The 57,671-nt window shown below is 42.3% G+C and carries 53 protein-coding genes and 3 pseudogenes (2 of these 56 cut by a window edge); 29 read left to right on the top strand and 27 right to left on the bottom strand.

Annotated elements, in window-relative coordinates; all coding sequences use genetic code 11:
- Both V7L29_RS01930 and V7L29_RS01925 read right to left on the bottom strand, forming a co-directional pair.
- Nucleotides 1–697: the 5' portion of a sensor histidine kinase gene (locus tag V7L29_RS01930; protein ID WP_334734359.1), read on the bottom strand. It extends 395 nt beyond the left edge of the window; 697 of the gene's 1,092 nt are visible here — the first part of the coding sequence; the start codon lies at nucleotides 695–697; its stop codon lies beyond the left edge, outside the window.
- A 7-nt stretch (nucleotides 698–704) separates the two neighbouring features.
- Nucleotides 705–1,862, bottom strand: a complete 1,158-nt coding sequence (locus tag V7L29_RS01925; RefSeq protein ID WP_334734358.1) for an FIST signal transduction protein — start codon at nucleotides 1,860–1,862, stop codon at nucleotides 705–707.
- 338 nt (nucleotides 1,863–2,200) lie between these two features.
- Between V7L29_RS01925 and V7L29_RS01920 the strand changes: the two are divergent.
- Nucleotides 2,201–2,392: pseudogene (locus tag V7L29_RS01920) on the top strand (hypothetical protein); the annotation flags it as partial.
- A gap of 59 nt (nucleotides 2,393–2,451) precedes the next feature.
- On the opposite strand, the gene V7L29_RS01915 reads toward V7L29_RS01920, so the two are convergent.
- Together V7L29_RS01915 and V7L29_RS01910 are read right to left on the bottom strand one after the other, a co-directional pair.
- Complete coding sequence (locus tag V7L29_RS01915; RefSeq protein WP_334734357.1) at nucleotides 2,452–3,267, bottom strand: alpha/beta fold hydrolase; 816 nt, start codon at nucleotides 3,265–3,267, stop codon at nucleotides 2,452–2,454.
- 99 nt (nucleotides 3,268–3,366) lie between these two features.
- Nucleotides 3,367–3,861 (bottom strand): NUDIX hydrolase, encoded by a 495-nt coding sequence (locus V7L29_RS01910; RefSeq protein WP_334692043.1) that lies wholly within the window; start codon nucleotides 3,859–3,861, stop codon nucleotides 3,367–3,369.
- Between the two features lie 946 nt (nucleotides 3,862–4,807).
- Here V7L29_RS01910 and V7L29_RS01905 point away from each other — a divergent pair.
- The gene (locus V7L29_RS01905; protein ID WP_167407613.1) at nucleotides 4,808–4,972 is read left to right on the top strand and encodes a hypothetical protein; all 165 of its coding nucleotides are present in this window, start codon (nucleotides 4,808–4,810) and stop codon (nucleotides 4,970–4,972) included.
- A 70-nt stretch (nucleotides 4,973–5,042) separates the two neighbouring features.
- Here the strand turns inward: V7L29_RS01905 and argH are convergent, their stop codons facing one another.
- The 6 genes from argH to trmD form a co-directional block, all read right to left on the bottom strand.
- Entirely contained in the window at nucleotides 5,043–6,431 is a 1,389-nt protein-coding gene (gene argH / locus V7L29_RS01900) for an argininosuccinate lyase (protein WP_334734356.1), read from the bottom strand.
- A 103-nt stretch (nucleotides 6,432–6,534) separates the two neighbouring features.
- On the bottom strand, nucleotides 6,535–6,741 hold the full coding sequence (locus tag V7L29_RS01895; protein ID WP_334692045.1) for a hypothetical protein: 207 nt from the start codon (nucleotides 6,739–6,741) through the stop codon (nucleotides 6,535–6,537).
- Nucleotides 6,742–6,847: 106 nt separating this feature from the next.
- Nucleotides 6,848–7,636: a nickel pincer cofactor biosynthesis protein LarB gene (gene larB / locus V7L29_RS01890; RefSeq protein ID WP_334734355.1), complete on the bottom strand. Its 789-nt coding sequence runs from the start codon at nucleotides 7,634–7,636 to the stop codon at nucleotides 6,848–6,850.
- Nucleotides 7,637–7,691: 55 nt separating this feature from the next.
- The gene (locus tag V7L29_RS01885; protein WP_334734354.1) at nucleotides 7,692–9,485 is read right to left on the bottom strand and encodes an ABC transporter substrate-binding protein; all 1,794 of its coding nucleotides are present in this window, start codon (nucleotides 9,483–9,485) and stop codon (nucleotides 7,692–7,694) included.
- A gap of 83 nt (nucleotides 9,486–9,568) precedes the next feature.
- Nucleotides 9,569–10,054, bottom strand: coding sequence for a 2-C-methyl-D-erythritol 2,4-cyclodiphosphate synthase (gene ispF, locus V7L29_RS01880; protein WP_334734353.1), 486 nt, complete (start codon nucleotides 10,052–10,054; stop codon nucleotides 9,569–9,571).
- A 38-nt stretch (nucleotides 10,055–10,092) separates the two neighbouring features.
- Nucleotides 10,093–10,824 carry a tRNA (guanosine(37)-N1)-methyltransferase TrmD gene (trmD, locus tag V7L29_RS01875; protein ID WP_334691080.1) on the bottom strand — a complete coding sequence of 244 codons (732 nt, stop codon included), beginning with the start codon at nucleotides 10,822–10,824 and terminating at the stop codon, nucleotides 10,093–10,095.
- Nucleotides 10,825–11,362: 538 nt separating this feature from the next.
- Between trmD and V7L29_RS01870 the strand changes: the two genes are divergently transcribed.
- Nucleotides 11,363–12,226, top strand: a complete 864-nt coding sequence (locus V7L29_RS01870) for a cyanophycinase (protein ID WP_094348499.1) — start codon at nucleotides 11,363–11,365, stop codon at nucleotides 12,224–12,226.
- Between the two features lie 171 nt (nucleotides 12,227–12,397).
- A complete protein-coding gene (gene cphA / locus V7L29_RS01865) occupies nucleotides 12,398–15,103 on the top strand; it encodes a cyanophycin synthetase (protein ID WP_334691081.1) in 2,706 nt (901 codons plus the stop codon).
- 163 nt (nucleotides 15,104–15,266) lie between these two features.
- Here cphA and V7L29_RS01860 read toward each other — a convergent pair whose 3' ends face one another.
- Complete coding sequence (locus V7L29_RS01860) at nucleotides 15,267–15,440, bottom strand: Sec-independent protein translocase subunit TatA/TatB (RefSeq protein ID WP_334734477.1); 174 nt, start codon at nucleotides 15,438–15,440, stop codon at nucleotides 15,267–15,269.
- A 576-nt stretch (nucleotides 15,441–16,016) separates the two neighbouring features.
- Between V7L29_RS01860 and V7L29_RS01855 the strand changes: the two genes are divergently transcribed.
- Nucleotides 16,017–16,592 carry an RICIN domain-containing protein gene (locus tag V7L29_RS01855; protein ID WP_334734352.1) on the top strand — a complete coding sequence of 192 codons (576 nt, stop codon included), beginning with the start codon at nucleotides 16,017–16,019 and terminating at the stop codon, nucleotides 16,590–16,592.
- A 118-nt stretch (nucleotides 16,593–16,710) separates the two neighbouring features.
- On the opposite strand, the gene V7L29_RS01850 is transcribed toward V7L29_RS01855, so the two are convergent.
- From V7L29_RS01850 to V7L29_RS01835, 4 genes are all read right to left on the bottom strand, one after another.
- Complete coding sequence (locus V7L29_RS01850) at nucleotides 16,711–17,016, bottom strand: transposase (protein WP_334734351.1); 306 nt, start codon at nucleotides 17,014–17,016, stop codon at nucleotides 16,711–16,713.
- 35 nt (nucleotides 17,017–17,051) lie between these two features.
- On the bottom strand, nucleotides 17,052–17,279 hold the full coding sequence (locus V7L29_RS01845) for a DUF2188 domain-containing protein (RefSeq protein WP_334734350.1): 228 nt from the start codon (nucleotides 17,277–17,279) through the stop codon (nucleotides 17,052–17,054).
- A gap of 378 nt (nucleotides 17,280–17,657) precedes the next feature.
- Nucleotides 17,658–18,743 carry a DNA-methyltransferase gene (locus V7L29_RS01840; protein WP_334734349.1) on the bottom strand — a complete coding sequence of 362 codons (1,086 nt, stop codon included), beginning with the start codon at nucleotides 18,741–18,743 and terminating at the stop codon, nucleotides 17,658–17,660.
- A 248-nt stretch (nucleotides 18,744–18,991) separates the two neighbouring features.
- Nucleotides 18,992–20,395, bottom strand: coding sequence for a serine/threonine protein kinase (locus V7L29_RS01835; protein ID WP_334692760.1), 1,404 nt, complete (start codon nucleotides 20,393–20,395; stop codon nucleotides 18,992–18,994).
- Between the two features lie 93 nt (nucleotides 20,396–20,488).
- Between V7L29_RS01835 and cbiT the strand changes: the two genes are divergently transcribed.
- Entirely contained in the window at nucleotides 20,489–21,091 is a 603-nt protein-coding gene (cbiT, locus tag V7L29_RS01830; RefSeq protein WP_334692759.1) for a precorrin-6Y C5,15-methyltransferase subunit CbiT, read from the top strand.
- A gap of 142 nt (nucleotides 21,092–21,233) precedes the next feature.
- Nucleotides 21,234–22,124, top strand: a complete 891-nt coding sequence (locus V7L29_RS01825; protein ID WP_334692758.1) for a phosphatidate cytidylyltransferase — start codon at nucleotides 21,234–21,236, stop codon at nucleotides 22,122–22,124.
- A 342-nt stretch (nucleotides 22,125–22,466) separates the two neighbouring features.
- On the opposite strand, the gene V7L29_RS01820 is transcribed toward V7L29_RS01825, so the two are convergent.
- Nucleotides 22,467–23,180 (bottom strand): LmeA family phospholipid-binding protein, encoded by a 714-nt coding sequence (locus V7L29_RS01820; RefSeq protein ID WP_334692757.1) that lies wholly within the window; start codon nucleotides 23,178–23,180, stop codon nucleotides 22,467–22,469.
- 134 nt (nucleotides 23,181–23,314) lie between these two features.
- On the opposite strand from V7L29_RS01820, the gene V7L29_RS01815 reads away from it, so the two are divergent.
- Together V7L29_RS01815 and V7L29_RS01810 are read left to right on the top strand one after the other, a co-directional pair.
- Nucleotides 23,315–24,127 carry a pseudouridine synthase gene (locus V7L29_RS01815; protein ID WP_334734348.1) on the top strand — a complete coding sequence of 271 codons (813 nt, stop codon included), beginning with the start codon at nucleotides 23,315–23,317 and terminating at the stop codon, nucleotides 24,125–24,127.
- Entirely contained in the window at nucleotides 24,102–24,914 is an 813-nt protein-coding gene (locus V7L29_RS01810) for a helix-turn-helix domain-containing protein (RefSeq protein ID WP_334734347.1), read from the top strand. The genes V7L29_RS01815 and V7L29_RS01810 overlap by 26 nt, the downstream gene beginning before the upstream one ends.
- Nucleotides 24,915–24,955: 41 nt before the next feature.
- Here V7L29_RS01810 and V7L29_RS01805 read toward each other — a convergent pair whose 3' ends face one another.
- On the bottom strand, nucleotides 24,956–25,240 hold the full coding sequence (locus V7L29_RS01805; RefSeq protein ID WP_334734346.1) for a hypothetical protein: 285 nt from the start codon (nucleotides 25,238–25,240) through the stop codon (nucleotides 24,956–24,958).
- A 58-nt stretch (nucleotides 25,241–25,298) separates the two neighbouring features.
- Nucleotides 25,299–26,816, bottom strand: coding sequence for a 4-alpha-glucanotransferase (gene malQ / locus V7L29_RS01800; protein WP_334734345.1), 1,518 nt, complete (start codon nucleotides 26,814–26,816; stop codon nucleotides 25,299–25,301).
- A gap of 146 nt (nucleotides 26,817–26,962) precedes the next feature.
- On the opposite strand from malQ, the gene V7L29_RS01795 reads away from it, so the two are divergent.
- The 4 genes from V7L29_RS01795 to V7L29_RS01780 all read left to right on the top strand — a co-directional run bounded on the left by V7L29_RS01795 (nucleotide 26,963) and on the right by V7L29_RS01780 (nucleotide 30,144).
- A complete protein-coding gene (locus tag V7L29_RS01795; RefSeq protein ID WP_334692753.1) occupies nucleotides 26,963–27,394 on the top strand; it encodes an NUDIX hydrolase in 432 nt (143 codons plus the stop codon).
- A 136-nt stretch (nucleotides 27,395–27,530) separates the two neighbouring features.
- Nucleotides 27,531–28,721 (top strand): Rid family detoxifying hydrolase, encoded by a 1,191-nt coding sequence (locus tag V7L29_RS01790; protein ID WP_334734344.1) that lies wholly within the window; start codon nucleotides 27,531–27,533, stop codon nucleotides 28,719–28,721.
- A 162-nt stretch (nucleotides 28,722–28,883) separates the two neighbouring features.
- The gene (locus V7L29_RS01785; RefSeq protein WP_334734343.1) at nucleotides 28,884–29,513 is read left to right on the top strand and encodes a TenA family protein; all 630 of its coding nucleotides are present in this window, start codon (nucleotides 28,884–28,886) and stop codon (nucleotides 29,511–29,513) included.
- 157 nt (nucleotides 29,514–29,670) lie between these two features.
- Complete coding sequence (locus V7L29_RS01780; protein ID WP_334734342.1) at nucleotides 29,671–30,144, top strand: hypothetical protein; 474 nt, start codon at nucleotides 29,671–29,673, stop codon at nucleotides 30,142–30,144.
- A gap of 295 nt (nucleotides 30,145–30,439) precedes the next feature.
- Here V7L29_RS01780 and V7L29_RS01775 read toward each other — a convergent pair whose 3' ends face one another.
- Nucleotides 30,440–30,637, bottom strand: a complete 198-nt coding sequence (locus V7L29_RS01775; RefSeq protein WP_334734341.1) for a hypothetical protein — start codon at nucleotides 30,635–30,637, stop codon at nucleotides 30,440–30,442.
- 173 nt (nucleotides 30,638–30,810) lie between these two features.
- On the opposite strand from V7L29_RS01775, the gene V7L29_RS01770 reads away from it, so the two are divergent.
- Nucleotides 30,811–34,197 (top strand): tetratricopeptide repeat protein, encoded by a 3,387-nt coding sequence (locus tag V7L29_RS01770; RefSeq protein WP_334734340.1) that lies wholly within the window; start codon nucleotides 30,811–30,813, stop codon nucleotides 34,195–34,197.
- A gap of 400 nt (nucleotides 34,198–34,597) precedes the next feature.
- Here the strand turns inward: V7L29_RS01770 and V7L29_RS01765 are convergent, their stop codons facing one another.
- Both V7L29_RS01765 and V7L29_RS01760 read right to left on the bottom strand, forming a co-directional pair.
- Nucleotides 34,598–35,254, bottom strand: a complete 657-nt coding sequence (locus V7L29_RS01765; RefSeq protein ID WP_334734339.1) for a (2Fe-2S) ferredoxin domain-containing protein — start codon at nucleotides 35,252–35,254, stop codon at nucleotides 34,598–34,600.
- Between the two features lie 73 nt (nucleotides 35,255–35,327).
- Nucleotides 35,328–35,576, bottom strand: a complete 249-nt coding sequence (locus tag V7L29_RS01760; protein ID WP_334688981.1) for an Asr1405/Asl0597 family protein — start codon at nucleotides 35,574–35,576, stop codon at nucleotides 35,328–35,330.
- Nucleotides 35,577–36,091: 515 nt separating this feature from the next.
- Between V7L29_RS01760 and V7L29_RS01755 the strand changes: the two genes are divergently transcribed.
- From V7L29_RS01755 to nblB, 7 genes are all read left to right on the top strand, one after another.
- Nucleotides 36,092–36,646: a Dps family protein gene (locus V7L29_RS01755; RefSeq protein WP_334688980.1), complete on the top strand. Its 555-nt coding sequence runs from the start codon at nucleotides 36,092–36,094 to the stop codon at nucleotides 36,644–36,646.
- A gap of 563 nt (nucleotides 36,647–37,209) precedes the next feature.
- The gene (gene carB / locus V7L29_RS01750) at nucleotides 37,210–40,476 is read left to right on the top strand and encodes a carbamoyl-phosphate synthase large subunit (protein WP_334734338.1); all 3,267 of its coding nucleotides are present in this window, start codon (nucleotides 37,210–37,212) and stop codon (nucleotides 40,474–40,476) included.
- A 634-nt stretch (nucleotides 40,477–41,110) separates the two neighbouring features.
- Entirely contained in the window at nucleotides 41,111–42,067 is a 957-nt protein-coding gene (locus V7L29_RS01745) for an RNA polymerase sigma factor, RpoD/SigA family (protein ID WP_334688978.1), read from the top strand.
- A 252-nt stretch (nucleotides 42,068–42,319) separates the two neighbouring features.
- On the top strand, nucleotides 42,320–42,664 hold the full coding sequence (locus tag V7L29_RS01740; RefSeq protein WP_334688977.1) for a DUF760 domain-containing protein: 345 nt from the start codon (nucleotides 42,320–42,322) through the stop codon (nucleotides 42,662–42,664).
- Between the two features lie 450 nt (nucleotides 42,665–43,114).
- The gene (gene mutT, locus V7L29_RS01735; protein WP_334688976.1) at nucleotides 43,115–43,531 is read left to right on the top strand and encodes an 8-oxo-dGTP diphosphatase MutT; all 417 of its coding nucleotides are present in this window, start codon (nucleotides 43,115–43,117) and stop codon (nucleotides 43,529–43,531) included.
- A 166-nt stretch (nucleotides 43,532–43,697) separates the two neighbouring features.
- Nucleotides 43,698–44,162, top strand: a complete 465-nt coding sequence (locus V7L29_RS01730) for a CBS domain-containing protein (protein ID WP_334688975.1) — start codon at nucleotides 43,698–43,700, stop codon at nucleotides 44,160–44,162.
- Between the two features lie 106 nt (nucleotides 44,163–44,268).
- On the top strand, nucleotides 44,269–44,937 hold the full coding sequence (nblB, locus tag V7L29_RS01725; protein ID WP_334688974.1) for a phycobilisome degradation protein NblB: 669 nt from the start codon (nucleotides 44,269–44,271) through the stop codon (nucleotides 44,935–44,937).
- 174 nt (nucleotides 44,938–45,111) lie between these two features.
- On the opposite strand, the gene V7L29_RS01720 is transcribed toward nblB, so the two are convergent.
- Together V7L29_RS01720 and V7L29_RS01715 are read right to left on the bottom strand one after the other, a co-directional pair.
- Nucleotides 45,112–45,771, bottom strand: a complete 660-nt coding sequence (locus V7L29_RS01720; protein WP_334734337.1) for a PEP-CTERM sorting domain-containing protein — start codon at nucleotides 45,769–45,771, stop codon at nucleotides 45,112–45,114.
- A gap of 561 nt (nucleotides 45,772–46,332) precedes the next feature.
- Entirely contained in the window at nucleotides 46,333–46,851 is a 519-nt protein-coding gene (locus tag V7L29_RS01715; RefSeq protein WP_334734336.1) for a DUF456 domain-containing protein, read from the bottom strand.
- A gap of 517 nt (nucleotides 46,852–47,368) precedes the next feature.
- Here V7L29_RS01715 and V7L29_RS01710 point away from each other — a divergent pair.
- Nucleotides 47,369–48,283: a M48 family metallopeptidase gene (locus V7L29_RS01710; protein WP_334693476.1), complete on the top strand. Its 915-nt coding sequence runs from the start codon at nucleotides 47,369–47,371 to the stop codon at nucleotides 48,281–48,283.
- A 283-nt stretch (nucleotides 48,284–48,566) separates the two neighbouring features.
- Here the strand turns inward: V7L29_RS01710 and V7L29_RS01705 are convergent, their stop codons facing one another.
- Together V7L29_RS01705 and rpaB are read right to left on the bottom strand one after the other, a co-directional pair.
- The gene (locus V7L29_RS01705; RefSeq protein ID WP_334734335.1) at nucleotides 48,567–49,226 is read right to left on the bottom strand and encodes a cofactor assembly of complex C subunit B; all 660 of its coding nucleotides are present in this window, start codon (nucleotides 49,224–49,226) and stop codon (nucleotides 48,567–48,569) included.
- A gap of 129 nt (nucleotides 49,227–49,355) precedes the next feature.
- Nucleotides 49,356–50,084 carry a response regulator transcription factor RpaB gene (gene rpaB, locus V7L29_RS01700; RefSeq protein WP_334693474.1) on the bottom strand — a complete coding sequence of 243 codons (729 nt, stop codon included), beginning with the start codon at nucleotides 50,082–50,084 and terminating at the stop codon, nucleotides 49,356–49,358.
- Nucleotides 50,085–50,254: 170 nt separating this feature from the next.
- On the opposite strand from rpaB, the gene radA reads away from it, so the two are divergent.
- Nucleotides 50,255–51,778 carry a DNA repair protein RadA gene (gene radA, locus V7L29_RS01695; RefSeq protein ID WP_334734334.1) on the top strand — a complete coding sequence of 508 codons (1,524 nt, stop codon included), beginning with the start codon at nucleotides 50,255–50,257 and terminating at the stop codon, nucleotides 51,776–51,778.
- Nucleotides 51,779–51,880: 102 nt separating this feature from the next.
- The gene (locus V7L29_RS01690; RefSeq protein ID WP_334734333.1) at nucleotides 51,881–52,588 is read left to right on the top strand and encodes a Uma2 family endonuclease; all 708 of its coding nucleotides are present in this window, start codon (nucleotides 51,881–51,883) and stop codon (nucleotides 52,586–52,588) included.
- 455 nt (nucleotides 52,589–53,043) lie between these two features.
- On the opposite strand, the gene V7L29_RS01685 is transcribed toward V7L29_RS01690, so the two are convergent.
- Nucleotides 53,044–53,370: a hypothetical protein gene (locus tag V7L29_RS01685; RefSeq protein ID WP_334734332.1), complete on the bottom strand. Its 327-nt coding sequence runs from the start codon at nucleotides 53,368–53,370 to the stop codon at nucleotides 53,044–53,046.
- Nucleotides 53,371–53,409: 39 nt separating this feature from the next.
- Here V7L29_RS01685 and V7L29_RS01680 point away from each other — a divergent pair, with 39 nt between their 5' ends.
- From V7L29_RS01680 to V7L29_RS01665, 4 genes and pseudogenes are all read left to right on the top strand, one after another.
- A complete protein-coding gene (locus V7L29_RS01680) occupies nucleotides 53,410–53,634 on the top strand; it encodes a type II toxin-antitoxin system HicB family antitoxin (RefSeq protein ID WP_334693470.1) in 225 nt (74 codons plus the stop codon).
- Nucleotides 53,635–53,686: 52 nt separating this feature from the next.
- Nucleotides 53,687–53,890: pseudogene (locus V7L29_RS01675) on the top strand (protein kinase domain-containing protein); the annotation flags it as partial.
- A 7-nt stretch (nucleotides 53,891–53,897) separates the two neighbouring features.
- Nucleotides 53,898–53,999: pseudogene (locus V7L29_RS01670) on the top strand (Uma2 family endonuclease); the annotation flags it as partial.
- A gap of 671 nt (nucleotides 54,000–54,670) precedes the next feature.
- Nucleotides 54,671–55,921, top strand: coding sequence for a serine/threonine-protein kinase (locus tag V7L29_RS01665; RefSeq protein WP_334693469.1), 1,251 nt, complete (start codon nucleotides 54,671–54,673; stop codon nucleotides 55,919–55,921).
- Between the two features lie 40 nt (nucleotides 55,922–55,961).
- Here the strand turns inward: V7L29_RS01665 and V7L29_RS01660 are convergent, their stop codons facing one another.
- Nucleotides 55,962–56,870, bottom strand: a complete 909-nt coding sequence (locus tag V7L29_RS01660; RefSeq protein ID WP_334734331.1) for a c-type heme family protein — start codon at nucleotides 56,868–56,870, stop codon at nucleotides 55,962–55,964.
- 289 nt (nucleotides 56,871–57,159) lie between these two features.
- On the opposite strand from V7L29_RS01660, the gene V7L29_RS01655 reads away from it, so the two are divergent.
- On the top strand, nucleotides 57,160–57,671 hold the 5' end (the start) of the coding sequence (locus V7L29_RS01655) for a serine/threonine-protein kinase (protein WP_334734330.1). 1,378 nt of this gene lie beyond the right edge of the window; only the first 512 of its 1,890 coding nucleotides appear in the window; its start codon is at nucleotides 57,160–57,162; its stop codon lies off the right edge, out of view.

The following is a 57,671-nucleotide window of genomic DNA, read 5'->3' as shown; positions in this document are numbered from 1 at the left end:
CAGCATAACATTCAATCAAGGGGAGATTGCCGTATTCTTTAATCACCTCAATTTGCGGGCGCTGATTAGTAGGCTTGAGGCGGTTTTGAACGATCATCATCGTACTATCAATTCCCTCATGGATATCAACCGCTTTCATTTCAGCTTCGTCTAAGCGCGAGAAAGTCCGCAGGGAAAGCACAATCTCTCGAATCCGCTCTGCTCCCATCATCATCGATTTGAATAATTTGGGGAAGTCTGACCTTAAGAAATCTAGTTCAATTAGATTTGCAAACTCCTCAATTGCTTTAACTGATTGGGGATAATGTTTTTGGTAGAGATCTAACAGTGAAAATAAATTTTGGGCATATTCATCAGCCGGTTTTAGGTTGCCATAAATAAAGCTAACTGGGTTGTTGATTTCGTGAGCAATGCCTGCTACCATTTGACCCAGAGCAGACATCTTTTCGCTTTGAATCATTTGAGCTTGCATTTGATGCAAACTATCTAATGTATTTTCTAATTCTTGGCTTCTGTGCTGCAAGTCTCTTTGAGAGTTTTCTAACTCATAAATGACTTTCTTCAGTAAAAATTCCTTTGTGCCAATGTCAGTTTCTAGCTGGCGGCGTTCAGCTTGACAGCGTTCTAGCTTTTTTTGCAAGAGACGGTTTTTCTTTTCCAACTCTTGGATCGGGATTAAATCGTCTTGGTTATCCATACACTACTTATTTTGTTCCCATTAGCAGTGTGACAAACGTTTTATTATGAAATTGCGTTTGACCTTTATCCACCAAAGGAGCAATTTCACCGTAAGCGTAGAAACCACAACAAGGCAACGCCTTTGGTAAATGAGTTTTCACAAGCTGATACTCTTGTGTGGCGAGAGTTCCCAGAATTCGCCGTCGGGCTGCACAGGAAATAAGTAACGCTGCTGTTGGCTCCACACCAGGATAATCAGCAAGAGCATTATTTAGGGATGCCTGAGAAGCTGACAGAATATTGTCACGAGTTGCATCGGTGATTTGCACAACTGCCTGTTCAGGAATATCAGAGAAGAAGGTAACGCTACCAGATTGTTGATCGTAACCATTAGGTGCCCGCATATAAAAATAGTCTTGATCCTCAAAAACCGCCAAAGCATGAATTGCAAAGTTGGCCGCAAATCGTTCTTCACCGAGATAGTGCTGGTAGAAATCTAAGGCACGCTGTCCATCAATTTCATAGACTACGTTGCCATTAACTTTAGTTACACGGCTACGTTGACTGATAGGAGTCCAACCACTAGCAACTCCGTGGGAAAATAGTAGTTGTCCAAAGAACAGCAGCACTGGCACTGAATCACTTAACACTTCACCTTGAAAGAATTGGTAGGTTTTGTCAAAGGTATAGTCATCAGCAGCCATTCCTCCAATAATCGGAATATGCTTTCCCAAGCTTTGTTTTAAACCCTCTAAAATCAAGACCCCATTGCTCGTCAGACTATCGGGAAAGGTGAGGCATAATTGTGGCACAGATGCACTCTTTGCCTTTGCTTGTTCAATTGCTTGTTGGGCTGCAAGGGCTGGATTTTTGGATGCTCCTCGTCCAATACCTGCCCGAATTTCGACTTCATCCGTAGCAAACAGCATTAAGGTTAGAGAATCTTGCTGAAACTCCAGAATTGAGGAGATTTCTCCATTTGTAGTTCCACCAATCAACTCAATTCCAGGGAAAGTATCCTGGATGCGTTGCAAAATTAATACATGGTCAAAGTCGATAGCAGTAAATAAAAGTCCAGCCTGAGGAATTAACCCGTTAAGGGAACGGCTACATTCTTGAAGAACTTCAGCGATCGCATTTTGAGAATCAGGATCGTCATTATGACCAACAACAACTTGAAACACAACTACCTCATTGTAAGTTTAAATACCGTATGCTGATTCAATTCGGATGTTAGCTTTCTCTACCTACAATTAGATTTCCCATTTCCTGCAACCAAATCTCAGTTCAGTTGACTTTTTCTGATCAAAATAAGTATGCGCGGGTTATGAATGATAAATAATACAAACAAAAACAGCTAGACAAAGCGCCAAATTGTGCTTTCTATGTGGAATTAAGATTAATTCTGCAATGACGTTAGTTTAACTGTGGTAAGAGCGATCGCCTGATACAGGCTACCGTGAAAAATGCAGGGTTTCAAAGCAAGCTTTATATATGAGGCAGAGGGTTTTTAGCAGGGGAAAATCAGGGAAAGCCTACGGCAAGCAATGATAGCTTGGATGGTGATGTAATTCTTGCAGCACAAGCAATTCTGCAATTGAAAAGTTTTGATGAGGTCATAGTTATAACAACAAACTTGAAACATATATCCCTGTTTGAAAGCAAAGGAATATGTGTAGTGAATTGGCAGCAAACTTTCAATGAGCTAGTTTAATTGATTGAAATTATGGCTTTTTAAGATACGTAACTTGCATTTTTCCAATTACCAATGCCCTATGCCCACCCTTTAATAAACTCCCGAATCTCGATCGCCACAACCCCAGCACAAGATTCTGGTAAGTCATTTCCGGCATGAGCAATCATTTTGAACTCGACTTTCGGCATTAGTTGAGCATAAACCCGGCTCTTAGCTAAAGCATCTGGCGTATCTTGACCACCTTGTAAAATAAAAACTGGGACATCTATCATGTAAAGCCGCTTTTGAACTAATTCCGCTTCAATTTCTGCTTGTCGCCGTTTGAAAAGTAACTGACAACCGATGGGATACGGCAATAGCGACTGACGCAGCTGCAAGTCCTGTGCAATTTTTTCATGCCAACCCAGAATTTTAGTGAAAGGAGTTAGCGATCGCAACAATTTAGCTACTAGTGGCGGATAATTCAATAATCGCCGCATCTTTTGATAATGCTGTTCTTGTCCTGCTATTTCTACACCCTCTGGTGCTAGCAGTACCACACCATCAACTTTCTCTGGATACTTTAAAGCATAGCTAGCAGCAATCCAACCCCCAAGAGAATGCCCTACTAAATATACTTTTTCTAGCTTGACAGCTTGCAAAAACTCAGCTAAACACTCTACTTGTAAATCTATCGAATGGTGGATATTAGGATTTTCTGATTCACCAAACCCTAATAAATCAGGTGCGAAGCAATGGAAATCTTCTGCAAGGGACTCCATCACAGATAACCATTGACTGCTCTCATTCCAAGCACCATGTAAAAAAATTATCGGAGTTTTTTCACCGACTTCACGCCAGAATAGTAGCCCTTGAGAGAGCTTTCTCCGGGAGTTACGGAATAGTATATTCATTTTAATTTAGTAGTTAACTTTTAGCACCATAATAAATAGTCATTAGTCATTAGTCATTAGAATCTGACAAATAACTGATGACTAATGAAAAAAATATTGTTATGCCAGTGTTGTCAAGCCATTCAAATAGTCTTGCAACTGCCGAGTATGGTCGTGAGACATTTGTCCTGGAGGTAGTAAATTGGGATGGAAAGCTTGAATTTCCATGACTTCCAAAGTATCTTGAATCTCCATTGTTCCATGTACCTCGGCTTCAACCAGAATACAAATTGAGTGGATTCTGGGATCGCGGTCTGGTGCGGAGTAAACTCCTACCAAACGGTTAATTTTCACCAATTCTAGCCCGGTTTCCTCCATCAATTCCCGGCGGACTGTGTTGGGAATATCTTCTCCCCAATCCACTATCCCTCCAGGCAATCCCCAAAGACCATTGTCGCGTCGCCGGATCAGTACTATCCGACCATCAGGTAAAATTGGGATAATACTAGTGCCAGTAATCGGATGACGAAATATGATACCCAATACTGTTTGTCCAATACGCCATAAGCTACGTGTGGACTGGACAGCTGCCGGAAAAAAAGCAATAACGTTCAATCTTCAAAATTTATGTATTGTATTCTATAGTTCTCTACCACTTACATAAACTCAACTAATAAAATTTTTGTTGAGTTTTGCTTTATACAAATATATTTGTGGTTTGAGATTTTATTCTCACGATTTACGTAGAATATTATTAATTCTAACATCAAGTTTCAAGAGAAGCACTGTATTCATATATACATGATATTTTTAATCAGAAAACTTTTCAGTTTATAACTAACATTAGTCTTGCTCAAAGCAATTATCACTAATAGTTTTTCAGCACACATTCAAAAAATTCATCTGAATAATAAGTTAGAATGCATAATTCAGAATTTAGAAGAGAAAATTAAGCGGGGTTTGAGACCGCCACCTAATTCTTGATAATCTTGATAATATTGATTGATTTGTTCCAAGAACAACAACTAGTTAACTAATTTACATCTCTTTGACGGATTTGAATCTAAGAAAAGGTATTTTTCGTCTAGCTAGTACCGCAAGGCGGAAGTCAAAAGTTACTCATTCAAAAGTCAAAAGTATTATGGAATGGACTTTTTAGGGATTTTAAATGGTTGCTCGTCTTGCAAAGTTCTCATCGGCAAGAACCGTCGCTCAAAGCCAGTTCCTTTAAGTGGGGGAACCCCACCAACGGACTGGCTCGACTTTGCGCTATTTACGCGCCCGGCGTATTAGTACAACACGGCAAAAATAAGCTAACCATTCCAAATCAACGAAACCCTTATGCTGTATTCATTTTTAATTTTTAATTCCGCCTTGCGGTACTAATGGGGATAATTCTAAATTGTTATTGACAGAACAAGGTGGAATGCGGTAGACTAGTACATTGTTTCATGCGTATTGATTGCTGCACTAGGCTACAAGTATATCAATAACATTGGTAGCTGATATTGCCTACGTGATGCCTAGTTGCGACTTTTTGTTGTTTATTAATGAGGTGAACATGGCCAAGCGCCGTAACCCGAAAAAAGAAAAGGCGCTACGGAACCAGGCGTATGCCAGAAAGTTTCGTAAACGGACTACGACAGGAAGAATGCAGAGAAGGTTCCAACAAAGACCACCAAAGAGTGAAGAAGAAGAAGGCGCAGCAGCAGCTGACACTGAATAAGCTGCCTGCTTAAATCCTTGTTATTTGGTTTATTTAGTTTTAAGGGCGCACATTTGTACGCCCTTATTTATTACTCGACAACGATTTGAGTGCGGGCGGCTATGAGTGCTTTACTTACCTGTACAAAGCCAGTACCACCGTAACTGTTGCGGGCTGCTACAACTTGACGGGGGGATATCGCCTCATAAATATCTGCTGCAAATGCTGGATGTAGTTGTTGCCACTCTTCCAATTTCAAATCTTTCAGGAGTTTACCTGCGGCAATACTAGTTTTTACCACCTTACCCACAAGGTTGTAAGCTTCCCGGAAAGGGACGCCCCGTGCTGCCAAATAATCTGCTACATCGGTAGCATTGGAAAAATCTTCTGCCACAGCTTCTGCTAACCGCTGGGTACGAAATTCCAAGCCTTCCCTGAGCAAAATCGTCATCGCTTCTAGAGAGGCTTTGATTGTATTAACGCTATCAAATAGACCTTCTTTATCTTCTTGCAGGTCTTTGTTATATGCCAGGGGTAACCCCTTCATAATCACTAACATCGCCTGGAGATGACCGAATACACGCCCCGTTTTCCCTCGCACCAATTCTGGTACATCGGGGTTTTTCTTTTGGGGCATGATACTGGAACCCGTGGCACAGCTATCTTTGAGGGTGACAAAGCGAAATTCTTCAGATGACCAAACAATGACTTCTTCTGCAAGGCGGCTGAGGTGAACCATAATCAAGCTAGCAGCACACAAGAATTCGATCGCAAAATCGCGATCGCTCACTCCGTCGAGGCTATTAGCATAAATATCGTCAAAATTCAAGAGTTTGGCTGTGTAGTGGCGGTCAATCGGGAAAGTAGTTCCCGCTAAAGCACCGCATCCCAAAGGTGAGATATTCACGCGGCGAGAAACATCTCCTAAGCGTTCCCAGTCGCGTTGCGCCATTTGAAAATATGCTAAGAGGTGGTGAGCTAAACTCAGGGGTTGGGCACGTTGTAGGTGAGTATAGCCAGGAATCAGAGTTTCAACGTGATTTTCGGCTATATCCAGTAAAACACCTTGAAATTCTCGCAATTTGCTTTTGATTTGTTGGATTTGGTCGCGCAGGTAGAGTCTGGTATCAGTGCCAACTTGGTCATTACGCGATCGCGCCGTATGCAGCTTTTTACCCACATCGCCGACAATTTCTGTCAGTCGTCGTTCAACTGCAAAATGTACATCTTCAGCATCGATATCAGGCTGAAATTTATCCTGGCGGTACTCTTGGCGAATTTGTTCTAAACCTGCAACCAATTGCTCTCCTTCTTCTGGAGAGATAATGCCCGTGTGAGCTAGCATTTTGGCATGAGCTTGAGAACCAGTGAGGTCATATTCTATTAATTCAATATCGAAACCTATACTGGCATTAAAACGCGCGATCGCTGGATGCAAAGCTGATTCAAACCGCTGGCTCCAAGTTTGTTTTTCGGTCATAGAAATCAGGGGAGTGGGGGAGAGTTAAGAGTTTAGAGTGAGGAGTTATAAGTTTTTGATTCCTAACTTCTCACTCCTGACTTTCAACTCCTAACTTTTAAATTTAACCGTAGCTAGTTAGATTCCGAATCATATAGCCAATGACTAAACCAATCAACAATGCCCACACTTGACCTGTTTGTATAAAGTGGCTCCAAGATTTTTGAATCTGACCCATGACGTCTGGGTCGGTAATTGTTTGTGCTAGTGCTATCAGATTTACAGGCAACTGCCAAAATAACTGAGATATCAAATCGCTGTAATGGCTCATTTTTGGTGATTAAGAAGTTGGGTTGGCAAATTTTAGTATCAGTCTGATTGTTACATTAAATACTGAAAATGTACTGAGACTTTTGGGATGACTTTAATGTCTTAACTCAAGATGTAGGCGATGCCAACCGCAATTTCTCGGCTGTTCGCAAAATTTGCCCTGCTAACACTGCTGCGCCAAAACCATTATCGATATTTACTACGCCTACTCCCGCAGCACAAGAGTTGAGCATTGTCAATAAAGGTGCTAAACCGCCAAAACTCGCGCCATAACCGATGCTGGTGGGTACGGCAATCACAGGACAACTCGCTAAACCAGCGACAACGCTGGGTAAAGCGCCTTCCATCCCTGCCACCACAATTAACACTGATGCTGACTCAATCAAGTGGCGGTTACTTAATAAGCGGTGAATCCCAGCAACACCAACATCCCAGAGGCGCTGTACCCGAAAACCAGAAAGTTCAGCGGTGACAGCGGCTTCTTCAGCAACGGGTAAATCAGCAGTACCAGCAGAAAGTATGCCAATTTCACCCCAGAATTGTGGTTCGATAGTAGGGGGAGCGATCGCACAAATTCGCGCCGATTCGTAATATCGCAAACCGTTAACTTTTGATTCCAGTGCTGTATAAACTGCTGGTTCAATGCGAGTTGCCATCACCACCGGGTTGCGGAGGCGCATCACCTCCATAATTTGAGCAATTTGATCAGGAGTCTTACCGGGACCCCAAATCACCTCTGGGAAACCAGTTCTTAGCTGGCGATGATGGTCGATTTTGGCAAACTCACCCACAGATTCATAAGCTAAGTCTTTGAGTGAGTCTAATGCCATATCTGGAGAAAGTTTACCATTGGCAACCGCTTCAAGGAGCGATTTTAAGGCTTCAGGTTGAGTCACAGTAATTTTAGATTTTAGATTTTGGATTGGGCTTACTACACTAAAACCCTTTAATCTATTGAATTAATTTCAGTTCATGAATGTTCCAAAATGCGCTACCTGCCAATGTGGAGAATTTAACTCCTTGGACGCGATCACGTACACCTTCAAAGGACAGGGGATTCACTAGATGAATAAATGGCAACTGTTCTTGGACAATTTGCTGAAACTTAGCATATATTACTTTGCGCTTAGTCTCATCCAATTCACTTGAGCCTTCAATAAAAAGTCGGTCTATTTCCTTTTCCCAGTCGGAAACTTCCCAACCCTTAATCGCTGGTTCACCAGGTTGCGGCCCTTGATTAAATTGGTGTGATCCTCCTGTGCTAAACCAAATATTAGAGCCACTATGAGGTTCAACTCCTCCGCCACCAAATTTGCCAACATAACAATCCCAACTACGATTTTGTAGTTTCTCTAACACAGTATTGAAGGCTAAAATTTGCAAATCAGCTTGAATCCCAATCTTTTTAAGATCTTGTTGCACTTGGACTGCCATGCCTACCCTGGCTTGTTCCTCTGCTTTAACTAACATAGTAAATCGGACTCGGTTTCCTTCAGCATCCAGTAGCTCTCTTTGGGAGTTGTATTTAAAACCTGCTTCCAAAAGCAGTTGTTTAGCTTTATCAGGATTATAGTTGTATACCTTTAGTCCCTTTTCTGGAGAAAGATAGTAAGGGTTGTTGAGATAAATAGGAGAATTCTGTAGTGCTCCTAGTCCTTTAAAAATATTTATTTTCATCGTCTCGCGGTCAATCGCATATGCAACTGCCTGTCTGAAAGCCAAAGTATGAAACCAGCGAGATTTGATTGGGTTTACTAGAAGCTGATCCTGAGAATTACGAGCCTTATTAAGATTGAAACTCACAAAAGTTGTGGTAGATTCAGGGCCGCCATTGTAAATTTTAAATTTCCCTCGCTTTTCCTCTCTTTTTAGTAAAGGAAACATTTCAGATTTCACGTCCAGATCATCCAGCTGCCCAGAGCGAAAACTTATTAGTTGATTGTCAGTGCTTTCAATTATTTGTAAAATAACGCGCTTAATATAAGGCTGCTGATTTCCCTGACTATCCTTGCGCCAATAATAAGGATTGCGTCGGAAGATAACTCGCTCACTAGGAGTATACCTTTCCATCACATAAGGGCCATTACCGATAATTTCTTTGATATCAGTGTCAGTTCCCCATGTAGAGATAAACTTAGGATTACCATCTGATCCAATGCTTTGGATAGACTTTAACAAAGCATGAGATGGTAAAATTGGCAACCCGCCGATGAATCTTAAAAAGGGAGCGAAAGGTTCTGGTATAGTAAATTCTATTTTTTGCTCATCTAGTTTTACGACTGTTGGCAGAGCACGACTAGTACCAATTCGCAGACCATCTCTAATATCTGTAGGTATCTTTTCATTAAAGTAGATGTCTTTATAACTAAAGAGTACATCTTCAATAGTTAGAGGTTGACCATCTGACCACTTTAGCCCCTTTTTGAGGGTAAAAATAATGTGTCGTTTATCCGGCAAAATTTCCCAAACTTCAGCTAAAGCAGGTTCCAGTTCTCCAGTTAAACCATTTTCTGTAATCAAGCCATCGTAGAGATAGCCAAAAACACTATAAGCTGATTGATTTTGCGTCAAATTAAATGTTGCCGGCCCACTGGGAGTGGTAAAAACTAATTCTGGGACTTGAGCGGCTGCACTTTTGAAGTTAGTAGGGTTGCAGGCGGTAACTGTGAATGCTGTTACCAAAACTATAATTATTGTTAACCAAAACTGCTTAATTCTGGAAAGCATACTATTAGATAATTTCATAATTTTGATTTTTGCAAAATGTTGCCATTCAACCTAAAAATCAGAATGTTTTCTAAATCAATAAATGTAGCGAAAAAGAAATGCTACTCCGAAACTACTAGCAAGACAACAGCATAAGCACAGATGCCTTCTTCACGTCCAACGGGGCCTAATTTTTCGTTAGTGGTAGCTTTGATACCAATTTGATTTGGTTGTAATTCTAAAACCGCCGCTAGTTTGTCGCGCATATTGTGAATATGCGGTTTTAATTTTGGACGTTCTGCTACTACCACCGAGTCAATATTTCCTATCTGCCAGCCTTGATTCCGAATTAGTTGATGTACTTGAGTTAATAGTACTAAACTATCTGCTCCTGACCATTTAGGATCGCTAGGCGGAAAATAATGACCAATATCCCCCAAGGATAACGCCCCAAGCATGGCATCCATAATCGCGTGGGTTAGTACATCAGCGTCACTGTGACCCAACAAACCCAGTTCATGAGGAATTTGAATTCCCCCTAAAATTAAAGCGCGATCGCTCACCAGTTGGTGAATATCGTAGCCGTTACCAATACGAATTTTAGTCATTAGTCATTAGTCATTAGTCATTAGTCATTAGTCAGGAGTTAAGAATTATTCTCCCCCTGCTTCCCTACTCCCCTGCTCCCCTGCCCCCCATCCTCCCATTTATCCAGTAGATCAGGGCGGCGATCGCGGGTTTTTTGAATTTGTTGTTCGTAACGCCACCGCGCGATCGCAGCGTGATTTCCACTGAGCAAGACATCAGGCACTTTCAACCCGCGAAAATTGGCAGGACGAGTATATTGGGGATAGTCCAATAACCCCTCTTCAAAGCTTTCTGCTGTCAGAGACTCAGTTTTGGCCACGGTTCCTGGTATTAGCCGCACTACACCATTAATTAAAGCCATTGCTGGAATTTCCCCGCCGGTCAGAATAAAATCGCCTAAAGACACTTCACGAGTTACCAAATGCAGCACCCTCTCATCCACTCCTTCGTAATGTCCGCAAATAACTACTAACTGGTCATAATTTATCGCCAATTCTTTCAAAAGAGGTTGATTGATTGTTTGACCCTGTGGACTCATCAAAATTACTTCTCTTCGGGCTAGAATTGGCAGCGACTCCACAGCGGTAAAAATAGGTTCTGGCTTCATTAACATCCCAACGCCGCCACCATAGGGTTCATCATCTACCTTTCGGTGCTTGTCAGTGGTAAAGTCCCTTGGGTTAACTAGATGCACTTCGGCAATCTGTTTAGCTAAGGCTTTACCCAGCAGCCCAGAATTGAGAACAGAGTTAAAACAGTCAGGAAAAAGCGTAACTATATCAAAGCGCACAGTTATTCGTATTCAAGGACACTAATCTTAAATTTGAATGTCTGGCAAACACCACTAAGCCAACGTCGGGTGAAACTCCAGTTAAACTTTATCAATAGTATCTAAAACTACCAGACCTCTTGGATTTTAGATGGGATCAAAAGTTTTTCTAATTACTTAATTTATGTTTAAATGTTCTCACAACTACATTTAAATTAATAATCATATCAAGTTAACAACTTCCAGGATGCATCGAGCCAGCCTCAGAAAAAAGCGTAGTCTTATCTGCTCATCCCCAACCTTAAAGGGGGAATCTAGCCCCCTAAAGACTATTTTGCCCTGCTGCAAGTGGACAGGTGAAAAACAAGGCGCTGGCTTTGAGGAATGGGAACGAACACGTTTAGACCGAGGCAACGCGAGCGTTAAGCGAGAATTTGGAGAGTGGCTGACCCTGTTCCAAACTTCAAAAAAGTGTCCTCTCAAACAAGCAAAGCGCAAAAATCATCAGGCAACTGAATCCTTGTTAAATTCACCTGAAGTTGTTGACAGGAGAAACACAATGCCGCAATTACAAGCTAAATCGCTAGAAATGAGGACACCCCAAGCAACTAAAACCGCCGTTCTGGTTATCGGAGGCGCAGAAGATAAAGTTCATGGGCGCGAAATCCTACGAACTTTTTTTGGACGTGCTGGTGCTAGTAAGGCTTATATTACAATTATTCCATCTGCCTCTCGCGAACCCGCAATCATCGGTGGTCGGTATATTCGCATTTTTGAAGAAATGGGTGCCCAGAAGGTAGAAATTTTAGACATCCGCGAACGGGAACAGTGTGAAGCCTCTCAGATCAAAGCATCCTTAGAAGCCTGTAGTGGGGTATTTTTGACGGGAGGAGACCAGCTGCGTCTCTGTGGTGTATTGGCAGATACGCCAGCAATGGAAATTATTCGGCAGCGGGTGAGGGCGGGGCAACTTACATTAGCAGGTACCAGTGCAGGAGCGGCAGTGATGGGGCATCATATGATTGCTGGCGGCGGTAGTGGAGAGACGCCAAATCGCTCCCTAGTCGATATGGCAACGGGTTTGGGATTTATTCCAGAAGTAATCGTTGACCAACACTTTCACAACCGGAATCGGATGGGGCGACTGATTAGTGCGATCGCAGCTCATCCTGATCGCTTAGGTATTGGCATTGACGAAGATACTTGTGCAGTGTTTGAACGTGATGGTTGGCTACAAGTTATGGGTAAAGGCAGTGTCACCATTGTTGATCCTACTGAACTCACCCACACCAACGAACCCCATGTCGGTGCTAATGAACCGTTAACCGTGCATAATTTACGTCTGCATATCCTCAGCTACGGTGATCGCTTCCACTTGTACCAGCGCACTGTATTGCCTGCTGTACACCGAATCTCCAGCTGACGGGATAGAGTATCTGAGGTTACACTGAGTTGACCGCATATTTATTTCTTACCGTAGAAAAATGATAAGAATACCATCTAAAAAGAAAAAACTGTTTGCAATGAACAGTTTAGCGGTCAATTCCAGTAACAAACTAGAATTTTGGTTCCGAATCTCCATCTACCTATTCCCATGAGAATCCTCAAGATCCAGACCTTACGCGGCCCAAACTATTGGAGCATTCGACGCCACAAACTGATCGTCATGCGCCTCGATTTAGAAACCCTTGGCGAGACGCCCTCGAATGAAATCCCTGGTTTTTATGAAGGATTAGTTGAGACGCTGCCGAGTCTGGAGGGCCACTATTGTTCGCCTGGCTGTCGTGGTGGTTTTCTGATGCGAGTCAAAGAAGGCACTATGATCGGGCATATCGTGGAACACGTAGCTCTAGAACTCCAGGAATTAGCTGGTATGCATGTCGGCTTTGGTCGCACCCGCGAAACTGCCACACCCGGAATTTACCAAGTAGTGATTGAGTACCTGAATGAGGAAGCGGGACGTTACGCTGGACGAGCAGCAGTCCGGCTGTGTCAGAGTATCGTTGATCGAGGCCGTTATCCCAAGGCAGAACTAGAGCAAGATATCCAAGACCTGAAAGACTTTACCCGTGATGCTTCTTTAGGCCCTTCCACGGAAGCGATCGTCAAGGAAGCAGAAAAAAGAGGTATTCCTTGGATGTCTCTGGAAGCCCGCTTTTTAATTCAGCTAGGCTACGGCGTGAACCAGAAGCGGATGCAGGCAACAATGACGGACAACACCGGCATTTTGGGCGTAGAACTAGCTTGCGACAAAGAAGCCACTAAACGCATCCTCGCTGCTGCTGGTGCGCCAGTACCTAGAGGTACAGTGATCAACTTCTTAGACGATTTGGAACAAGCCATTGAATACGTTGGTGGCTATCCTATTGTCATCAAGCCCCTGGATGGCAATCATGGACGTGGCATCACCATTGATATCAGAACTTGGGAAGAAGCTGAAGCTGGATACGAAGCTGCCAGACAGGTTTCCCGGTCAATTATTGTCGAAAGATATTATGTTGGACGCGACCACAGGGTACTGGTGGTAAATGGCAAAGTAGTAGCAGTTGCCGAGCGCGTCCCGGCTCATGTGATTGGCAATGGCAGATCCACCATTGCTGAACTGATTGAGGAAACAAACCTTGACCCAAATCGCGGTGAAGGACATGATAACGTCCTGACCAAGATTGAACTAGACCGCACCAGCTACCAGCTGCTAGAAAGGCAAGGCTATACCCTAAATAGCGTGCCACCCAAGGGTACTATTTGTTATCTCAGGGCAACGGCAAACTTAAGTACAGGTGGTAGTGCCGTAGACCGTACCGATGAAATTCACCCAGAGAATCTTTGGTTGGCACAACGGGTAGTCAAGATTATCGGTTTGGATATCGCCGGACTCGATATCGTCACCTCGGATATTAGCCGTCCTCTGCGGGAAGTGGATGGCGTGATTGTCGAAGTTAACGCCGCTCCCGGCTTCCGGATGCACGTCGCCCCAAGCGTTGGTATCCCCCGCAACGTCGCCGGCGCAGTCATGGATATGCTGTTCCCCAACGAGCAATCTAGCCAAATTCCGATCCTCAGCGTCACTGGTACTAATGGTAAAACCACTACTACCCGACTACTAGCACATATTTATAAACAGACTGGTAAGGTAGTAGGATATACTACTACTGATGGTACGTATATCGGTGATTACTTAGTAGAAGCTGGCGATAACACAGGTCCCCAAAGTGCCCACCTCATCCTCCAAGATCCTACAGTGGAAGTAGCGGTACTGGAAACAGCTCGCGGTGGCATTCTCCGCTCTGGATTGGGCTTTGAAGCAGCAAATGTGGGTGTGGTATTGAATGTAGCCGCAGACCACTTAGGAATAGGTGATATAGATACCATTGAGCAGTTAGCTAACCTCAAGAGTGTAGTAGCGGAAGCCGTATTCCCGGATGGCTACGCGGTACTTAACGCCGACGATCGCCGTGTCGCCGCCATGTCAGAAAAAACTAAGGCTAATATTGCTTACTTTACAATGAACCCCGACTCGGAATTAGTGCGAAAGCACATCCAAAAGGGCGGAGTAGCGGCAGTATATGAAAATGGCTATTTGTCAATTGTTAAAGGTGATTGGACACATCGTATAGAAAGAGCAGAAAATATACCTTTAACAATGGGCGGACGTGCACCGTTTATGATTGCCAACGCTTTAGCTGCAAGTTTGGCAGCATTCGTGCAAAACGTCACAATTGAGCAGATTCGTGCTGGTTTGAGGACTTTCCGGGCTTCAGTTAGTCAAACGCCAGGACGGATGAATTTATTTAATTTAGGAAACTACCACGCTTTGGTGGACTATGCCCACAACCCAGCCAGTTACGAAGCTGTAGGTGCTTTCGTGCGGAACTGGACTACAGGACAACGGATTGGCGTAATTGGCGGGCCAGGCGATCGCCGCGACGAAGACTTTGTTACTTTGGGCAAACTAGCAGCACAAATTTTTGACTACATCATCGTCAAAGAAGACGATGACACACGGGGACGCCAACGGGGTTCAGCCGCCCAGTTGATTATTCAAGGCATTACCCAAGTTAGACCTGATAGCCGCTATGAATCAATTCTGGATGAAACCCAAGCGATAAATAAAGGCTTAGACATGGCTCCTAATAACAGTCTGGTGGTAATTTTACCAGAAAGCGTCACTCGCGCTATTAAGTTAATTAGGGCGCGTGGTGTAGTCAAGGAAGAGATACATCAACAAAATCTTGGCACAACTGTCATCGATTCCCAAAATGGGATCACACCTTCTTCTGTTGTTAATACCTTGCTATAGTCAGGAATCAGGAGTCAGAAGGACTTCTGTACAACGGGCCTACGACTCGTTGCTTTAAGCATCTCCCTTTATGGGAAAAACTATATTCAGAAATTTCTCAATATTGAAAATGCATCTTCTTGTGAGTGCATTTCTCCTGACTGCTGTATTCTGACTCCTTTTATTATTGTTTTTCTTCTTCCTGATTGGTTTCCTCGCTGGGAGTTTTCATCTCCTCCTTAAAACCTCGTAGGGTTTTGCCCAGTGCGGTTCCCAGTTCGGGAATTTTTTTGGGGCCAAAAATTAGAACAGCGACTATGGTAACTACAGCTATTTCTGGCCATCCCAGTCCAAACATATAAATTTCCTCTAAAGCATCTCTAATTAAATATAGACATTGATCGCTCAAATCCGATGAGTTCGCCACTGATCAGCGCTCGACTCTTTTAGAGAAAAGGGTTTAGCTTGCTTCCACGAAGTGGTACGTAGTGAAACCCAACAAAGTCCCGAAAATGTTGGGTTTCGTCCCTCAACCCAAGATTAAGATTTTTTCACCTAGCTTTTACTTATTTATTTGTTCTAACTTTCTAGCGTCTTTACGTTCTTCGTTCTGTATAAGTAAATAACTGGCATCGCCTGCAATACTAGCATGTACATTCTTGTAGTCAAGTATACTGTTAGGCAGTTTGCATATGTAATGATTCTAAAAAATTAACATTATATAAAATATTTTAGTATCTATACTATGAATTAATATCTCCCGACCCTCCCATTTAGAACTCGATGTATCGGTTTTCGTGTATCCGTTCTTGACAGCTCTTATGGGTGTATTAGTGACAAGGTTGATGCACTACCATCATATTTTTGGGTTGCCAATTATTGTGGTTATCATAAATGTTGTTCTAAAAAGTTAATCAAATCTAGGTTGTTTACCATGAAGAGCAGAAACTTAGTCAAAGCCATATTTTCCGCATCTCTCGTCTCTACAGCAACGCTGGTGGCCCAGCCCCAGACCAACGCCGTCACCCAGGGACCTTTCTACATCGTGGGATACCAATCCAAAAAGTGCGTCGACCTCCCGCGGTCGAACCCCAACAACGTGGTAATCGACATCTACACGTGCTACCGCGGGCTCGCCAACCTGAGGTGGTCCTTCGACGACACGATCGGCAACTACAAGAGAATCCGCAGCCTGTCCAGCGACAAGTGCTTGACGGTGCTGAACGCCTCCAAGGAAAAATACGCCAGGGTCATCCAGTACCGCTGCGGTAGGGGCGGTAGCGCCGATGGCGCCAACGCGGAGTGGCTCCCGGAAAAGGTCTCCCCGCCACGGCTCTCCCTGCAATCGGTCTTAAATGGCCCCCCCAACCCCGACTGGTACCAGTTGCGCAACCGCAATTCCAAGATGTGCCTGACCGTACTGAACGCACGGACATCCAACAACACACAGCTCATGCAGTACCCGTGCGGGGGCTCGCAGAACAACTTCGTCTGGACCTGGTTCTACTAAATCCGGTTTATAAAACCCGTTAAAGTTTTAAAGAGAAGCTAACCAATAATAGCTGGTCAAATTTCTAATTTCTTCCTTGATGTTGCTAAGTACAGCCCACCACAAAAAGGGTATGGAATTAAATCATTCGTAGGTTGGGTAGAACGAAGTGAAACCCAACATCAAGCCTCGATATTTCCGACCCCCTTTTACGGTGGCGTATACTAAGCACATTACAACGTTTTACTAACACTTCTTCCAGTTCATCAATTGTCTCGAAGTAGTCATCGACTAATGGTTCATCAACTAATGTCCAAAGTCTCTCGGCAGGTTGTAATTCCGGAGAATAAGCTGGAAGAAATTCGACTTTAATTCCGTCGGGAATTTTCGTTTTTTGACTCCGATGCCATCCGGCGTTATCTGCGACTAGGCTTAGTTTTAACATTGAAAAAATTTTGGTCGTTAGTGAGAAATTGGGGTTTAACCTTTAGACGAGTGCGGGTCGTTGCCGTAGCTGTTCCGCTCTCGAATTTGCCCTTCTCGGTTATGTATTAATAATTCAGACTGCTGATTAATAGCAATTTCACGCCCTTTCTCAATTGCTTCTTGCTGGATGTGGAATATTTTAGTAGCCTTACTAGCACCCTCAGACTTAACTGCCCAACCTTTAGAGTGAGGGACGATATGTTGGTTTTTACCTTTAGACATTAGTGATATTGTTTATACTTAACTACTTTTACACCTTAACACAATCTTTACTAATGTAAGTATCTTGTAGTAGAAACAATATTAAATAATTATAAAATAGTTTTTGTTATTCTTTGAAAATCAACTTTTAAAATTATTCTTCCTCAAAAGGGGAGCATCCCAATTTTGCCAAAAGACACAGGACTGTTACAAAAACCCTGTACAAACCTCTTTCCTTTGTGTTCTTTGCGTCCTTTGCGGTTCGTTATTTCATTCTCCGTCTAAGTCAAAATACCATATAAAAACAAACTTGCACATTTGGGATGCTCCCCTCAAAAGTCATTTTAATCTCAATTTTAGATTTCAATATTAATACCAACTAATTTGAGAGAGCCTTTTTTAAAACAGTCCTAACTGTACTCTGTGGTTTTTATTATCAACATTTTCTGTTGCTATTGGTGGTAAATCTACTGGAGGTTCAACAACTAAAGGAGCATTTTCTTCAAATCTCAGTTTTGAGCTTATGATGTAGTCTTCATCAATCTCAAAAGCTAACCAGCGTCTTTGTAAAGTTTCTGCAACTCGACCTGTCATATTAGAACCAGCAAAAGGTTCTAAAACAATATCACCTGGTTCTGTACAAAGGTTGATGACAAACTCTGGTAAAGCTTGAGGAAATCTTGCCGGGTGTGGCTTAAAACCTTCTTCTTTGCAACGCCTTTGGTAATAATCGTTAGAAGCAGTATTCGAGGCAGAAATCACATTTACGGGCTGGACTAAATCTTCAAATAAAATTTCTTGTATAAGAGTCTGTTGCCCTATTTCTTCTTTGTCTGTACTACAACGTCCATCAATAATATTCGGGGGAATAGCTCCTCCCCTGTCCTTCCCAAATTTTTCGGAAATCTCATGACCTGATGGTCTAACTTTGGGTTTATAGCCATTTTTCAAAAGGTTTTTCATTGCATCACTATAAGGCTTTAAAACCCTTCTATTATTAGCTTTAGGATGCGGTTCTTTTGACAACCACCAAATTGTATTTACCGAATCTTTAACTCTTTCCCTGCGAACTGTTACCCATTCGGCAGGAGTGGGTAGTTTTGCTGGATTATACCAATATAATTCTTGTGCCAGATAAAATCCCAGTCCACCTTTTTCTTTTGCTTTGCACAAAGCAACAACCAGTTCAAAATGATAAAGAGAACGAACTGGCATCCCCTTAATCCAGCTGCCACCAATATCAATAACCAGTGAGCCTGTTGGTTTAAGAATACGGTAAAACTCTACCGCATAATCTTTAAACCATTCAACATATTCATCGGCATCAACATTTCCGTATTCTTTTTTACGAACCAGTGCAAATGGTGGAGAGGTGCAAATTAGGTCGATACTTTCGTCGGTAATACTTGCCATTAATTCTAGGCTGTTTCCCAAATAAGCAGCACCAAATTTTGTTTCGTAGTAAAGGTTACAATTAAGTCTCATCTAAAATTCTTTAGTACATTTGTACGGATGAAAACAGTATTACCCATAAAAGCATAAGTTTTCCAACTATTAGCTATTTTTTTGAGCAATATACCAAGTATTTCATTCACAATAGTAGATATGTTTTACATATAAGTACTCACAAAAGCAGAATTTTTAACTAGCTGCTGAGAGACTTTTTCTTAGGGCGATCGCTCCAACAGACAACTGATATCGAATTGATATCAATTCCTCAATAATTAGGGCAATTAACTTTTCATTGGATTGGTGATAGGTAAACCTAACCAATCGCTTAATTCATGAGCTAACCATTCAAGCTCTGCTTCCGATTTAATACCGCCATCGTCAGCACCAACCTGATATTTTTGTACTCCTGACCAAATATATAATTGTGCTGGAACGGCAACTCTAGTGCCTTGAGAGTGTTTAGTAAAGTGTTTTGGAATGTAAACCAGCTTATTAATACTTTGTCTTGGTGATGGACGCGGACGATAAAATTTCCAAGCAAACAATTCCCAGGTTAAGGTAATTTTTTCTGGATTCAGGCGTAAGCAGATGCGTCCAAACAACTTAAACAGAAATTTATACACCATGAAACAGCCAGTACCCCAAAACGGAAGTGAGAACAAGGCAAAGGGGATGTTAACAGGAAAAGGTGTGGAGAGTACGCCAATTGTCCAAAACAGGATAAATGAATTCCAGACGATCGCAAATAAACCTGTGAATACTATTGATGGATTAAAACCAGCTGGTGGAACGATAATTTCTAAAGAATCCCAATTTTTGGTTAGCTGAATCTTACTCCCATCTGGTTTGCCAACAACTAAAGCAGGCAAGTTTGTAGGTTGTGGTTTTTCTAAAGCTGCCATCGCTTGGACAGCAGAACTAAAACGCCGTTCTAAACTGGGTTCAATCATCCACTTTAACCAATTGATAAAGCTGGGACTCAGATTAGCCACTTGTTCAAACTGAATGCGAAAATCCTTTTGGGGTAAATCGGCTGGATGAGTACCCGTTACCAAATAAATCAATGTTGCGCCTAAACTATAAATGTCAGATGCTGCAACAGTGCGCCCACCAAATTGCTCCTGTGGCATATATCCATAAGTTCCTACCACAGTCCTAGTCCCAGTTTCTGCGCCAAGGACAGTCTGCACTGAACCAAAATCTACCAGATAAACTTGACCAACACTATTACCAGAACGCTCCCCTAATAAAATATTGCTAGGCTTAATATCACGGTGGATCACAGGCGGATATAGCTCATGTAAGTAAATGAGAATCTCTAAAACTGCCTTGGCTATTAGTTTGATTTCTGCTTCTGTAAAAGTCCGTCCAGTTTGTAAATACTGCTCTAAAGTTTGGGCGTGGATATAAGTTTGTACTAGGGCAAATCCTTTGATGGTTGGTAAATTTACCTCAAAATAGTTTAAATAGTGAGGAATTAAGGGATGTGACAAAGATTTTAAAATTTCAGCTTCCCGCTCAAACAGCTTGAGTGAATCCCATTCAAAATCACCACCAAAAGAGAGTAACTTGATGACAACTAATTCCTGAGTTTTCAAATCACGAGCTAACAACGTCCGCCGCCCTGCTTTTTTTCCTAATAGCTGCTGAACTTCGTAGCGTTCGTCTAATATTTCGCTAATCATTATGGTTTCTGATAACGCTGCGGTTGAAAAGTTTTTAGAGCTTATAGCTTTTCAATTTGGCAAATCGATATCTTTAGTATATTGCGTAGTTCTATGCCCTCCCAACTTTGGCCTTATATTACCCCTGGTATTCCCGATGAATTGTTTGAACATTTGCCAGGAATTCCCCTGAGCCAGCGAGAAGTCCGACTACTGTTAATTGCCCAACTGCGGCTAAAATCAGATTCTGTGTTGTGGGATATTGGCGCAGGGACAGGTACAATTCCGGTAGAGGTAGGGTTATTGTGTCCAAGCGGACAGATCATCGCTGTGGAACGAGATGAGGAAGTAGCCAATCTGATCAAGCGTAACTGCGATCATTTTGAAGTGAAGAATGTCGAAGTAATTGAAGGTAGTGCCCCAGAGTGTTTAGATGACATTAAGGTTACCCCTCATCGCGTTTGTATCGAGGGAGGACGCCCCATTCAGGAAATTCTGCAAGCAGCTTGGCATTATTTGCCGCCATCCGGTCGGGTTGTAGCCACAGCTGCTAATCTAGAAAGCCTGTACGCTATTTCCCAGAGCTTTTCCCTATTAAGAGCTAGAAATATCGAAGTCGTCCAGTCTGCGGTTAACCGCTTAGAGACGCGCGGCTTTTCCCAAACCTTTACCGCCGTTGATCCCATTTTTATCCTCAGTGGTGAGAAACTGGACTAGGGACTGGGGACTAGGGATTGGGGACTAAAGACTAGGGACTAGGGACTGGGAAAAAGTTTTCCAAATACTCAATAGCCAATACCCAATACCCAATACCCAATACCCAATACCCAATACCCAGTACCCAGTACCCAATACTTCTATGCCTTGGTCTCGGATTATTAGTGGAATTGTAGCGATCGCTCTTGCTCTTTGTATGACCCTTTTGGGGGGTTGGTACTTTACCATCATGTTTGGGGTTATCGTTTTTTTGGGTCAACAGGAATATTTTAATTTGGTGCGAGCCAGAGGCATTGCTCCCGCTGCGAAAACCACTATGGTTGTTAGCCAAGTTTTGCTAGTGATTTGTACCCTTGATGGCAGTTTAGCTGATGCTGTGATGCCACTAGCTGGCACACTTATTTGTTTTTACCTGCTGTTTCAACCCAAATTTGCCACGATCGCTGATGTTTCCGCTTCTATTATGGGGCTATTTTACGTAGGTTATTTACCGAGTTACTGGGTGCGGTTACGAGCAATTGATAGTGCTGCATTTAGTAATCTTCCTTTAGGAGGTTACTGGCCCACAACTTGGACAGATTTCTGGGAAAAGGCAAATTCCGCTTCTTTACCACAAGGTTTTACAGCAACACTGCTGACTTTTTTGTGTATTTGGGCAGCTGATATCGGTGCTTACACCATTGGCAAATTCTTTGGCAAAACCCGTCTGTCTGAGATTAGCCCTAAAAAAACTGTAGAAGGTGCTGTCTTTGGCATTACTTCAAGTGTTGCCGTAGCCATAGCAGGAGCCTATTATTTAAACTTGCCCAGATCCTTCTTCACTGGTTTAGCATTGGGTTTATTGATTGGCATTGCTAGTCTTTTAGGGGATCTTACCGAGTCTATGCTCAAGCGGGATGCTGGAGTCAAAGATTCTGGACAGTTAATTCCCGGTCACGGTGGTATTTTAGACCGTACCGATAGTTATATTTTTACCGCTCCTTTGGTTTACTATTTCGTAACACTACTTTTGCCACTGATAACAGATAGATGAGTTGGGCATGGGGCATTGGGCATGGGGAATAGGGGATTAGTTTTTGATACTCGTGAATGAGTCTTTGATACTCGCCGACGAGTCTTTTTTACTCGTGAATGAGTCTTTGATACTTGCTGACGAGTCTTTGAACTCCGTTAATGAGTTTTTGATACTCGTGAATGAGTCTTTGATACTCGCTGACGAGTCTTTGAACTCCGTTAATGAGTCTTTGAACTCCATCCACTCCATCCACTCCATTCACTCTTCTGCCCCTTGCTCCCTGCCCCCTGCCCTTATTTCGAGAAGCGTTATATTATTTAAGATAAGTAATTGGCATTTTTAGTTTTTAATTTCTAATTATCAAGGGTTAACGTTAATCCACCCACGACACACCAGCTTGCCTGGGATCAGCGTTAGTTCTTGGATATCGACATCTGAGCCAAGATCCAGATTGTACTCATAATTGTCCTTTAATATATCTCCCTGGTCGGGCTTAATTGGGATATGTACCACTTGCAACTCATGCCCACTGAGTAACTGTAAGCCAAGACAAATCTCTAGAGGTGTTGTTTCACTATTGGTTACTCTCACGCCTCGCAGTATAATTTGGTTGTTCTCGAGGAGAATTTCTTGCCAATTAATTGATTGTGACTTTGGGTAATGTGTTGGTAAAACCTTAACCAGTAGATCGCTCAAAGCAGTCGATAATAAGTCAGATGAGAGAGAAGCATTAAGATCCTTCTCGTCTACGATTAAATCGCCAACCACTGGTACTGTTTCTAACAGTCGCAGTGACTGTCCCTTGAGTACCGAGCCGATATTTATCCGAATATTTTCTGCTATTAATTGAATTTGTGTAATCAGGAGACCTTGATAAACTGCATGAGTAGCAAAAATAGATACTGAGGGGATACGCCCAGAGAGAATTTGGCGATCGCTAGCTTTAATCTCCACTTCTAATTCAGATATTTGGCTCACTTGCGCTCTCAACCACAGCTTTAGTGCTGTTGTGATTACCTGCGTAATTATGCGTATTTTATTTGTATTTTTTGTTTGGGAATTTTGCTCTGGCATCTAACCAATCTATTTATGAGTATTTGCTGAACAACCGAACGGAAATTAAACAAGCCTTAAATTTAACATTTATGCCTACTCACTACAAAATGCAAATATCATTTAATTGTTAACAGTAAATAAGCAATTTCCACATGGAGGTACGGGTACAAAAAATTCTCGCTCAATGGGGTATCGCCTCACGTCGTGAAGCCGAAGAAATGATTAGGGACTCACGGGTACGGATCAATGGGGTATTGGCACATTTAGGTCAAAAAGTTGATCCCGAAAAAGATGCGATCGCTGTGGATGGTAAACCCGTATCCGAAAAGCAGCGTCCGGCTTTAATATATCTATTGCTGCATAAACCAGCGGGAGTGGTTTCGACTTGCTACGACCCTCACCGCAGACCAACAGTCCTGGATCTACTACCGAAAGAATTAGGAGAGGGTACAGGTATTCACCCAGTTGGGCGTCTAGATGCAGACTCTACAGGAGCATTAATCCTGACAAATGACGGAGAACTGACATTTGGACTAACCCATCCACGTCACAGTATTTCCAAGACATATCGTGTTTTGGTCAAAGGACATCCTCCAGAAGCAGTACTGCAAATGTGGCGTCAGGGTGTGATGTTGGAAGGTAGAAAAACTAGGGCCGCTAAGGTACACCTAATAGAACATCGTGGCGAGCAAAGCTTGTTAGAAATAGTGTTGCAGGAGGGAAGAAATCGCCAAATTCGCCGTATAGCCCAACAGTTAGGATACCCAGTAATCAAGCTACATCGGACTGCTATCGGCCCAATTCAATTAAAAACTCCAAAAGAACCCTTTTTATCAGAGGGTAAATATCGTTACCTCAAAGATAATGAAATTCACTTTTTGCAAGAGCAGATAACGCAACCTATTAAAGATTCAGCGGAGTTAAGGAGTGTCAGCAGGCATGAAATGGCTAAGAAAAAACAATAATCACCAGCCATCACTTTCATTAGAGCAAGAACGAGCCGAAAAATTGGCAGAATTAGGCGCTCAACTTTGGGCATTGCGTCAAGAACAAGGTTTATCTCTAGAGCAAGTGGTTGTATTAACCAGGATTCCCCGGCGATTATTGCAGGCGATCGAAGAAGGAAATTTAAACGATCTGCCAGAACCAATCTATATTCAGGGTTTGATCAGGCAATTTGCCGAAGCACTAGGCTTGAATGGAGTAGAATTTTCTGGCACTTTTCCGATTAGTTCTGCACGAGTGAACTCCCAATCTATGGGAAATACTTCACCCCTGAATCAACTACGTCCAATTCATCTTTACTTTCTTTACATATTCCTAATTGTATGCTCTGTAAATGGCTTATCTCAGTTATTAAATAACGCTGTAATACAAGCAAATAATAGCCAAAACCAGCCATACCCAAAACAAAAGTCCGTTGTCAAACCAGAAGTAGCCCAACAAAAAGAGTCAGTAAAGGTTCAATCGGTCAGCGATACTCTGAGCGGCGTTCAACAGGAACGGGCTGTACAGATTGGTGTCACCTTGAAAGCGTCATCTTGGATTCGCGTAGTAGCCGATGGCAAAACCGAGTTTGAGGGGATTCTGCCAGAGGGAACTCATCGGATTTGGAAAGCCCAAAAGCAACTGACAGTGAAAACTGATAATGCTGGTGGTGTGTTGATGAGCGTCAATCAACAAAAAGCCAAGGAAATGGGAGAGCCGGGGAAAGAAGAAGAAGTTAAGATTGCTGCTAAACCTAAGTTTTGAGAATATGACGCATGGGGCATGGGGGAGCCACTGCGTTGGTGTTAGCGCAGCGTAAAGCCTACGGCATAGCAATTCTTAGAGACGCTGCGCGTAGCTTGCTTAAGAGCAGGGGTACGCTTAGAGCGACGTAGGAGCGTCGGCAGTCCGGTCTTTTCCCAAAGGGAGAGGCTAGCGCCTGCCGTAGGATGCCCGTAGGGCTGTAGGGGGTTTCTCTCATGAGGAACTGCCGTTAGCGTAGCGGTAGCGAGTAATCGAGCGTCAAGGGTTTGGCGGCTTGTCCCTTGCGTGTCTCCCCTTCTCCCAAAGGGAGAGGCAAGTGGCGTCATTGGGCATGGTTATTCTTTTTGTCCCCTTGTCCCCCTCATATCTTTACTCCCCCACTCCTCACTGGGCTTGCGGGGCTTGCGGGGCGCGTCCATTGAGTTCGGTAAGAACTTTCAAGCGATCGCCTAATTCTTGTGTCAACGCTGACGCTTGATAACGCCACTCCCAGTTCCCCTCAGCAATGCTGGGAAAATTCATCCGCGCTTCATTTCCTAAGCCCAAAATATCTTGCAAAGGAATAATTGCTTGGTTGGCTATGGAACTTAAAGCCAGTCGAATTAAATCCCAGTGGACGCCTTCAGGACCAATAGAACCTAAATAAAGCAACAGCTTCTGCTTTTCCTCGTCATTAGCCGTATTAAACCAGCCGATAGTTGTGTCATTATCGTGAGTGCCAGTGTAAACTACAGCATTTCTTGGGTAATTGAATGGTAAAAATGGATTTTCGGAATCAGCACTAAAAGCAAACTGCAAAATTTTCATCCCAGGAAATTCATACTTGTCTCGCAGCGCTTCTACCCCTGGTGTAATTACCCCCAAATCTTCCGCCAAAACAGGTAGCTTGCCCAATTTCTGCCTAATCACTTCAAAAAAAGCATCTCCAGGCGCTTCCACCCATTTACCATTTATGGCAGTTTGTTCACCTTGTGGCACAGACCAATAAGCCTCAAAGCCCCGGAAGTGGTCAATGCGAATTATATCTACATAATCCAGCATTGCCTCAAAGCGTTGTAACCACCATTTAAAGTCTTGTTTTTGCAATTCCTCCCAGTTATAAACCGGGTTGCCCCACAATTGACCGATAGCACTGAAGTAATCGGGTGGAACTCCAGCCATTTGTGCTGCTTGTCCCGTCTCTTGATCTAAGCAAAAGATATCGGGATGCGCCCACACGTCAGCGCTATCATGAGCTACGTAGATGGGGATATCGCCGATAACATCAATGCCGCGCATATTAGCGTAACTTTTTAAAGCCGACCACTGGCGGAAAAACTCAAATTGGACGAATTTGTAATAATAAATCTCTCCGTTGAGCTGATGCTGTGCTTGCTCCAATGCTTGTGGATCACGCTTGACAAGTTCTGACTTCCATGCGTGCCAGTTTGCATTTTCGTTGGCATCTTTCAAAGCCATAAACAAGGCGTAATTATCTAGCCAATAGGCTTTGCTATCGCAAAAACCTGCAAACTCTTGCTGCTGGAAAGGTGTAGCATTGGTTTTAAAATTTTCACAGGCTTTTTTGAGTAACCCAATCTTAATCGGCACAACCTGCTGGAAATCTACCTTTTCTAACGGAAATTCTGGTAAGTTAGCAAAGTCTTCTTCTGTTAGCAAACCCTCATCTAGGAGTTTTTCTGGGCTAATTAGTAGAGGATTTCCCGCCATTGCCGAGTAGCACATATACGGGGAATTCCCGTATGCAGTCGGGCCCAAGGGTAAAACTTGCCAATATTGTTGATGGCTTTCTTTGAGAAAATCAATGAAGCGATAGGCTTCTAAGCCTAAATCCCCAATGCCAAATCGACTGGGAAAGGAGGTAGGATGCAGCAAAATGCCACTAGATCTAGGAAAAGGCATATTTAACCTGAATTATGGAAGGAAGCAATTGTCTAAACGACACGCTAGGCGATCGCATCGAATCTATCACAGAACAGCATTCGATTATCAGTTGTCACAGAACTAACAAATACAGTTAACTATTAACTGTTCACTGTTAACTGATTATGACTTACCGAAATCCTACACCGACAGTTGATATCATCATTGAACTAGTAGATCGACCTCATCGGCCAATAGTGTTAATTGAAAGACATAATCTACCCTTAGGTTGGGCTATTCCTGGTGGTTTTGTGGATTATGGGGAAGCCGTGGAAGTGGCGGCCCGACGGGAAGCTAAGGAAGAAACGGGTTTACAGGTGGAGTTAGTTGAACAATTACTGGTGTATTCTGACCCCGATCGCGATCCCCGTCAGCATACGATTAGCATTGTATTTTTGGCAACAGCGACGGGGGAACCTGTGGCTGGGGATGATGCTAAGGGTATAGGCATTTTTGAGTCTTGGCGTGTGCCTGGTAATTTATGTTTTGACCACGATCGCATTTTGCAGGATTATTGGCGATATCGGCATTATGGGATACGTCCGAGGTTGGGGTAAGAGGGACGTAGACGCGGAGCGGCTTGCCGCAGGCTACCGCAAAGGGCGCGAAGGGCACAAAGCAAGAGAGGAGAGGAATACCTGTGACACAAATTTTTTGTGATTATACTGTGTCAGTGGTATTTAATGGTGCATTATGGACGCTGAAGAACTTTTAAAACAATATGCAAAAGGTCAACGAAAGTTTGATTCAGTAAATCTCAGAGGTGTAGATATCAAAGGTGCAAATCTGAGTGGGATAGACCTAACAAATGCAGATTTGACAGGAGCGGATTTAAATAATGCCAACCTGAGTAAGGCATGTCTTAAAAGCACAAATCTCACCAGGGCATCTCTGACAAGCGCAAACTTAAGTGGTTTGATGGAAAGTTCTAGTTTAAATTTGAGTTGGGCAGACCTAGATAATGCCAATTTGAGTGATGCTACGCTAAATTCTGCCAATCTAACTGAAGCTTCTTTGAAAAAAACAAATCTCGTCAGAGCTAACCTTAGTGGTGCAAATTTAAGTGGGGCTAACTTGTTTGAAGCTGATTTGAGTCAAGTAAACCTAATTCATGTACAACTCAAAGATACCAATTTGCAGGGAGCAAAAATTCGGGGTGTTAATTTATCTCAAAAGAATTTATCTGGGATGAATCTGGCTGAAGCTGATCTAGGTGCAGCAAATCTTAGAGGTGTAAATTTCAGAAAAGCTTGTCTCAAAGGGGCAAATTTAGAGAGAGCGGATTTACAACAAGCGGATTTAATGAAAGCAAATCTGAACGGAGCAAATCTTAGAAAAGCCGACTTAACTGGAGCAAATATTTACGGAGCCAATCTTCAAGATGCAGACCAGACTGGTGCGATAATGCCTGATGGAGAAGTCTACAAGCCGATCGCTTCTGAGGGTGAAATCGGTAAACAGGAAACATCGTTAAAGAAAGTAATATCTATGATCCGTAAAGTAATTCGTACTGATAACGCCCCCGCACCAGTCGGTCCTTATAATCAAGCGATCGCCGCTTCAGGTCAATTTGTATTCATAGCTGGACAAATTGCCATCGATCCCCGCCTTGGTGATGTCGTCTATACTGATGATGTCAAAAAACAAACCGAGCAAATATTAGCTAATCTTGAAGCCATTCTCACAGCAGCTGGTGCGACTTTCCAAGATGTGGTGAAAACTACTGTATTTTTAGCTGACATGAATGATTTTGCAGCAGTGAATGCCATTTATGCTAAGTATTTTCCTGAAGATACTGCCCCAGCGCGGGCTTGTGTCCAAGTATCGCGCTTACCTAAAGATGTGTTAGTAGAGATAGAAGCGATCGCTGTGATTAGTGATTAGTGCCAGCATGGGTTATTTTAATTCAGATTCCTTAGTACTATTTGGGTAAAGCTGATTTCAAAGGATATTCCAAAAGGCGCGTGAGGCTTAGGAATGAGTCGGGAGCATCTTAACTTTTGAAAAATTCACGGATAATAACAGTTGACAAATAACTTTTAACAAATGACTTTATCTAACGAATTATGGGCAGCAAATCAAGACTTAGCCCAAGCTTGCCTAGAGCATCCTTTCGTCCAAGGCATTGGCGATGGTATTCTTGAGCAGGTGAAATTTGCTTACTACGTGGGGCAAGATGTTTTTTTCTTAGAAGCTTTTGCCCGTGCGTACAGTATCGCCGCAGCTAAAGCACCAGACTGGTTAAGTTTCACCATATTTCATAACTTAGCTAGTGGAGTTTTAGAAGAACTGCGGCTGCATAGTGGCTATGCTTCCCAGTGGGGAGTCAATTTGGATTCTGTGAAACCTGGATCTGCTACCCGCCGCTATACTGATTTTTTGTTAGCAATTGCTTGGGGTGGAGATGTGGGTTTAACTGCTACGGCGATGTCTCCTTGTATGCGTTTGTATGGCTTTTTGGGAGAACAGTTGGCTCGTAACGGTATTCCTAATCATCAATATGCAGACTGGATTCGTACTTACAGCAGCGCAGACTTTCAATCACTAACAAAACAATTAGAAAGTTTAGTTGAGAATTATGCTACTAACAATGCTGTTGTGAATTCAACTTACCGTTATGCTATGTTTTGTGAGCGCGACTTTTTTCAGGCTGCGTGGATTTTGGACATGATATAAAGCCATGAATTTTGTTAATTAGGATGAGGGAATGTAGGCACTCTTTTCGGCTTGCCATAAGATGCAGATAAAACTCTGTTAATTACCTATTAACAATAGCGATCGCTTCTAGAACTTTGGGAATACTGAAACTAAGTATACCAAAGGAGTATTAAAAATGGCAGCAAATCGCATCAGTGCCAACTTAGCCCCAGCAGACAAAGAAGCAGTCATGCAGGCGATTGCGACAATTAGAGAAAAGTTACCATTTTTGATTGATTTGACCCCTGAAGATCGGCGAACGATGTTGAAGATGGGAGATAAAAGTCGGGCTTTTGTCAGCAAAGCTTTAGAAGTGGGGACACAGAACCCTGAATTTTTGCCTCGTTCTTTTGATTTGGAAGAGATGCGCCGGGATTTAAAGATATTTGAGGACTTGTATCCGGTGCTTTTGTCTCTAACGCAACTGCAAGAATTGGTGGATGATACCTGTATAGCCGCTGCTAGTGAAGCCTATGCAGCAGCATTAGCAGTTTATAGCTATGCCAAAGCTAGCGGTGATGTCACAGGTTTAGATGGAGTAATAGATGAGATGGGACGCAGGTTTAACCGCCGTTCTAAGAAAAAGCAACCCGAAGTTCCAGTTAGCTAAAGCTTAAAACAGGTAATCATACCAGTTATCAATTTGGTAAAATACACGTCATTTGTAGGGGCATAACATTGTTATGCCCTTTTCGCGTTTTGTATCTAAAGATTTTTGAAACCCGCGCAGGCGGGTAAAGTCTCGTGTAGCCGCGATTTTTATAGTGCATTTCGTTAATCTAAAATACACTTTGACCTTTCTCCAAACCTCTCCCCTACAAGGAGAGAGGCTTTAAATCTTACTCCCCTTCCCTTGTAGGGAAGGGGCTGGGGGTTAGGTCTATATTAAACTCCAGTGATAAGCGCTAAGTCGCCAAGGCATTTTTGAGCCTCAGAAGGTCAACATTGAGCCTCAAAAGGTCAACATCGAGCCTCAAAAGGTCAACATCGAGCCTCAAAAGGTCAACGTCGAGCCTCAAAAGGTCAACATTGAGCCTCAAAAGGTCAACATCGAGCCTCAAAAGGTCAACGTCGAGCCTCAAAAGGTCAACGTCGAGCCTCAAAAGGTCAACATCGAGCCTCAGAAGGTCAACGTCGAGCCTCAGAAGGTCAACATCGAGCTTAAATCAAGGTTATACGTAAAAATTACCTAAAAAACATTAGACATTACCGAAATACAGCGTGGGTATTTAGTAGTTATTCTGTAAGCATTAGCACCTCAAAATGGAATCTTGTAATGAATTCGCAAAACAAGCCCAAGAGTCTACAAGATATTCTTAAGCAGCGCCAGCAATCAGGTTTTGTGGGTCGTGAAGACCAAGTAAACCAATTCCGCCAAAATCTAGGGTTACCGTTAGAAGATGATCGCCGTCGTTTTCTGTTCAATGTTTGGGGTCAAGGTGGGGTTGGTAAAAGTACTCTGCTGCGTCAGTTTCGCAAAATTGCTGATGAAGCAAAAATTATCTCGGCTTACATTGATGAAGCTGAAAAAAGTGTCCCAGAAGTTATGGGTCGTTTAGCTGAAGAGTTGGAACGGCAAGGTCACAAACTAACGCAGTTTACAGAACGCTACAAAGTTTACCGTCAAAAGCGCCAAGAATTAGAAACTGATCCAGAAGCTCCTCAAGGCTTTTCGGCTTTTGTAGGCAAAACTGTAGTTAAAACTGGTGTGCGTCTGGCGCGTCGAGTTCCTGTTGGCGGTGCTGTATTTGATTTTGTAGATGAGGATGCTTTGGCTAGCCAAGCCGGAGAATGGGCATCTTATGTTGCAAAGAAAATAACAAATAAAGATGAGGTGCGCTTAGTTCAAGAACCTGTAGAAATCCTAACCCCGCTATTTTTGCAAGATATTTTTAAAATTGCCGATAAAACTGCTGTTGTTTTGTTTGTTGATACCTATGAACGCACTGGAGAATTCCTAGATAACTGGCTACGAGAAATTTTGGAGGGTCGCCACGGTGAAGTATCTCTCAATATATTGATAACCATCGCCGGTCGGCAGGAATTAGATAAAAATCATTGGGCACCTTACGAGGGGTTAATAGTTCGTTTCCCTCTGGAAGCCTTTACAGAAGAAGAAGCCCAACAATATCTAACTCGCAAAGGCATTACAGACAATCGCATTATTGAAGTGATTTTACGCCTTTCTGGAAACTTACCCCTGCTGGTAGGAATGCTAGCAGATGCTCATCCCAATGACCCTAACCAAGTAGTTGAGCCTAGCAGCAGTGCTGTAGAACGCTTTTTAAAATGGATTGATGACCCCAAGCGGCGACAAGTAGCGCTCGATGCTGCCATTTCTCGGTGCTTGAACCGAGATGTTATCGCCAAATTAAGAGGAGAACAAGAAGCTGATGAGCTATTTACTTGGCTGAAAGAAACATCCTTTGTCAATGAACGCTCTAATGGCTGGGCTTATCACGATGTTGTGAAAACCCAAATGTTACGCCACAAGCGCCTTTCATCGCTGCAAGGTTGGGCTGACATACATGGTAAGTTAGCAGAATATTATGACAGCCTGCGGAATGATCTGCAATTGGACGAAGAGAATAAGCAGCGCGATCCTAGCTGGCAAAGTCACACATTAAACGTGTTGTACCACAACTTATGTCAGTCACCGCAAAGGAATTTATCTGTAGCTCTCAATGAATTTCTTGCTGCACTCAAAAATCAACGCAAATTTGCCCAACAATATGCAGAAACGATGCTTCAGGCTGGTAAAGATGTGGATTCTGCTGAAGTTCAGCGTTGGGGTGAGCAACTAGCGAATGGGTTAAAAGCTTATGAGGAGAAGCTTTATCAAGTTACATTAGAAATGTTTACCGCAGTCCTACAAAATTCTAAGATTGAAGTTAAATGGCAACCAATTGCTCTAGGTTGGCGCGGTGAAACTTACCGCTCAATGGAGCGTTATCCAGAAGCCCTACAAGATTTTGACCGTGCCATTGAACTTGACCCCAAAGATGACTGGGCGATCAGACTTCGCGGTGTAACTTATGACTTAATGGAGCGTTACCCAGAAGCCCTAGAAGATTTTGACCGTGCCATTGAACTTGACCCCAAAGATGACTGGGCGATCGCATTTCGCGGTGTAACTTATCACTTAATGGAGTGTTACCCAGAAGCCTTACAAGATTTTGACCGCGTGATTGAACTCAACCCCAAATTTGACTGGGCGATCGCACGTCGCGGTGAAACTTATCGCTCAATGAAGCGTTACCCACAAGCCCTAGAAGATTTTGACCGCGCAATTGAACTTAACCCCAAAGATGACTGGGCGATCACATATCGCGGTCAAACTTATCGCTTAATGGAGCGTTACACGGAAGCTCTACAAGACTTTGACCGCGCCATTGAACTTAACCCCAAATCTGACTGGACGATCACACTTCGCGGTGTAACTTATTACTTAATGGAGCGTTACCCAGAAGCCCTAGAAGATTTTGACCGTGCCATTGAACTTGACCCCAAATCTGACTGGACGATCGCATTTCGCGGTGTAACTTATTACTTAATGGAGCGTTACCTAGAAGCCTTAGAAGATTTTGACCGCGTGATTCAACTTGACCCCAAATATGACTGGGCGATCGCACTTCGCAGTGAAACTTACCGCTTAATGGAGCGTTACCCACAAGCCCTAGAAGATTTTGACCGTGCCATTGAACTTGACCCCAAATCTGACTGGACGATCGCACTTCGCGGTGTAACTTATCGCTTAATGGAGCGTTACCCAAAATCCGTAGAAGATTTTGACCGCGCAATTGAACTTAATCCCAAAAATTACTGGGCGATCGCACTTCGCGGTGAAACTTACTGCTCAATGAAGCGTTACCCAGAAGCCCTACAAGACTTTGACCGCGCGATTGAACTTAACCCCAAATCCGACCGGGCGATCGCACGTCGCGGTCTAACTTATCGCTTAATGAAGCGTTACCGAGAAGCCCTAGAAGACTTTGACCGCGCCATTGAACTTGACCCTAAATATGACTGGGCGATCGCACTTCGCGGTGAAACTTATCGCTTAATGGAGCGTTACCCACAAGCCCTAGAAGATTTTGACCGCGCCATTGAACTTAACCCCAAATCTGCCTGGGCGATCGCAAATCGCGGTGAAACTTATCGCTTAATGGAGCGTTACCCACAAGCCCTAGAAGATTTTGACCGCGCCATTGAACTTGACCCCAAATATGACTGGGCGATCAAAAGTCGCGGTCAAACTTACCTGATGCTAAAGCTATATAATGAGGCTCTTGCAGATTTCAACCGCGCTATTGACTTAGATTCTGACAGTAATTGGAGATTGTATAATCGTGCTTTAGCCTACCAAGCCCTTAACCAACCAGATAAAGCACGGGCTGACTTAGCACTTGCCATCAAGCTTGCTAAACAGGATTACGAAAAAGATCGCCAAAACTGGAATAATGCCTTTAACTTAGCCCTTTACTATTTGGCTGCTCAATACACTCAACCAGCAGAGCAGTTATATCGCTATGTTTTATCTCAAGGTGCTTCCTTAGAGCGTATCCATGCAGCTATCCAAGACCTAAATGACTTTTTAACCGTGTTCCCTGACCATGTGCAGGCTACATCCATGCGACAGTTGTTGCAGTCTTCTCTAACTTAGGTCATGTAATTTCCAACCTAGCAGCCAGAAAACCCACAAGTCTCAATAACCACCTGGGAATCAATTTTTTATCTTCTAGCTAAAGTCTTTTAAACAATACTACAAAAGGGTTTCAGTCCACTTGAGTGGACTTGCGCTATGAGTCTGAGATTTCAATCTCTGGCAAAAAAACGGGTAAGCACAATAGATTACAGCTAACTTGCCTTTGGGAGACTGGCGCTCAACCTAATCTTGCAGAAATATTAAGCAGAATAAATCAAAAAACTGGCTTGAATTAAAGCCAATTTTTTGATTTTATTGCAAACTTTCAACAAAGCTTACAACCGAGTAACTAATGGAACACACTTGAAAAGATATTATTAAACTTTATCATTAAAATGTCAAGATTATATTATTTACCTCAGCAAAGGTTGCCATTATATATCGCCACTTCCTTTAAATTCTCAGGCTGTGCTGACAAAATCTTGTCACCAAGATGCTGATTCATCAGTGCGGGGACTTGTGAGGCTTGAATTCGGCTATGGCGGGTTTTATCTGGCATAACTAGATTAGGCCCAGCTTTACAATTCTTCATACAACCAGTGCCCTTGATTGTAACTTGGTCTTCTAAACCGCGATCGCTTAAAGCCGCCTCCAACGCCTGACAAACTGCTTTAGCACCGCGTTTCATGCAATCAGACTTTTGACACACCAAAATCGTGGCTTTAGTTTTAACTGGTTTTACCTTGACATTATCAATAGATGGAGGTTCTTGTACTGGAGTAGTCGCGTGAACTCTCTCCATCTCAGGACGCGCCGCCATCACACGTTCAGCTTTCAGTGTAACTGTGCCGTTCTTTAAATCATGTTTTTTGTAACCAACAACTTGCAGCCAAGTCCCTGGTGGTAACCGCAAGTCAAAAGCAGCCCGTAAATGTTTAGCAAGTTTAATATAAAATTCACCCTCATGAGTCGCCAGCAGTAAGCCTTTGAGCTTATAGCCATCTTTAATAACAAAATTTATAAATCTGCCTTCAAGACAAAATTCTGATACTTCCATACTGTGAGATCCACCCATTTTTTTGACCTCCTTTTAACTAATACAAGCTACTAAGTGAGATATTTTCAGCAGCAGCTAAAGATTATAACTGTTAGTAGCGACTTTGCCAGCAGTACTCAAGAATCCAAATCTGGTCTTGACGGGAAGCTGTTAATTGCCGTATCACACTCCAAAGTTGAATAGCTGCCATAGGAGAGCCAATTTCAACTTTCAATGGCTGGTTAGCCGTACAACTACAGGGAATGTCTAACTCCTTTAGGCGTTGATAGACTTGCCAGCGATCTGCCCAATTCACCTCTACAAGGTGGTTTATTTCTATTTCTGAACTAGATGATTTCAAGAGAATTGCCCTCAAAGTGCAACAAACTTGCAGTAACTACAGTGATTTCACTCCCGGCTTTTTAAAAGTCTTAAGAGTGTAAGCTCTTAAAACAGCATACCTTAAGTGCAAAGAATTCTCATTAAATTTAAAAAAAAATAAAATTTTTGCAGTCATTTCATATTCAGAAGGGGATGATGCAGATCCTAAAGACAAGCACAGAAGTATAAGCGCTAACTTTCGGGGTTCAGAACTTCTCCTGACAAAGACGCGCAACCAACAGAGGGACAAGGTAAAATTTTCTCTCCTTGCTCTTCTTTGCGAATATACACACTTAAGTCTTTATGTCAACAATAATGATAAATACATGCAACTTGATCAGTGTATCATCATCCAGTAAATAATAAACTTGAGACTTTTAGTAAGCAAAAACACAAAATCTTATGATGGCGAATTGGCTTGCTCTTATTGTTAAAATGTTAATATGTAAAGAATAAGTAGTTAAAATGTATAACTGCTAAAGAGCGAGGAGAACAATGTCTGAAACGCAAACTTTGTTACGGAACTTTGGTCATGTATATGACAATCCTGTGCTGCTGGATCACAGCGTAACTGCACCAGTTACAGAAGGGTTCAACGTTGTATTAGCTAGTTTCCAGGCACTGTACTTGCAGTACCAAAAGCATCATTTTGTAGTTGAAGGCTCAGAATTTTACTCTCTGCATGAGTTTTTTAACGAAAGCTACAACGAAGTACAAGACCATATCCATGAAATTGGAGAACGCTTGGATGGACTAGGTGGTGTCCCAGTAGCGACCTTCAGCAAATTAGCAGAATTAACCTGTTTTGAGCAAGAATCTGAAGGTGTATATTCCTCCCGCCAAATGGTGGAAAATGACTTAACTGCAGAACAAGCCATTATTGGTGTAATACGCCGTCAAGCTGCTCAGGCAGAGAGTTTAGGCGATCGTGGTACACGCTATCTGTATGAAAAGATTTTGTTGAAAACCGAGGAACGTGCTTATCATTTGTCCCACTTCCTCGCCAAAGACAGCTTAACCTTAGGATTTGTCCAAGCTGCTCAAAGCTAAAACTCTCATAATCTAGATTTGTCTACCTAGACTGAAAAAAAAGTTGGCAGCACTAACTTTTAAAAGATTATAAAAAATGGCAGAGAATGGTATCCTTATCTCTCTGCCATTTTTAATCTAAGTAAACATAATTATGATAATATTTAAGGTTGAAAATCTTTAGCAATTAGCTAGTTAAGATAAACTTTTATCTAAGGAATCTATTGTGTACTAAATAAACTTATAGATATATACCACAATAAATCCCCAGTTGTTCCAAGCTCTGTCAGTTTAAATAATAAAGATTCCCAAAAGCTTAATAAATTTAAGCATGACAATTAAATAAAAAGCTTAATAAATATAAGCATGAGAATTAAATAAAATTAAAAATACAAAATAATCGTTGGGTATAGGGCATAGGGCATTGTTATTCTTTTCCTGCTCCCCTGCTCCCCTGTTCCTTCATTTCCTCCAGTCCCCTCTGTGTGATCAAACTTAGAAAACTTAATAATAAAAAGGACGACAAGGGGTAAAGACCCTTAAAATAATCAGGATTTGTATTCTCGTATTCCAAGGCAACTACTATGCCCCGCCGTGACGACCTCCGGAAGATTCTCCTGTTAGGCTCTGGTCCAATTGTGATCGGACAAGCCTGTGAGTTTGACTATTCTGGCACTCAAGCCTGCAAAGCGCTCCGAGAAGAAGGCTATGAAGTGGTTTTGGTCAACTCCAACCCTGCAACGATTATGACCGACCCGGAAACAGCCGATCGCACTTACATTGAGCCGCTGACTCCGGAATTGGTCGAAAAAGTCATCGTCAAAGAACGCCCTGATGCTCTACTACCAACGATGGGAGGACAAACCGCCCTCAACATCGCTGTTGCTTTAGCCAAAAATGGGGTGTTGGAAAAGTACGGCGTTGAGTTAATCGGCGCTAAATTACTAGCCATCGAAAAAGCCGAAGATAGAAAACTTTTTGGTGAGGCCATGGCAAGAATTGGGGTAGCTGTGTGTCCCAGCGGCACAGCCGAATCTTTGGAAGAAGCTAAAGCTGTTGCCCGCCAAATTGGTACTTATCCCCTAATTATTCGTCCAGCTTTCACAATGGGTGGAAGTGGCGGCGGTATTGCCTACAACCAAGAAGAATTTGAAGAAATGGCACAGGTAGGTATAGATGCCAGTCCGGTTTCGCAAATTCTCATTGACCAGTCTTTACTCGGCTGGAAAGAATATGAACTTGAAGTGATGCGTGACTTGGCAGATAACGTGGTGATTATCTGCTCCATCGAAAACCTTGACCCTATGGGCATCCACACCGGGGACTCGATTACTGTCGCTCCCGCGCAAACCCTCACTGATAAAGAATATCAAAGGCTGCGGGATATGGCAATTGAAATCATCCGCGAGATTGGTGTGGAAACTGGCGGTTCTAATATTCAGTTTGCTGTTAATCCGTTTACAGGGGATGTGGTTGTAATTGAGATGAACCCCCGCGTTTCCCGCAGTTCAGCTTTGTCTTCCAAAGCCACGGGTTTCCCGATCGCCAAAATGGCAGCAAAATTGGCTGTGGGCTACACACTGGATGAAATAAAAAATGACATCACTAAGAAAACTCCCGCGTCCTTTGAGCCGACAATTGACTATGTGGTGACCAAAATTCCCCGCTTCGCCTTTGAAAAGTTCCCTGGCTCTGACCCAGTGCTGACAACCCAAATGAAGTCAGTCGGGGAAGCAATGGCAATTGGGCGGACTTTCAACGAATCCTTCCAAAAGGCGCTGCGATCGCTAGAAACAGGACGTGCTGGTTGGGGTTGTGACAAAGCCGAAAAATTACCCAGTGGTGAACAAATTCGCGCCCAACTGCGGACACCTAACCCCGATCGCATTTTCGCCGTGCGCCATGCTTTGCAGCAAGGGATGACCATTGAGGAAATCTACGAACTCACTGGTATTGACCGATGGTTCTTAGATAAATTTCAGCAACTGCTAGATGTCGAAAAATTCCTGAAGCGGACACCTTTGCAGCAATTGACAAAAGAGCAACTTTATGAAATTAAACGGGACGGATATAGTGATCGCCAGATTGCCTATGCTACCAAAACCACCGAAGATGAAGTTCGCGCCTACCGCAAACAACTAGAAATAATCCCAGTTTACAAAACTGTAGATACCTGCGCCGCTGAGTTTGAAGCATTTACCCCCTACTACTATTCTACCTACGAAGAAGAAACAGAGGTCTTGCCAGCAACCAAGCCAAAAGTATTGATTTTGGGTGGTGGCCCCAACCGCATTGGGCAGGGAATTGAGTTTGATTATTGTTGTTGTCACGCCGCCTATGCTTTGAAAAAAGCGGGGTATGAGACGATTATGGTCAACTCTAACCCAGAGACAGTTTCCACAGATTACGATACCAGCGATCGCCTTTACTTTGAACCGTTAACAAAAGAAGATGTTCTTAACATCATCGAGACTGAAAATCCAGTCGGGGTAATTATCCAGTTTGGCGGGCAAACACCGTTGAAGTTGGCTCTCCCGTTACAAGAATTTCTTAGCAATGACACCTCAGAACTGATTACTAAAATTTGGGGTACATCACCAGATTCCATCGACATGGCAGAAAACCGGGAGCGGTTTGAAAAGATTCTCCAACAGTTAAATATTGCCCAACCGCCCAATGGTATTGCGCGGAGTTACGAAGATGCGCTGATTGTCGCCAAACGCATTGGCTATCCGGTGGTGGTGCGTCCCAGCTATGTGTTGGGGGGACGGGCGATGGAAATCGTTTATTCTGATGCTGAATTGGAACGCTACATGACCTTTGCGGTACTAGTGGAACCAGAACATCCAATTTTGATTGATAAGTTTTTGGAAAACGCAATTGAAGTGGATGTAGATGCGATCGCCGATCATACAGGACGGGTGGTGATTGGTGGTATTATGGAACACATCGAACAGGCTGGAATTCACTCAGGAGATTCCGCTTGTTCTTTACCTTCCATTTCCCTATCACCAGCAGTTCTTAATCAAATTCGCACTTGGACGGTGCAGCTAGCACAAGCGCTGTCAGTCGTGGGGTTGATGAATATCCAATTTGCCGTTGTTGGTGCAAGCAGCTATTCTCCCCAAGTTTATATTCTGGAAGCCAACCCCCGCGCCTCCCGCACAGTCCCATTTGTTTCTAAAGCAACGGGCGTACAGTTAGCGAAACTAGCATCCTTAATTATGTCGGGTAAAACCTTAGAGGAGTTACGCTTTACGGAGGAAGTCATCCCCACACATATTGCTGTAAAAGAAGCAGTATTACCCTTTAATAAATTCCCAGGAACTGATACAATATTAGGCCCAGAAATGAGATCCACTGGTGAGGTGATGGGGATTGACAGCGACTTTGGCCGGGCCTTTGCCAAAGCAGAAATGGGTGCTGGGGAGCGTTTACCACTGACGGGAACTGTATTTGTATCAATGAGCGATCGCGATAAAGCTGCTGCTGGTGCTGTGGTGAAGGAATTTATCGATTTGGGCTTTAAAGTGATGGCTACACTTGGTACACGCCGAATTCTTCTCGAACAGGGATTAAATATTGAATTAGTGTTAAAACTCCATGAAGGTCGTCCCCATGTCCTAGATGCAATCAAAAATCAGAAAATCCAACTTATTATCAACACACCTTCAGGGGAAGAAGCCCAGACTGATGCTAGGTTAATCCGCCGCACAGCCTTAGCTTACAAAATTCCCATCATTACCACCATCGCCGGTGCAAAAGCTACTGTCGCCGCCATTCGTTCCTTACAAAATACAACTTTGGACGTAAAAACCATCCAAGATTACTGCACGATTCTAAGGCAGTAGGAACCGGGGACACTTCGACAAGCTCAGTGTATCACTGGGGACTGGGGACTGGGGACTAGAAAAAAGTTTTTTAAATACTCAATACCTAATATCCAATGCCCAATTCCCAATCCCCAATACCCAATATTCAATACCTAATACCCAATCACCAGTCCCTAGTCCCCACTTCCAGCAAAAATTAAGCAATTGTTATAAGAGAATGACTATACTTCTCATTGAGATACTTTAACAAATATGAGGAAAATTATTTGAACTAGATAATTTTTGAAATTGACTTTAGTCAGCCTTAAGAAAAAGGGCGACATTGCATGAACTGGAACAGCCAGGAAATTTAATGTAGCCATATAGCCAAAACATTCTCATAAATGTTACAATTGTTAATAAGCCTCCAATAGAAAAATGTTTAAGAAGCTACCTTTTATCTAACTGTAGATACTTGTAAAAACTAGGAAATAACTGTAATTTTTAGCAGTTAAGAGGCCTAAATTTGATTATTATGAGCGCTACGTGTTTATCGGGCGCGTAAATTGCAAACCATAGCATGGGTTCCCAGTCTGACTGGGTAGCACCCTAATAAAGCATCTATCCCTTAATGACCCTACCGCCAAACCCATCATTACCAAAGAGTAGCGCCATGAAGACCGCTCAGACAGCCACAGACCTCGTGCGGACTTACCTGCGTGAGATTGGCCGTGTGCCACTCTTAACCCACGAGGAAGAGATTTTCTATGGTAAACAGGTGCAACGTTCCTGCGCTTTGCACGAATCAAGGGAATCTCTTGCTACCCAGTTAGGTCGTCAACCGACTTTAGAAGAGTGGGCTAAAGTGACAAAGCTAGAACCAGCAGAGTTGAACGAAGCGATCGCTGATGGTGAAATTGCCAAGCGCAAGATGGTAGAAGCCAATTTGCGGCTGGTAGTGTCCGTTGCCAAAAAGTACATAAAGCGCAATGTCGATTTACTCGACTTGATCCAAGAAGGTAGTATTGGTATGCAACGGGGCGTAGAAAAGTTTGACCCCACCAAAGGGTACAGGTTTTCTACCTATGCCTATTGGTGGATTCGGCAAGCGATAACTCGTGCTATAGCTGAAAAAGCTCGCACCATTCGATTACCTATCCATATAACCGAGAAGTTAAATAAGATTAAAAAAGCACAGCGTCAATTGTCTCAAAAATTGGGACGTGCTCCTACAGCTGGTGAGCTAGCTCAAGAATTAGAATTGACCCCCAAACAAGTACGAGAGTATTTAGAAAAGGCACGTTTGCCCCTTTCCTTGGATTTGCGGCTTGGTGATAATTACGACACAGAACTCGGAGAAATGCTGGAAGATCCAGGAGCATCTCCGGAAGAGTTTGTCATGCAATCTTCCCTATCTTATGACCTAGATCGGCTGATGGGTGATCTTACTGCACAACAAAGGGAAGTGATCACGCTGCGCTTTGGCTTAACTGATGGGCAAGCCCTGACGCTGGCTAGAATCGGTGAAATACTGAACATCAGCCGGGAACGAGTCCGGCAAATTGAGCGGGAAGCTTTAACCAAACTTCGCAAGTCTAAAGCCAACATGGATGAATATTTGGCAAGTTAGGAGTAGAGACGCGATTAATCGCGTCTGTACAGGAGTTATGAGTTTTTAATTAACTCCTCATTCCTGACTCTATTTATTGAGGTGAGAAAATACGCTGACTTTAGTACGGTTACACCTACTTTTACTCTTACGCTAGGCTGTTACATTAGTTAACAGGAAGACAAAATAGCTAGCTAAGTCAAATCCAAAACAGGCATTTAGTATTTAAATCACAAGCACCGCAGCTAGCAGTGATAATTAAGGAGTTAAAAAATGAATAACCCATCCAATCGTGTCTCAGAATTTTTCAATAGCGAATCAGAAACTAGCGATTTACTATGGCAGTACGTTAAATCCTTGAATCCAGAAACAGTTACCCAACTATCCAAACCCACGTCTGCCGAAGTGTTTCAGGTGATGGAACGGAATATTACAGGACTATTGGGTAATCTACCTTCAGAACATTTTGGCATCAGCGTAACCACCAGTCGGGAAAGTCTGGGTCGGCTTCTGGCTTCTGCTATGATTAGTGGTTATTTCTTGCGTAACGCTGAACAGAGAATGAATTTTGAAATCGCCCTACAAGGATCTGAAACCAACAACAGCGAAGTTGACTAGATATATAAAATTTGGGCAATTCAATATTGTTGGGCTGATAGCAAGTCACAGTTATGGCGATACGAATCGAAAATAAGCCTCTGCGAAATCTTTGCCCTAATTCCCAATCATGTATCAGCTAAATTTTTTGAAAATATCCAAAATAGTGACGAATTAAGGTTGAAATTTAAACGCATAGGCGCTTCGCCTTCCTGCAAGGTAAAAGCGCAGATGTAGGCGCACAGTGACGCGAAGTTTTTGGATTTGGTTATCTGTGAACTCCCGTAATTTGGTGATTAGCTCAATTAGAGGGATATTTCTAAATGATTAATACACATTTGTAGATAAACTAACAGCTGTAGACGACCTTCGCAATAAATCTAAACTCGGCAGAGTTAAAACTAGTCTGCCGAGTTTTGTTATTAATCATTAGTCTTAGTCTTCCTAATCTCCCCCTCTTGTCAATCAACTATGAGTGAAACCAGTTCTTTCCTACCCCATAAAATCATTGGTGTTGCAGTAATTTGGAACGGCCAAGAGCAAATTTTAATTGACCGCCGTCGTCCAGAAGGAGCAATGGGTGGTTTGTGGGAATTTCCTGGTGGTAAAATTGAACCTGGTGAAACTATCCAAGAGTGTATTCAACGGGAAATTTCCGAAGAACTGGGAATAGTAATTGAAGTAGGAGAGCATCTGATCACTATTGACCACACCTATACAGACTTGCGCGTTACCCTCACAGTACATCACTGCCGTCATCTTACAGGTGTTCCCCAACCTTTGGAATCTGATGAAATTCGCTGGGTAACCTTAGAAGAACTGGAGCAGTTTACTTTTCCTAAAGCAAATACTCAAATTATTGCTGCCTTAAAAGGGACTGGGGACTAGGGAGCAGGGGGAGCAGGGGAAGCGGGGAAAGCGGGGAGAGAGTTATTTAACTTTTGACTAATGACTAATGACTAATCCCGTAACAATCTATTAATTGCATCAGGTTGAGTCCCGCAATTTTCTACAATAAGCGCAGGGACTTTGAATTAAAGGTGTCAGCAAACAAATGCCTAAAACCGTTGCCGATGTGATGAGCCGCGATCCAATTGTCGTTCGGACAGAAACTCCACTTAACGAAGCTATCCAAATTCTTGCAGAACGTCACTTCAGCGGACTACCTGTTGTGGATGATGTCGGTAAATTGGTGGGCATTATCTCAGAAACCGATTTGATGTGGCAAGAAACTGGTGTTACTCCACCTGCGTACATTATGTTTCTTGATAGCGTTATCTATTTAAAAAATCCTGCTACATATGAACGTGACTTGCACAAGGCACTAGGGCAAACTGTTGGAGAGGTGATGAGTAAAAACCCGATCAGTATTTCCCCTGATAAAACTTTAAGGGAAGCCGCTACAATTATGCACGATCGCAGCGTTCATCGCTTGCCAGTACTTGACAGCACAGATCAAGTAATTGGTATCCTCACTCGTGGTGATATTATTCGGGCAATGGCAGCAAGTCAAGATTAGTCATTAGTCATTAGTCATTGGTCATTGGTCAAGAGTTTTATGACACTTGGCTGTTGTGTTGACTTTTGACTCTTTTTTTAAACTTTTGAAAATCAAGGATAACTAAATGAGTATTAATCCGGAGTCTGTTAAGCAATTGCTCAGTTCTGAGGATTTAGGCGATCGCTTACGTGCAGTAAATCAAATCCGCCAATTGGAACCTGCGATCGGTTTTGAATTAATTCAAAGTGCTATTGGCGATAGCAATTCTCGTGTCCGTTACTCGGCGGTGAGTCAAATGGATACACTTGGAACGCAGGATTTACAGTTATCTTTGGATATCTTGCGCGATCGCTTACTTCATGACTCCGAAGTAGATGTACAAGCAGCAGCAGCAGACTGTTTGGGTGCTCTTAAATTACATGAAGCTTTTGAAGACTTGCAACAGCTTTACCATACAACAGATGAATGGCTGATACAATTCAGTATCATCGCCACATTAGGAGAGTTAGGCGATCCACGAGCCTTTGAACTACTCAAACAGGCGCTCTCATCAGAAAACGAATTAGTCCAAACTGCTGCGATTAGTTCTTTGGGTGACTTGGGAGATTTACAAGCAGTTCCCCTGTTGGCTCCCTATGCTACTAATCCAGATTGGCAAATTCGTTACAGACTTGTACAAGCCTTGGCTCGTTTGGGTAATAGTGCAGAAGTCAAATCTATATTAGAAACTCTGGCTGATGATGAAGTAGAAGCGATCGCCAATGAAGCCAAACAATCTTTGCAGTCAACTTAAATATGTATACGTTCAGGGAATTTTACCCTTAAATAGGCTTGTCTACCAGTATAAAAAAATTCGATCTGGTTATTAGAATATTGCATTCCAGCCAGATCGAATAGATAAATTATGGTGACTTTTAGTTATTAAAACTTAGTTACTAAAAGTCACTTCTTGATATTTCAAATAAGTCTATTGAACAACACTTTTACGGCGGCGAGACATAACCATGCCAGCACCAACTAATCCTAAACCTAATACTGTAGCTGGCTCAGGAACAGTAGCAAAGTACAAACTAGAATAAGTTGCTTTGACTGCTGTATTTGTACTCCAATTAGCTTTAATACTATCGATTGTACCTCTTGCTTGTAAGGTAAAAATTCCTTGCCCTTGGGATAGGTCGCCGAGTGCACTCTTAAAGAATCCGTAAGTTATAACGTCTATAGAAACGAGGTTTGGGTTGGCTTGGGTCAGTTTGTATGTAGCAGAAGTTACATTAAAAGTATTCAAGCCATCACCAATGGTAGCAGCATTAGTACCCAGATCAAGGAATGGGTTAGTTGCTGATGTGGAAGTAAAACTGAGAATATTGCCTATTGCACCTTTAGTAAAAGCACTGAACTCACCAGTAGTCAAATCAGGATCAGGGCTAATAGTAAATGTATTTGGAGTATTGAAGGTAAGAGAATCTGCTAGCAAACTAGCAGTACCATCACCTGTCAAAGAAAAATCACCCGTTAATGCAACTGCTTGTGCAGAACCAGCAGAGGTAAACAACCCAGCGGTAGCTAAAGGGATTGCAGCAGTAACAGCTAGAGTTGCATTTAGTAATTTAGATTTAAAACTAATCATTGTCGTTTGAGGCTCCTAATAATAACCTTAAATTAGAGTAATTGGTTTACTTTTAATATCAGTAATTTATGGAAAATACTGTCAGTGAAAGCGAAACTTGCGTGATGTATTTCTTATCTCCATAAAATCACATAGATTTGGAGCCTGCAATATTTACTGAGTGGTCTTCATCACATCTTCAACACATTGTTATCCTTCATGAAATTTTAATTACTTACATATCTGCACTTCTTATATCTTTCATTGCATAAGGTTTAAATTGTTGACAATAGCTTTGACTTGAAAAAAGGTAATTACCGTATAAACACTAAAATAGCAGTTAAATGTTTTATACTTAAATTTACCTAACCATATTTTAAAAAAATGGAGTATGCAGTGTATCTATAATCTCTCTAGTTACTAATAATATTTAACGAAACGGTTCCTCTTGTAAAATAAATGGGAGGAACCACTGTATTTGTTTACTATCGATAGTCTTTGTGAACTAATTGAATGTGTGTAATAAATAGCTTGACTGCTAGCTATTACCGCTGTTCTCAAATGTGTCAGACTTTGGAAATGCTAGGAGCCAAATACCTGTGGCCAAGTTGTCACAACGAAAACTACAACTGCTGTGATCGCCAACAACCCTTGAATCAAATTTCCAACCAAAGACCCGACTACAATTCCTATGCCCGCCTTAACCGCCAACCCGAATTCACGTCGGTAAAGGTACTCACCAATAATTGCTCCCAAAAGCGGTCCTAATAAAATTCCTAACAATGGGCCCCCAAAAGGCAATGTTGGCAATAATCCCAAAAATCCCACGACCAAACCAACAATTGCGCCAATTTGCCCCCACTTGCTAGCTCCAGCTTGTCTTGCTCCCACATAGCTAGCTAAAAAATCCACTACGACACTAAGCAGTAAAACTATAATTGTCACAATTAGTGGAATCTTGATAGCTGCAAAGGAACTACTAACGATTCCCCAAACGATAATTGCAATTAAAATTAAGCTGCTACCAGGAATGGCTGGAACTACAGCACCGATAACACCCACAACCATTACGGCAATTAATAGCCAATAAATAATTTGCATAGATAAAATTGTAAATTTCCAAATCCGAGTCAGTTAGTCATCAGGAGGGGTGCACAGCTAGCTGTGCGCCCTTTCTGTATATTCTATCTGCGCCAGATGGTGACAAATGCCTAGTACCGCAAGGCAGAAGTTAAAAGTCAAAAGTCAAAAGTCAAAAGAATTGTATTCCGGGCTTTTGTGCCATTTTGTAGACGCAAAGCGGCTTCCCGGAGGGTATGGTCTGTTTATTTACGCCGTGCTGTAATAAACTTTACCTTAACCAAATATGATTTTCTAGTTCAATCTGGTAAAATCTGTCTCTAGCTCGCTCTTGGCTCGTCTTGGTAATTGTCGGTAGTGGGGATTAATTCAGTTGCTGGGCAAATACAATTTACACTGTTCAAGAAACTGAATAGCAAGCGCCTTACTTGCGGTTTGTTTACTACCCAACCCCCTAACCACAGGCGTAGTGAAAGCACAAGCCGTTCGTACTGAGTAACTGAACTTCCCAAACACTCCAAGACAAAACTCAAAACTAATGACGAGAAAACTATTAACTGGACTGAGTTCAGCAGCCTACGAACACCCTTTTGATCGCAAAGCCTTGGCTTCTTTGCAAAATATGCCTGGTGTCTCCCTGCTACTCAAAAAAATTAATGAATACGGCATCGATCGCCTACTCAGGCTGCAAAGTCTTGGTAGTGAAATTAGAATTTCGCCGCGTAATTTTCCCCAATTGCATCAGACATTTATAGAAACCTGCCAAATTCTTGATGTTGCTCCACTTCCTGACCTGTATCTGTTTCGAGGCACAGGTCACATTCAAACCTACATTATTGGGGTGGAAAAACCCCTTGTCGGTATCAATTTAGATGCAATGGAGTGGCTTGACGCGGATGAGTTGCTTTACATTTTCGGACACGAAGTTGCTCGCATTAAAAGTCAGCATATGGTGTATCACCAAATGGCAATTGTTATGCCAACTTTGAAAAATTTGTTGAGCAGTTCCACACTGGGAGTAGGTGGCTTGGTAGCTAGTGGAATGGAACTGGGTTTGTATAATTGGCGGATGATGGCTAAATTCACTGCTGATCGGGCTGGTTTGCTGGCTTGTCAGGATATTAACGTAGCAACTACTACACTGATGAAACTCGCTGGTTTACCAGAGGAATACTTAACTACTGCTGTAATCGAAGATTTCCTCCTCCAAGCCCGTGAGTTTGCATCTAATAGCTTTGATACTGTTGATAAGGTCACCAAAATATTAAGCTATACAGAACTTGGGCTTTCCTGGGTAGTTATGCGGGCTGGCGAGTTATTGAAATGGGTTGATTCAGGAGAATATGAGAATGTAATTCAACTGAAAAATTTCAAGACACCGGATGAACCCGAAGAAAAAGAAGGAGAGACACCGGAAGAAAAGGAAGGGTGGAATTTTTTGACTTCTTGGTGATTAAATAATTCGTAATTCGTAATACTCGCCTCCGGCGAGAAGCAAACTACGTAATTCGTAATTAACTATATAGCCTTTGCTAATAAAAATGAGGTACAGCTTAACCTCATCCCGATAAAGCTGTGCTTTATCTCTCCTCCTTGTAAGTTAAGAGAGCGGCTGGGGAAGAGGTTTTGATATGTACTTCATGCAACTGGAACAGCTATAAGATACGAACAAGTCAATTTGAGGTAATAATTACAAATTACGAGTTATTGTGACAAATGACCAACCTAAATCTAGGTTACGTCGCTTGGTTGGATAAAGTTGAGCTAAGAGTAACAGCAAGTTTATCAGCAATTCCCTCAATCCAGTTTTCATCTTGTTTGGTATAACTGCGAGGAGCATTCGCTCCCAAAATTAGCGCACCTTGGTTGCCAATAGGTTGACAAATTACACCTTGAGTATTTTCTGGTAAATAATCAAATTCAACCCTACCTGGATATACTTTTAGCGCAACTAGATAAATCGGCTTTTGTTTTTCGAGTACCTGTTTTAAGATTACTCCTGGTACAACTTCAGATTTAGTACCGAGAATCCCACGACGCAACAAAACTTTACCTTGATAAAAAACCACAAGCGATCGCGTTACTGTATTAGTCAACAATAAATGAGATGCCCAAGCTAGCTCTGTTTTCACGGCTTCTGGTAAATCTGCTGCTAGTACAAAACTTTCTTCTCCAATTAGTTTTACAGTATCAGGCGATCGCGGCTGAACTTGCTGCCAAATTAAACCCGTCAAAATTAACACCGCACTCAAAATCACGCCCACCACATCACCACGCGATTGGGATTGGGTTAATTCCGGTGTCAATAAACGGTTAATCAGCAAAAGCACAGCGCCTAGCCCACCCACGACAATGGGTAGACGCCGCAAAACTCGATTAGGATCAGGTTTAGTCATTAGTCATTGGTCATTGGTCATTGGGCATTGGACAATAATTAATAGTTCTTCTCCCCCTGCTCCCCTGCCCCCTCTTCCCCCTATCCCGAGAGGGGACCCCGAGTCCCCCTGCTCCCCTGCCTCATCTCCTCACTCCTCCCCTGGTTCAATAATCCGCTGGAAAAGATAACCAGTACCTCGCGCTGTGAGAATCAATTCTGGGTTGCTAGGATCATCTTCTAACTTTGCCCGCAAACGGGATATATGCACATCTACTACACGGGTATCCACATGACGTTCTGGTGTGTAACCCCAAACTTCCTGCAAAATTTCCGAACGGGAAAAAGCTTCTCCAGAGCGACTTACTACCAACTCTAATAAGCTGAACTCCATACCTGTCAATCGAATCCGCTCATCACCTTTATAGACTTGTCGCTTATTCGTATCGATTTTAATATTAGCGACATAGATTACCCCAGAACTGGGAATACCAGATCCACTATTTTTGTCTACCCGCCGCAACACCGAGCGAATTCGAGCTTCTAGCTCCTTGGGGGAAAATGGTTTAACTACATAGTCATCAGCACCCAATTCTAGCCCGGTGATCCGATCAGCTACATCACCCAAGGCTGTTAGCATAATAATGGGGACATCTGATTCTTTTCGTAATTCTTGACATACACCATAGCCATCTAGCTTTGGCATCATTACATCCAAAACTACCAGGTCAGGATCAGTTTTGCGAAAAGTTTCCAAAGCTTCTTCCCCGTCGCCAGCCGTCACTACATCGTAGCCAATCATGGAAAGGCGCGTTTCCAAAATCCGGCGAATGCTGGCTTCGTCGTCTACCACCAAGATTTTTTCTTTATGGCTTTCCAAGTTTCTCTAGGCTCCTTCACTAAAAATTTACATGATTAATTTTTAATACCATAATATTAAGATATCATTCCATGAATTGATTTGGAAAAAGCTCTAAATGCTACTATTATTGGATTTTAGTTTTTTTCAAGAATTATGTAAATATTAAGAATATTTAATAAGATTTAAGAATGGCAAAGCCAAAAACCTTTTTCGTTTGTAACGAATGTGGAGCAGAATCACCCCAGTGGTTTGGTAAGTGTCCAAATTGCGGGACTTACAATTCTCTAGAAGAACAAATTTCTATTCAGTCTTCAGTAGATGTACCCAGTCGAGGGGGAGTGAGTAGTTGGCAATCAACTCAAACTAATGGCAAATCTCACGCTAAACCAGCTAAAGCGCGAGCCTCCTTAACATTTGACCAAATTACTGATCGCCAAATTGCCCGCTGGGAGTCTGGTTATGGAGAATTGGATCGGGTGCTTGGAGGTGGGGTTGTCCCAGGTTCTATGGTGCTGATTGGTGGCGATCCGGGTATCGGTAAATCGACTTTATTGCTGCAAGTATCAAATCAATTAGCACAGAAATACCGCATCCTTTACGTAACTGGTGAAGAATCGGGACAGCAGGTAAAATTACGAGCTTCTCGTTTGGGAGTATCAAAAACCCTAAATGTGGTGAATAATGAGAAGGTAACAGTAGTAGTAGATAATACACCACCCATAGACCCTGATAGTATAGGTGCAGATTTATATGTACTGCCAGAAACGGATTTAGAAGAAATTTTACGGGAAATAGACTCTCTAAAACCAAACTTGGCGGTGATTGATAGTATTCAAACGGTGTTCTTTCCGGCGCTGACTTCTGCACCAGGTTCGGTGGCTCAGGTACGGGAATGTACAGCAGCACTGATGAAGGTGGCGAAACACGAAGATATCACCATGCTGATTGTGGGACACGTCACCAAAGAAGGAGCGATCGCCGGGCCAAAAGTCTTAGAACATTTAGTTGATACAGTGTTGTATTTTGAAGGCGATCGCTTTGCCTCCCATCGGTTATTACGGACAGTAAAAAACCGCTTTGGCGCAACTCACGAAATTGGCATCTTTGAAATGGTGGCACAGGGACTGCGGGAAGTTGCCAACCCCTCAGAGTTATTTTTAGGCAACCGTGACGATCCTGCTCCTGGTACTGCAATTGTCGTTGCTTGCGAAGGCACTCGCCCGATAGTTGTAGAGTTGCAGGCTTTGGTCAGTCCCACCAGTTACCCTTCCCCTCGTCGTGCTGGTACTGGCGTAGATTACAACCGCTTGGTGCAAATTCTCGCCGTCTTAGAAAAACGAGTAGGAATTCCCATGTCAAAATTGGATTCCTATGTTGCTTCTGCGGGTGGGTTGAATGTGGAAGAACCAGCAGTAGATTTAGGAATAGCGATCGCGATCGTTGCCAGTTTCCGCGATCGCATAGTTGACCCAGGTACAGTATTGATCGGTGAAGTTGGGTTAGGCGGACAAGTGCGATCGGTTTCCCAAGTGGAACTGCGGTTGAAAGAAGCTGCTAAGTTGGGATTTAAACGAGCGATCGTGCCCAAAGGGACAAAATTTCCTGACCTGAATATTGAGATATTACCAGTATCTAAAGTAATAGATGCGATTATCGCTGCCATCCCGCATCAGGAATTGACAGCCGACGATTTAGAACCCAATGAAGATTAGTAACCAATAGTCTCCTTTTTAAAGGGGGTTGGGGGGATCTGAAACAGTCAAACACCAGGGTAAAATCCGAGATTTTGATACCACACTAAAGGAAAACCCATTATGACAGCCATCACCCAAGACTACCAAATCACTTGGGAAAAACTACCCGATGATTATAGACTGCCAGACGATCCAGTGGACAACATCAACCAACCAGCCTTAGCTGCTGCACTCACGGAAAGCCTACAATTAGCTAGAAAAATTTCAGCTAACGCCCTGACAACAACTAATTATGGCATTTGTGCCACCTTAAACAACAGAATGGTCATTAAAGCCCCTAATTGGGCTTTCATTGCCAAAATTAATGTTAATAGAGAAGAAGTAACACGCAGTTACACCCCTCAATTACAGGGTGACATTCCCGTAATTGTAATGGAATTTATTTCCGATACACAGGAGACAGAGTATTCTGTCAAAGCGACATATCCCCCAGGAAAATGGTTTTTCTACGAGCGCATCTTAAAAGTGCCAAACTATATCATCTTTGATCCAAATAGCGGCAGTTTAGAGATGTATCGCTTGCAAAACACAGAACAATACATCTTGCAAGAGCTTGATGAAAATCAACGCCATTGGATAGCCCAAATAAATCTTTACCTTGGGGTGTGGCAAGGTACTCGTGAAAACCGTACAGGAAAGTGGTTACGGTGGTGGGATGAACAAGGAAATCTTCTGCCTTGGGGTGCAGAATTAGCCGAACAAGAACGACAACGTGCTGAACGACTAGCAGCACAATTACGGGCTGCGGGAATTGAACCTGAAGATTAGACTATCTTGTAAAGAATTTAAGTTTGCTAGATTAGTTAAAAATTTGCTTTAATCTAGCATTTTTTTTAGTAAAGATGAAATTTTAAATAATACCAATTACAAAAATACTTCCAACATATAAATCATCGCTAGGGGCGCAATATTTTCCAATATTACGGTACTTGTCGCGTTCTTTATTAAAACTGGTATAAAAGTCAAAAAATCAGATTAATTCTGTTAGCTAATGTTGCTAATATTGCTCGAATTAAGGATAATTTATTCCCATGATAATTTGAGAATTATTAATAATAGTTTTTGAATTTATAGTTAAAGAGTATAAAATTATACTTTAAATAAAAACATGATAAAGGCGATCGCCCTTATGTAACATCCAAATCAGAGTACGACTACCATCTGCAATAAACCAGATGTAGAGACGTTGCAATGCAACGTCTCTAAAAAGCATTTTTTAGATATTAGTTTTTGTCTGTTCCCTGTTCGCTGTTTCCTGTTCCCTGGAATTTTTGTGCCTCAGAAGCAATCATTCCATTGATGTAGCTAACAATTATGATTAATTCCCCAATTGCTTCCATTTCAGCCGCTTCTTCTGGTGTCAAAGAATCAGCTGTTTTTCTATCAACAAGTTCTTGCATCCGAGCTTGCAATTCGTCTGTAAATTTAAACAAATTAAGATTATTGGCTTTTTCAACTTGAATACCATTCTTTAGCCAGGATGAGGGTTTAACTACTGCGATCGCCATAGGTTGATTACAATTGAATATACTGTTTATTGTAGGCTCCATCAGAATTGCCTAAAGTTTACCTTGCTAAACGCTCTAGTGATGAAACAAATCAAAATTATTGTAGAAAAACATTCTGACGGTTATGTTGCCTATCCTCTTGGTATAAAAGGGGCGATAGTTGGTCAAGGTGACACCTATGAAGAAGCCTTAGCCGATGTCAAGTCAGCTATTCGCTGCTACATTGAGATATTTGGCAAAGAAATGCTCGAAGATGAATCACCAGTAATCGAAGCTTTTCTGACAGAAGCAGAGATGGCTATTTAATGCCGAAGTTTCCTGTCGATGCTCCGAAGAAGAGAGTTCTCAAAGCATTTGAGTTGTGCAGGTAGAAAACGTTTTTGATAAAGGGAATTTGCCATGTATGGCGATGGAGTACATCGAAGGCAAAGATTTAGGTGAGCAAATCACCGAAAAAGGAGCTTTACCAGAAGCTGAAGCATTGCTATACATTAGGCAAATTAGCGACGCTTTAACTTTAGTTTATAACAAAGGGCTACTGCATCGCGATTTGAAGCCGAGCTATCATTGCAAAACAAGAAGCTACAGAAACTAAACGAAAAGCAGAACAATTAGCACAACGTTTGCGTCAGTTAGGCGTGAATCCTGATGAACTAGATAAATTATTGTAGCTTTGGGAGTCTTTTATTATACGCAGCATAATTTTCTACTTTGAGAAATCATTGTACCGAATTTGATAGCCGATATCGAGGCAGCTATTTAATAACGGTATTGGCTTCCAGAAAGATTAACTTTTGAGAGCGATCGCATATTCAGCACTTGAAATACATATAATATTTCCCTCGGGAAGTCTATAGCAACCTTAGTTTTTCTGAAAAACTATGATGTCACACTATATGTTTACTGTTCCCAAACTCAGTGCTAATTGAGTTACTAAAGGTAATATCAAATCCGGTTAAACAACCACACTAAAAATAAGCTATAATCCCCTCTGTTACTTGATTGAAACTATGTGCAATCAGCCGGATTTGATATAAGATGTGGTTTAACAGTAAATCTAAAAGGCAATGCCCAGAGCACTCGCAGATATTACCGCAGACACTGGTTATGTTGCGGCTGCTAAAATACTTAAATACTAGTAGTATGAAAAAATAACCTAAGTAAAAATTGTCTATTTGGTCACACAAGACCATCAAAAGATTATAGAAAAGTGTATTTCCTTGTGTTGATAGTGGTGCTAACCTCAATTTTAGGGATGTTATCAGCCTTTATCTGCTAGAGTTTGTGACTTTCAGCAAACGAGAAAATCTATCAATAAAAAAATCGCTAGGAGTGCGATGAGATGTCACAGTCCCCTATGACAAGACCAGAAATAGCTGCTGGAACTCTAATCGATAACCGCTATATTATCCAAAAACTTCTAGGACAGGGAGGATTGGGACGAACTTACTTGGCGTTTGACACTCGTCGGTTTAATGAACCTTGTGTTCTTAAGGAGTTTGCGCCCATTGGTACAGGAGAGAGTGGACTAGAACAATATCGCAACTTATTTAAAAGAGAGGCAAAAATTCTTCATCAATTGCAACATCCACAAATTCCCAAGTTTTTGGCTTGCTTTGAAGGAGATGGTCGGTTATTCCTAGTACAAGAGTATGTTGACGGTAAAACATATTCTAGGCTGCTGGGAGAACTTCAACGTCAAGGAAGAAATTTTTCTGAAGAGGAAGTTATAGAGTGGCTAAAGAATCTGCTGCCTGTTTTGGAATATGTCCACCAGCACAACATTATCCATCGAGATATTTCTCCTGACAACATCATGTTACCTGATGGCAAGGATCAGCCAGTGCTGATTGATTTCGGTGTAGGCAAGCAAATTGCTGACATGAACGAAGGCAGAAGTTCTAACCAGCAGGTGACCTTTGTTGGCAAAATGTCCCTTGTAGGCAAAGTGGGATATGCTCCTCGTGAACAGATTAGCTTGGGTTTATGTTCCCCCTGTAGTGACCTTTATGCTTTGGGAGTAACAGCTATTGTACTAATAACAGGTAGAGATCCATCCTTACTAATGGATCAGTACTCCTTAGAATGGAACTGGCGTTATTATACCTATGTTACTGATGGTTTCGCTCAAATACTTGATCATATGTTGGCAGATACGCCTAACAAGCGATACCAAACTGCCAAGGAAGTTCTTATAGATTTAGAGCAGATTGGAAAACCAGAAGTGGCAATGGCTCCTGCAATCATCCTTGATGATTTGCCTGCTACAGTATTTAATCCGGAATTTCAGCCGATGTCGGCAATATCGCAGTCATACAACCAACCTGGAGAAACAATTTTTAATTCACCTAGTCCATCTACTAGTCCGCAAATTCGGCGAATTGAACAACAACAACCTTCACTCCAACCAGCATTCATCAAACATTGTCAGCAGGAGTTAGCTTACCACATTGGGCCAATGGCAAATCTGATTGTAGAAGAAATATTAGCTGAAAATCCTTACATTTCACCTGACCAATTTATTGAACTCATAGCCAGGGAAATTCCTGACTTTCAAGCAGCTTTTGAATTCAAAAAAAGCTTATTTTCATAGACATTTAGACTACCACTAATTGAGAGATAATTTGGGATTTTTAATCTCCTATACTTCCCTGAGTGCGTTTGATTCTTTTCATTGCCATTTCTAAACTTAACTGCATCCGTCTAAAAGCTTTAGCTAAATTACCGATTTCATCATTAGACATCTGCTCAAATTCAACTTCCATATGTCCAGTACTAACTTCTTCGGCTATACGAGTCATGCGTTTTAGAGGCATAACAACTTGTCGATTTAAAAAAAAGTTGACTAACAGGATAGTCCCTATAAAAATAGTTGATACAATTAAGATAATTAGTAAAGAAGACTGATTAGCTTTGTTGATGACATTATTCGCAGGTAATGATAGAACCTGTGCGCCAATAATTTGATTAAGCTTCCACCCAAATCCATTAACTGTACCATATTGAGTAATCATACTTTGAGGTGCAACTTCAGGTACGCTATGACACTTTAGACAGCTTTCTTCAGAAATTGGCAGCGGACGAGCAATATAAAAGATATCCCCACCAGGAATTGAGCGAAATCCACTCACTTCTTTAAGGTCTGGTTTATTTCTGAACCTTTCGACAATTTCCGTCTCAAAACCGTCAGCTTTATCCCGAAGATTTGTGGGATTGAGAGTTGCTTCTTTATAAAAGAAATCACGGTAGTCTGTTGTTTTCCGTAAAATCTCAAATACCTCCCGTGCTGAGTATGCAGGCACACTTTGCGGCAAAAACTCAGTTGCCAATTTATCAGCTAGCTCTGGATTCACTTGAGTATTGGTATATTTACGAACAGAACTCATTGTTTCCATGAGCATGAGAGCAGTTGAGCTAATATCTTGTTTAGCATTTTCTCTGAGCAGAGAAGAAAGAGCAAATCCACTCAAGCTCAAACCGAATGTCAGAATTACTAGTAGCAAAATTGTAAATTTTTGTTTCAGATTGAGATTTTTTAGCATAATTTCAGATTACCTACAAGTCCAATTATTATGACTAAATATGGCTAAAGTGATCATTTACTCTAACATGAGCAATCAAATAAAGATTTTGGTGTAAAGATATAGTTTAGCTAAAACTATTAGGTATATCCGACTTTATATTAGTAATTATTGAGGTTAATGGAAATGTTTTCTAAGTAACTAAGTTCCAAAAAGCTACAATAGCTATTCAAATGGAATTCTCAAAAATTCGTGTTGGCTGTTCTGAACCCGTGCCAAAATAAATACCAGCAATTGTCAGATATTACTAATGGTGTGGAATGCAGGAAAGTCTTTATTTGGTGGACGCTACATTATCGAAAGCCAACTAGGCGAAGGCGGAATTGGCATTACTTATCTTGCCAAAAATCAACGGAATCAACTGCGAGTGATTAAAACCCTCAAAGAAGAAATCCTGAATCACCCCGCTTGGATACTCCACCGAAACAAGTTGCGGCAAGACTTCCGTGATGAAGCAGTTCGGCTGGCTGTGTGTCACCATCCTCATATAGTACAGATAGAAACCATCTTCGATGAGGGAAATTTGCCCTGTATGGTGATGGAGTACATCGAAGGCGAAGACTTAGGACAGCGTTTGAGGCGGATGGGGGTGCTATCGGAAGCAGAAGCGCTGCTGTACATCCGGCAAATTGGCGACGCTTTGACGTTAATTCACTCTAAAGGACTACTGCATCGGGATCTCAAACCACGTAACATTATGATCCGCATTGATAAATCAGAAGCAGTGCTGATCGACTTTGGCATCGCTAGAGAATTTATTCC

Origin of the sequence: Nostoc sp., assembly GCF_036916575.1 — a bacterium.
GTDB lineage: Bacteria > Cyanobacteriota > Cyanobacteriia > Cyanobacteriales > Nostocaceae > Nostoc.
The sequence above is the reverse complement of the archived record's forward strand: the minus strand, read 5'-3'. Positions and strand labels throughout refer to the sequence as shown.

Excerpts from the sequence above, each read along its gene's own strand:
- V7L29_RS01915 (WP_334734357.1), bottom strand. The coding sequence starts at position 3,267 with ATGAATATACTATTCCGTAACTCCCGGAGAAAGCTCTCTCAAGGGCTA.
- V7L29_RS01905 (WP_167407613.1), top strand. The coding sequence starts at position 4,808 with ATGGCCAAGCGCCGTAACCCGAAAAAAGAAAAGGCGCTACGGAACCAG.
- argH (WP_334734356.1), bottom strand. The coding sequence starts at position 6,431 with ATGACCGAAAAACAAACTTGGAGCCAGCGGTTTGAATCAGCTTTGCAT.
- V7L29_RS01895 (WP_334692045.1), bottom strand. The coding sequence starts at position 6,741 with ATGAGCCATTACAGCGATTTGATATCTCAGTTATTTTGGCAGTTGCCT.
- V7L29_RS01885 (WP_334734354.1), bottom strand. The coding sequence starts at position 9,485 with ATGAAATTATCTAATAGTATGCTTTCCAGAATTAAGCAGTTTTGGTTA.
- ispF (WP_334734353.1), bottom strand. The coding sequence starts at position 10,054 with ATGACTAAAATTCGTATTGGTAACGGCTACGATATTCACCAACTGGTG.
- V7L29_RS01870 (WP_094348499.1), top strand. The coding sequence starts at position 11,363 with ATGCCGCAATTACAAGCTAAATCGCTAGAAATGAGGACACCCCAAGCA.
- cphA (WP_334691081.1), top strand. The coding sequence starts at position 12,398 with ATGAGAATCCTCAAGATCCAGACCTTACGCGGCCCAAACTATTGGAGC.
- V7L29_RS01860 (WP_334734477.1), bottom strand. The coding sequence starts at position 15,440 with ATGTTTGGACTGGGATGGCCAGAAATAGCTGTAGTTACCATAGTCGCT.
- V7L29_RS01855 (WP_334734352.1), top strand. The coding sequence starts at position 16,017 with ATGAAGAGCAGAAACTTAGTCAAAGCCATATTTTCCGCATCTCTCGTC.
- V7L29_RS01850 (WP_334734351.1), bottom strand. The coding sequence starts at position 17,016 with ATGTTAAAACTAAGCCTAGTCGCAGATAACGCCGGATGGCATCGGAGT.
- V7L29_RS01845 (WP_334734350.1), bottom strand. The coding sequence starts at position 17,279 with ATGTCTAAAGGTAAAAACCAACATATCGTCCCTCACTCTAAAGGTTGG.
- V7L29_RS01840 (WP_334734349.1), bottom strand. The coding sequence starts at position 18,743 with ATGAGACTTAATTGTAACCTTTACTACGAAACAAAATTTGGTGCTGCT.
- V7L29_RS01835 (WP_334692760.1), bottom strand. The coding sequence starts at position 20,395 with ATGATTAGCGAAATATTAGACGAACGCTACGAAGTTCAGCAGCTATTA.
- cbiT (WP_334692759.1), top strand. The coding sequence starts at position 20,489 with ATGCCCTCCCAACTTTGGCCTTATATTACCCCTGGTATTCCCGATGAA.
- V7L29_RS01825 (WP_334692758.1), top strand. The coding sequence starts at position 21,234 with ATGCCTTGGTCTCGGATTATTAGTGGAATTGTAGCGATCGCTCTTGCT.
- V7L29_RS01820 (WP_334692757.1), bottom strand. The coding sequence starts at position 23,180 with ATGCCAGAGCAAAATTCCCAAACAAAAAATACAAATAAAATACGCATA.
- V7L29_RS01815 (WP_334734348.1), top strand. The coding sequence starts at position 23,315 with ATGGAGGTACGGGTACAAAAAATTCTCGCTCAATGGGGTATCGCCTCA.
- V7L29_RS01810 (WP_334734347.1), top strand. The coding sequence starts at position 24,102 with ATGAAATGGCTAAGAAAAAACAATAATCACCAGCCATCACTTTCATTA.
- V7L29_RS01805 (WP_334734346.1), bottom strand. The coding sequence starts at position 25,240 with ATGACGCCACTTGCCTCTCCCTTTGGGAGAAGGGGAGACACGCAAGGG.
- malQ (WP_334734345.1), bottom strand. The coding sequence starts at position 26,816 with ATGCCTTTTCCTAGATCTAGTGGCATTTTGCTGCATCCTACCTCCTTT.
- V7L29_RS01795 (WP_334692753.1), top strand. The coding sequence starts at position 26,963 with ATGACTTACCGAAATCCTACACCGACAGTTGATATCATCATTGAACTA.
- V7L29_RS01790 (WP_334734344.1), top strand. The coding sequence starts at position 27,531 with ATGGACGCTGAAGAACTTTTAAAACAATATGCAAAAGGTCAACGAAAG.
- V7L29_RS01785 (WP_334734343.1), top strand. The coding sequence starts at position 28,884 with ATGACTTTATCTAACGAATTATGGGCAGCAAATCAAGACTTAGCCCAA.
- V7L29_RS01780 (WP_334734342.1), top strand. The coding sequence starts at position 29,671 with ATGGCAGCAAATCGCATCAGTGCCAACTTAGCCCCAGCAGACAAAGAA.
- V7L29_RS01770 (WP_334734340.1), top strand. The coding sequence starts at position 30,811 with ATGAATTCGCAAAACAAGCCCAAGAGTCTACAAGATATTCTTAAGCAG.
- V7L29_RS01765 (WP_334734339.1), bottom strand. The coding sequence starts at position 35,254 with ATGGGTGGATCTCACAGTATGGAAGTATCAGAATTTTGTCTTGAAGGC.
- V7L29_RS01755 (WP_334688980.1), top strand. The coding sequence starts at position 36,092 with ATGTCTGAAACGCAAACTTTGTTACGGAACTTTGGTCATGTATATGAC.
- carB (WP_334734338.1), top strand. The coding sequence starts at position 37,210 with ATGCCCCGCCGTGACGACCTCCGGAAGATTCTCCTGTTAGGCTCTGGT.
- V7L29_RS01745 (WP_334688978.1), top strand. The coding sequence starts at position 41,111 with ATGAAGACCGCTCAGACAGCCACAGACCTCGTGCGGACTTACCTGCGT.
- V7L29_RS01740 (WP_334688977.1), top strand. The coding sequence starts at position 42,320 with ATGAATAACCCATCCAATCGTGTCTCAGAATTTTTCAATAGCGAATCA.
- mutT (WP_334688976.1), top strand. The coding sequence starts at position 43,115 with ATGAGTGAAACCAGTTCTTTCCTACCCCATAAAATCATTGGTGTTGCA.
- V7L29_RS01730 (WP_334688975.1), top strand. The coding sequence starts at position 43,698 with ATGCCTAAAACCGTTGCCGATGTGATGAGCCGCGATCCAATTGTCGTT.
- nblB (WP_334688974.1), top strand. The coding sequence starts at position 44,269 with ATGAGTATTAATCCGGAGTCTGTTAAGCAATTGCTCAGTTCTGAGGAT.
- V7L29_RS01720 (WP_334734337.1), bottom strand. The coding sequence starts at position 45,771 with ATGATTAGTTTTAAATCTAAATTACTAAATGCAACTCTAGCTGTTACT.
- V7L29_RS01715 (WP_334734336.1), bottom strand. The coding sequence starts at position 46,851 with ATGCAAATTATTTATTGGCTATTAATTGCCGTAATGGTTGTGGGTGTT.
- V7L29_RS01710 (WP_334693476.1), top strand. The coding sequence starts at position 47,369 with ATGACGAGAAAACTATTAACTGGACTGAGTTCAGCAGCCTACGAACAC.
- V7L29_RS01705 (WP_334734335.1), bottom strand. The coding sequence starts at position 49,226 with ATGACTAAACCTGATCCTAATCGAGTTTTGCGGCGTCTACCCATTGTC.
- radA (WP_334734334.1), top strand. The coding sequence starts at position 50,255 with ATGGCAAAGCCAAAAACCTTTTTCGTTTGTAACGAATGTGGAGCAGAA.
- V7L29_RS01690 (WP_334734333.1), top strand. The coding sequence starts at position 51,881 with ATGACAGCCATCACCCAAGACTACCAAATCACTTGGGAAAAACTACCC.
- V7L29_RS01685 (WP_334734332.1), bottom strand. The coding sequence starts at position 53,370 with ATGGAGCCTACAATAAACAGTATATTCAATTGTAATCAACCTATGGCG.
- V7L29_RS01680 (WP_334693470.1), top strand. The coding sequence starts at position 53,410 with ATGAAACAAATCAAAATTATTGTAGAAAAACATTCTGACGGTTATGTT.
- V7L29_RS01665 (WP_334693469.1), top strand. The coding sequence starts at position 54,671 with ATGTCACAGTCCCCTATGACAAGACCAGAAATAGCTGCTGGAACTCTA.
- V7L29_RS01660 (WP_334734331.1), bottom strand. The coding sequence starts at position 56,870 with ATGCTAAAAAATCTCAATCTGAAACAAAAATTTACAATTTTGCTACTA.